Origin of the sequence: Polyangium fumosum (assembly GCF_005144585.1) — a bacterium.
GTDB lineage: Bacteria > Myxococcota_A > Polyangia > Polyangiales > Polyangiaceae > Polyangium > Polyangium fumosum.
Genome location: NZ_SSMQ01000003.1, coordinates 169,718 through 227,388, shown reverse-complemented (window position 1 = coordinate 227,388; position 57,671 = coordinate 169,718). Strand labels below are relative to the sequence as shown.

Genomic DNA, 57,671 nt, shown 5'->3' with positions numbered 1-57,671 from the left:
CGCCGGCCGCCCGCATCTCCCCGAGCGCCGCGCGCGCGAGCGCCTCGGCCTCCGCCGCCTGCCCGAGCCGCGAAAGCGCTCGGATCCGCGTCGCCGTGAGCGACAGCCGCCGCAGGCCCATCCGATCGACGACCCCGAGCCCCCGATCCACCTCGGCGAGCGCCCGCGCGGCGTCCCCCTCCGCGAGCGACACCCGCGCTGCGATCCCCCACGCGATCCCCACGTCGAACGGCCCAACCCCCGTCTCCACGGCGAGCACATCCGCGAGCGCGCGCGCCTCCTCGCGCGCCTCCTGCGTGGGCTGTTCGGCCAGGAACGCCGCGTGGAGGAGCTGCACCCCGGTCTTCGTGAGCGTATCGTCCAGCGCCGTCGCCTGCGCCTCCGCCTCCACGAACCGCGCCTCGGCCTCGCCCAATGCCCCGAGCGACCCGAGCGCCTCGCCCATGCGCGCCACGCAGAGCGCCCGCATTCGCGCGTCCCCCGCCGCCTCGAACGCGCGCATCGCGTCCTCGATGATCTCCAGCAGCACGAGCGGCTCGTTCGTCGTCGTCCGACCGTACTCGTACGCCGCGAGCCGCGCCCACCCGTGCGCGCTCGGATCCACTGCGCCCGCTCGCTCCAGCGTCTCGCGCATTCGATCGAGCGCCTTGTGCGACTCCCCGCGATCGAGCCGCATCGCGAGCAGGCAAAGCAGCCGCCCGAGGCACTCCGCGTAGGCCCCTTGCGCCGAAAGCTCCGGCGTCAGCGCGAGCAGCTCGTCGAGGTAGCCCGGGAACGCCTCGGCGTTCACCCCGAGCCCCGTCAACGTGCAGACGAGCCCGAGCACCCGGCAGTGCCACGTCGAGCCCTTCGGCAAGAGCGGCAGCGCCTCGATCCCCATCAGGCACGCCTCGGCCCACGCTGTGTTCCAGTACAGAATGCAGCACGCCATCCCGCGCACGAGCCCGAGCTCCGCCCCCTCCGCGCCGAGCGCCTCGGCCTTCGCCGCGTGCGTCCGCGTCCCTGCGAGGTCGTTCCGTTCGAATGCCTCGCGCGCCGCCCGCACGTGCAGCACCCGCGCGCGCGCCGCGTCGCCGCCGCGTTGCCAGTGCTCGGCGAGCACCTGCGCCTCCTGTTCGCCCGCGGCCTCCAGGAACGCCGCCGCCCGCGCGTGCCCGAGCGTGAGCTCCTCCTCGCCGAGCAGCCCGTACGCCGCCTCGCGCACGAGCATGTGCCGGAAGGCGTACTCCACGTCCCCCGCGAGCGTGCTCGTTCGTTGCTTCTCCAAGAGCTCTGCGCGCACCAGCGCCGCGAGCGCCTGATCCACGAAGGCCCCTTGCCCTTCCCTATCCATCAGCGCGAGCACGCCCCCGCGCCAGAACCGCGTCCCGAAGATGCTCGCCGCGCAGAGCGCCCGCCGTGCGTCCGGCCCGAGCCGCCCGAGCCGCGCTTGCAGCATCGCCACGAGCGTCGCCGGCCGCTCCCCCTCCTCGCCTTCGGCTTGCGCGGCCCGGACGAGCTCCTCCACGAACAGCGGATTGCCGGTGGCGCGATCCACGATCCGCTCCACCACGGCGTCGCTCTCGTCCGGGCCGAGCGCCGCGCGCGTGAGCTCTTCCGCGTCGCGACGAACGAGCGGCGACAGCACCATCCGCTCGGCCCGATCGCCCCAGATCCGCGGGTAGACGTCCTCCACGTCCGGCCGCGCCAGCGCCAGCACGAAGAGCGGCTGATCCGAGAGCTCCACGAGCGCGCGCTCCACGAGACGCACGCTCCGCGCGTCGGCGTGGTGCACGTCCTCGAGCGCCAGCACCACCGGCCCCGCGGCGCAGGCGCTGCGCAGGTACTCGAGCACCGTCTGCTCGATCTGCGCCCGCACGATCCGCCCGTCCACGAAGCCCGACGCCACTTGCCGCTCGTTCGTCGTCCCGAGCTCCCGCGGCCCGCGCCCTCGCAGCGCGTCGGCGAGCATCGCGTACGCCCTCGTCCCGAGCGGCTCGCTCCGGCCGACGAGGAAAAGCACCTCCTCCCCGCGTGCCTCGATCCGCGCGCGCAGCTCTCGCAAGAGCCGCGACTTGCCCATGCCGGCCGGCGCGACCACCACGACCGCCCTCGAAAGCGGCTCCTCCCGCGTCGCGCGGAACACCCCCAGGAGCAGGTCGAGCTCGCGCTTGCGCCCCACGAAAGGCATGGTTTTTCCGAGCAGCGGCCGCGCCTCGTCCTGCCTCGCGCCACCGCCGGTGAGCAAGAGCCGCCCGCCCTCGTGGGCCGTCTCGAAGCGACCTCCGAAGAGCCCCGCCGTGACCGCGTCGACGAGCACCACCCCGCGCGGCGTGTCCTCCTCGCGGACCGCCTCCACGGCGCGATCCACGGCGTCCCCGACCGGCTGCTCGCCCGACACGAACCCGGGCCCCGTCGCGAGCGCGATCGTCGCCTCCGGGGCGGCCGCCTTCACCGCGAGCGCCGCGCGCGCCGCCGCCGCGGCTTGATCCGTCGCGTCCCCGCCGAACCGCGCGAACGCCGCCACGAGCCACCCTTCCGGCCGCCATCCTTGCGAAAATGCCCCGTTTCGCAGCAGGATCCGCGCGAGCTCCTCGCGCGGGGCCCCCGCGGGCGGCGCGAGCACGAGCACGCTGACGAGCTCCTGCAAGTCCCGCGCGACCGCCGGCGAGAACGCCCCCTTCCGCGCGCCGAGCTCGAACAACGCCGGCAGCTCGTCGAGCAGGTCCGACACGCTCGCCGGGCGTTTGTCCGGGTCCTTCTGCAAGAGGCTCCGCACGAGCGCCGCCACGGCCGGCGGCACCCCGGGCCGGAGCGGCAGGAGGTCGGGCGCCTCGTCGCTCAGGATCTTCGACATCACCAGCACCGGATCGGTCGCGACGAAGGGCGGCCGACCGGCCAGGCACTCGAACAGGATGCAGCCGAGCGAGAACATGTCCGAGGCCGGGCCGATCGGCTGCTCGTTGTCCACTTGCTCCGGCGACATGTATTCGGGTGTCCCGATCGAACGACCCGTCGCGGTGATGCCCGTCGACGGCCCCATCGATCGCGCGATGCCGAGGTCCACGATCGTCGCTTGATCGATGTCCCCGCCGCGCAAGAGCACGTTCGAGGGTTTCAGGTCCCGGTGCACCACGCGCCGCGCGTGCAGCGCCGCGAGCCCCTCCGTGATGCGCCGGAGCAAGAGCAGCGCCTCGCGCGTCGACAGCGGCCCGCGCGCCAGCCGTTTTGCGAGGTCCTCGCCCTCCAGCCATTGCATCGCCAGGAAATGCGCGCCCTCTTCGCTCTGCCCGTGCGCCACGTACGACACGACACGCGGATGGCGGATCTCGGACAGAATTCGTGCTTCCCGGGCGAAGCGCTCCGTATCGAGCGACGTCGCGTCCGTATGCAAGAGCTTCAGCGCGACTTCTTCTCCGGTCTCCTGATCGCGGGCGCGGTAGACCTCGCCCATGCCGCCGCGGCCGGCGAGCGAGCGGATCCGAAACCGCCGCGCGACCAGCGTTCCGTTGGGCAGGGGCTTGGTCCTCAGGGCCATGCGCGCCCATTGGTTTTCATACCCGGGCGCGCCTGCTGTCAAGCGCTTCGCCGCAGCGCGTCGGCCGTTGACACTTGCGAGAGCGCCGAAGCTTTGAGAAATGTAGTGCGTGTCGTGCCCCAAGATCATCACCGACCGCCTTGAGATGATCCCCATGACCGTGAAGGTCGTCGAGGCCGTGTTCGATGGGCGCCGCGCGGATACCGAGGCGCTCCTCGGCGCGAAGATGCCCGCCGCGTGGCCGGGCCGCGCGCTCGTCGAGCGAGCGTTTCTTGCGCGGATCGACGCCGTGCGCGCCGATCCGGACCATCGGCTGTGGGGGGATCGTGTCGCCCTCTCGCGTGAGCCTTCGCCGCGGGTCATCGGCAGCGTGGTTTTTCATGGGGGACCGGACGCGGAGGGCCTCGTCGAGGTCGCGTACGGCATCGAGGAGGAATCGCAGCGGCAGGGCTACGGCTTCGAGGCCGTGGGTGCGTCCGTGGCCTGGGCGCTCGCCGAGCCGCGCGTCCGCGCCGTCCGGGCCTCGACGTTCACCTGGCACCTCGCGTCCCGCCGCATCCTCGAGAAGCTCGGCTTCTGCGTCGTCGCCACGGAGGACGACCTCCTCGGCGAAATGCTCAAGTACCAGGTCGACGCGAGCGCATTTCGCCGGTAGAGCGCCGAACCGTTCGACGCTCTGCGAGATCACGAAGCGAGCTCGCCTCCGCGCTGGTTTTCCTCGGGAGCCTTCCTGTAAGCTTCCCTCGGAGCACCACGTTCATGCCGAACGACATGGGAATTTGCAATCCGAGGGGCAGGGGGCTCGTCGCGTTCCTCGTCGGGCTGGGCACCGTGACCACGACCGCGCCCCGCGCGTGGGCCCAGGAGGCCGCGGCCTCTACGCCCGAGCAGGCGCCCCCGCCGATCGACGCTCCCCTTCCGGTCCCGCCGCCGCCCGTCGACGTCGCCACGGACATCCCGCCGCCGCCTCCCCCGCCGCCGCCGCCGTATGTGCCGCCGCCGTACGTCCCGCCGCCTCTGCCGCCCAAGCCGAGCCGCTGGTATTTCCTGCACCCGGGCGTCTTCCCCGAGGCCGACCTCTTCGCGGGCGTCGCCCAGCTCGGGCTCGTCACGCCTTCGGCGAGGGAGTTTTACGGCGGCGTGCAGGTGGGCCTCTTCGGCGCCGAGGCCGAGCACTTCACGGGCCTCGCGCAGATCGGCCTTTTGCACACCAACGTCGAGCGTGTCTTCCGCGGCGGGGTCGAGCTCACGCTCGGCCGGAACCTCGTGAAGGAGGTCTACGGCGGCGCGCAAATCGCCCTCTACCGCAACGTCGTCACCGACCTTTTCGTGGGCCTCGCGCAGTACGCCCTCGTCCGCAACGACACGCACCGCTTCCTCGGCCTCGCGCAGATCGGCACGCGCAACGGCACCGACGCGTTCATCGGCGCCTTGCAGCTCGGCGCCTACAACGTCATCGGCGCGGGCCTCGACTGGGACGGCGGCGGCCCGCGCGGCGGCGGGTTCGTCGGCGCGCTCCAGCTCGGCGCGTACAACAAGATCGACCATGGCCATTTCTCCGGCATCGCGCAGCTCGCCGCCGTCAATTCGGTCGAGGACGGCGACTTCCGCGGCGTCGCCCAGCTCGGCCTCTTGAACCTGGCCGACGAGCGCTTCTACGGCGCGCTCCAGGTCGGCCTCTTGAATGGCGTCGACGAGGACTTTCACGGCATCGGCCAGCTCGGCGTCGTCAACATCGCCGGCGACGAGTTTTACGGCGTCTTCCAGGCCGGTGTCGCGAACGTCCTCACCGACGAGGGCTTCCACGGCTTTGGCCAGTTCGGCCTCGGAGCGTACGTCGACCAGGAGTTCCAGGGCGTCTTTCAGGCGAGTGGCCTCTTCAACTACGTCGACGACGCCTTCTCGGGCGTCCTGCAGCTCGGCGGCCTCTTCAACTTCGTCGACGACGACTTCCGGGGCGTCTTCCAGATCGGCGCCTTCAATGGCGTGCGCCAGGAGTTTTACGGCGTCTCGCAGATCGGCGTCGTCAACATGACCGGCGACGACCAGTTCGGCGCGCAGCTCGGCTTCGTCAACCTCGTGAAGGACCACATGCACGGCCTCCAGGCCGGGTTTTTCGCGAACGCCGAGGAGGTCACGGGCATGCAGCTCGGCGTCATCAATTTCTCCGAGCGCCTGACCGGCGCCACGATGGGCCTCCTCAATCGTTCGAAGCACGTCCGCGGCGTCCAGATCGGCCTCGTCAACCAGACCGAGCGCCTCCGCGGCGTCCAGATCGGCCTCGTGAACCTGTCCAAACACGGCGGCCTCCCCTTCTTCCCCGTGATGAACATCGGCCTCTGACCTGTACGGTCACGAGGGGGCTCGCGCCCGCCTGCCCCTGGCGGCCCGACGTCGCCGCAGGGAGGCCACGAGCGCGGCGAGAGGGAGCGTGACGGCCCCCGGGCCGAGCGGGGCGGCGTGCGTCGTGCAGGCGCAGCCGCCCGGCGCCTCGACGCAGATGCCGTCGACGCACGTGTCCTCTTCCAGGCAGCAGCAGCGATCGCCGGTGGGGGGCGCGTCGAGGACGGGGCCGGATTGGTCTTCGGCGCACACGGGGGAGAAGCCGTGCCGCGGCGTCGCGTCGCAGTCGTTGGCGAGGGGCCCGGGCGGGTAGATCGCGCAGATGCCGGCGCGGTCGTCCTCGGCGAGGCTGCGCATGTCCATCTGCTCCGGCGGTTGGTAGTGCGCGGTCATCGAGGCCTCGGGGTCGGGCGAGTGGGCGAGCCCGAGGAAATGGCCGGCCTCGTGGGTGAGCACCGACAGCAGATCGATGCCGTCCGGCGCGCCGTCGGTCGTGAAGGTCCAGTGCGTGCTGTTCAGCGCCATGTCGGCGTCGTAGATCTCGCCGCTGTTCACGTCGAACGTCACCGTCGTGATGGCGAGCTTGACGGTGTCGTCGCTCCAGCCTTCGTCCACGAAAAAGACGATGTTCGCGTTGCCGCGGTCCTTGTTGTATTCGTCGAGCGCACAGATCGCGGGGGCGCCTTCGATGAGCTCGAGGCGTGGCGGCTGTCCCTCGCAGTCGGCGGACGTCCACGCGTCGAAGGCCGTGCGGACGGCGAGACGGGCCGTGTCGAACGGGACGTCCTTGGAGGCGTCCACCTGGACGGAGTACGTGATCCGCGGCATGCCCCAATAGAGGGGAAGGCCGCTGTCGTCTTTCTGGGACGGCGTGCAGACGTGCCCGTCGACGGTGGGCGCGCTCGTCGTGCTGGTCCGGCAGTAGGCGTGCACGGGGGCGGCGGCCAGCATTCCGAGCAAGCCGATCACCCCCGCGAAAGGAAGGGTTCGTTTCGTGGACACGAACGAGAGTCTACCGCACTCGTGCCAGCGTTGCGCCCCTGACCCGACGGAGTGAGGCCCCGAGGCCTCACCCGTCGCGGCGTCGAGGCATCGACCCGTGCACGGGGCCCGACCTCCCTACGCAGGTTCCTCGGTATTTTCGGGGGTTCACCCTCTGGCACGACGGTTGCCATTGCGCGCAGAACTTCGCCCCTGTACACCCTCCGGTCCCGAGGAACCATGTCCCGACGTACACTCCTTTCGGCCGCGATGCTGGCCGCCCTCCTCTCCGCGCCTGCGGCCTCCCACGCGCAGAACGCTGCCACCAAACAATACGTGGACGTCGCGATCGCCGACCCGCCCAAGCAGGACGGGCTCGAGATCACCATGAAAAACGGCGCCACGTTCTCGCTCGTGGACACGCGCGACGTCGTCGGCGTCACGCCGAATGGCTCCACGCTCACCGTGGGTCTCAAGTTCGACGGCGTCGCGACGTACCGGCGCAGAGGCCACGAATGGCGCACCGTCCTCGGCATCAACGAGGCGCTCACGAAGACGCCGGCCCTCGAAGAGCCCGTCAAGAGCGCCGACGCCTTCACCATCGAGAGCACCTACCTTTATTTCGTGCGTCCCTGGTTTGGCCCCTTCGCCCGCCTCACCCTGGGCACGCCCCTCTTCCGTGGATTCGACGTCCGCCCCACCGACACCACGTACTCCATCGCCCGCGTCGCCGGCACGGTCGATACCGTCACCTCGCGCCGCCTCACGCTCACCGATCCGTTTCGTCCGCTCACGCTGAAAGAGACCGTCGGCCCCTTCGCGCGCCCTGTCTCCGGGGATCGATTCAACCTGGAGACCCGCATCGGCGTCGGCGGATTGCAGACGTTTGCCGACGGACAGCTCATCTTGAAGGACGACACGGCCACGACCGATCGCGTCGAGGTGCAGGAGCTCCGCGACGTCCTCCAGGTCGGCGTCGAGGGTTCGCTCGAAATGTGGGGCTCGTTCTCGGACAAGAAGATCTCCTACAAGGTCGGCGTGGGTGCGCTGATCCCGGCGTGGAACAATGACATCCCCGCGGCCGGGGAAAGCAAAAAGAACCCGCTACAGCTCACGAACCTGGACATCGGCGCCGCCATTTCCTTCAAAGTCGTCGAGTGGGCGACGCTCGATTACGAGCTCAAGCTCGTCCGCCAGCCCCAGCTCACCGATCAATGGCAGATACGTAACGGAATGATGCTCACGCTCGGCCTCGGATACTCCAGAAAACCCCCCGCGCCGCCCGAGCCTGCGAAGCCCGCGAAACCCGCGGCGGAGGCCGCGCCGGCCGTTGCGACCCCCGCGCCGGCGCCAGCCCCGAAATAAGCATCGTTCGTGGCGGACGACCGGCCCGAACGGCCGGGCACGTCATGTGCAAATCCCCTGCGGGTCCGGGCACTTCTGCGAAGAGAAGGCTCATGACGACGGGGGGAACCGATTGAAATCCAACAAATACATCGTCTTCATTGCCGCGCTCCTCGCGACGGCGTGCACACCCGACGAGCCCTCCACCCAGTCTGCGGGAAAATCTCTCCTCGACCCGCCCGCGGAGGGCGCGGGCCTTCAATATCGGATGACCTCCACCATCGCCTCGGGGACCGAATCCTACGGTTGCCAGCTCTTCCAGGTGCCGCCCGAAGGGCTCGTGATCCGGGGGCAAGACGTCGTGTTCGGTCTGGGCGGACATCACGTCCTCTTGTATCGGACCCCGTACAAGGAGATTCCGTCCCACGACGAGCAGGGGATTGCCGTCGACGCCCTCACGGAACACGATTGCTCGCAAGGCGCCACCGCGCGCTGGAAGGTCGACGCCGTGCTCGGCGGATCCGAGAGCTTCGGCAGCGTGGGGATGCTCCATCGATTGCCCGACGGCGTGGGTGTCATCGTCGAGCCCTCCACGGTGCTCGTCATGAGCACCCATTACCTCAATACGACCACCGCCCCGATCGAGGTCGACGCCCGCATCAACGTCTACACCATGCCCCGCGAGGACCTCCAGATCGAGGCCGGCCTCTTGTACATGGACAACCACGTCCTCCGCGTGCCGCCCCTCGGCGAGGCCGCGGCGCGCATGCGTTGCCCCGTGCCCGCCGACGTCAAGGTGGTGAGCTTGCAATCGCACATGCACGCGCGCGGCGTCTCCTTCGACGCTGCGCTCCGCGCGCCCGACGGGACGACCACGTCCATTTATTCGACGACGTCCTGGCAGGAGCCGCCCGTACGCGAGCTCGATCCACCCCTGGTCTTCCGTCAGGGGAGCACCCTCGACATCCGCTGCAATTATCGAAGCAGCGAGACGCGGCCCATTACGTATGGCCTCTCCTCGACGGACGAGATGTGCCAGCTCATCGGCCCGTATTTCCCGAAAAACGAGGCGTTCGAGCGGTGCCAGGACACGAGCGGCGCGCCGTCGGCGACGTGGGTGGGCAGCGGGAAGGCCAGCGGGACGGAGACCGTCACGTGCCTCGGGGAGGCGTTGAAGGGCGAGAAGGGCGTGGGCTACGCGTATTACGATTGCGTGCACCGCGCCTGTCCCGCCGTCGCGGCCGAGGTCTCGGCGCTCGTGCGTTGCCACGAGGTGAAGCGCGGCAAGGAATGCGCGCAGCGGTGCCAGGGCAGTGATCTCGGCGATTGCGCGGCCTGCCTCGCGCAGGCCTGCGGCGTGGAGGATCAGGCCGCGTGCGACGCGACGTGCGGGTGAAGGGGCATGAGGCTCAGCCGGTAGGCGCGACCGTCGCGCCCGCCTGCGTGATCTCGGGCTTCCTCCGGCCGTGACGGTAGGCGCCCACCGCGACCACGATTCCACCGATCACGTTCATGGCCAGCGCCAGACAGACATTGATCAGCGACTCCGCCGTCCCCTGCGCCACGAGCGGGGCCATGTTCGGGGCCTCGGCGGCGTACATCAGCGTCGTGACGATCCCCGTGCAGAAGCCGAGGAAGCCCGCGGTCAGGGTGAGGAGCGCGAGCACGGCGGGCAGGAGGAGCCGCCCTTTGCCGGGGTTTCTCGCGTACCCGAGGGCCGCGCCGAACAGAATGATGCCGAAGAAGAGCGTCGGGTACATCCCGAAGCCGCCAAGCCTGAATGCCTCTCCCATGGGAAACCTCCGTTGGTCAGGGTCGTTCGTGGGTCGTATGTCGCCCCGCCGTGGATCCAGCGGGGCGGTGCAGTCGGACCCCGGCCGCGCGCGGATGTTCCCGGGATCGAGCCGTGCCCGACCGCGCATTTTCTTCGCGCCTGCGTCAAAGCCGCGCCATGCGCCCACGCGCGTCAAGATCCCCACCCCGCGCTCATCCAGGAGGAGCGGCGCGACGTCGTCGGGTGGGCGGTACCGGCTCTCGGAGATCGTGGGCGGGTCCTCTAGCCGTGCAGGGGGGGCGGCGCCGCGCGACACCGCCCCTGAAGATGCCTCGGGGCTATCTCACAACTCGCAATGGGTCGCGGTGGTCGCGTCCTGACGATAGACCCCGGGTTTGCCTGTGACCGGCCGGAAGTCGTACGTGCAGTCGCCGAGCGGCGGGAAGTTCGGGAATCCGGCGCGCTTGAAGACGGCGATGCTGGTTTTCAGGTTGTCCTGCGTCGGCTTGAAGTGCCCGCTGTCATTCGTGATCCATTGAATCGCGCCGTTCGTGACCTGGATCGTGCCTGCACCGATGACGGCGATCCGTTGCTGAACGCTCGCTGCCGGCTCCTGGCTCGGCGTCGGCAATCCGTAGACCGATCCCATCAGGATTCCTGCGTGCGTGGTCAGCCTCGGCTTGCTGCAAGTCGCGGTCGATCCGCCTGGTGCGACGGACGCCGGAATGCAGTTGGCCGTTCCGCGAACCTGGATGTAACGCCCGTCGACGTTGACCAGGTAGATCTTGCTGGTTCTTCCGTCGATCACGTACAGCGTTTCCCTGTGCTGGCCCCCCGTCCACGTATTCACCAAGGTATTGTCGGACTTGTAATACGCGAGCCCATCGCTCTTGAAGATGACTTCATACGAGGCGAGAGCGTCGTTCGGGATGCCCTTTGCACAAGTGGGCTTGCTCAGCCACGACTCGCACACGCCGTTGTCCTTGGTGCCGTTGTCGTTGTATTCATAGAAGACAGTGAATTCTTTGCAAATCTGATTCTCGGGACAGGCGGGCTGGCAGGTGCCGTTCCCGCCGACGCTCAATCCCGGTGCGCAACTGGTCCCATACCCAGTACACGAACACGATTCCTCGATGCAGCAGAAGTTGAACGGAAAGTAGACGCACTGTTCCCGCGCGCACGTGGTGCACGGCCTCTGATTGACATTGCCGCAGGACGATGAACTGCTCGCCGCCGCCACCAATCTCGACGACACCGACCCCGTCGTCGAAGGGAGCGTTCCTCGGCTTTGCTGGATGTCGGCCTCGGTGATCGTGTATCCCTTGCTGGCGGCGACTGCGATGAGTCGTTCGTCCGTCGTGGCTGCGCGCAAGGCGGCCATCAGACCGTGATCACCGACCGCGGCGTTCAGCAATGCAACCATCGCCGCGTTGTACGTCGGTTGCGCCGGGTCAGGCGGCTGGGTACACGTGACCGTCGAATACGGAGAGGCAACGGTGGCGGTAGCGAAGTCGAACCACGGTTTTTGCGTCGAGGCGCAAAGCTGCATGCCGGCGGCGTGCTCCACGTACGGGTCGAGCAGTTGATTCGCACCGGCGCCGAAGGGGGCGGCGGTCCCGTAATTCGCGGCGCCGTTGGTCCAGGACGCCGTACCGCTCGTGGCCGTCGGCCAGAGGACGTAACTCGCATTCGTGCGGCTGCCGATCTGAGGAACGAAGAGATCGTTCCAGTTCAGCGTGATGGTCTGGTTCGACTGGCCAAAGAAGGAGATGGTCTGGTTCGTCGCATCCACGGTGATGTCCCACACGTAATGCGCGCCCGTTCTCTCGAGGAGAGAAACGACGTTGCCGCCCGCGTCGTATCCGACGATGGCCATGCCATTCCTGTCGTCGGCGTAGCTCAACGCCCAGAACGTGATCCCGTTGCCGGTGCCCACGACGGGACAACTCCCGCTGCTGTTCAATGTGTCCGGTCCGTCGAGACACGTTGCCCTCAGGCCGATGGGGAGGCGCGGCGGCGGCGTCGCGTCGACGTCTTCGACCGTCGGCGTAACCACGCCGCTCGGCGCCGGCGTCGTATACGTGCAGCCGCAAACGGCCAGGCCTGCGTTCGCCGCGATGCACGATGCCACGGGCGGGTGACTCCGAACGTTGCTCCAGTTCCCCGCGAATGCCATCTTGAACCTCGCGCAAACGGGCGTGCAGACGCCGGCAGCCGCCGAATTGTTCGCGATCTGCGGACTGCAGCGATCACCCTCTGATGCGCGGGCCGCGGGAGAAACGAGAAGAAATAAGGCGAGACATACGACGTACGAGCTCTTGTTCCGCGTCATGGTCATTCCCCCTCTCTTCCATATCCGATGCCTTCAATATCAATATCGCAGGAATGATGGTTGTCTGCAGCGGCGAATGATGCGTGTCAACTGGGCCGTCGTTGCGCGCGCCATGCATGTCGATCTCGCTCGCGAACGCAAACTCTCGTAGCTCGACCATCTCTTCGTCCTCCTCGCCGAAGGCGCGCCCTCGGAGAGGCTGCGTCGATGCGCGCAGGACTCCTTCGCAGGACATGAGAGGTCGCGACGGTCTCTCGACGGGGTCGCCACGTGTCGACCGCCGCCGGTCCTCGTGCACCAAGGGGGTCGCCACGTGTCGACCGCCGCCGGTCCTCGTGCACCGAGGGGGTCGCCACGTTTCTACCCTCGCCTGTCGTCGTGCACCGAGGGAGTCGCCTCGCGTCGACCCCCGTCGGTCCTCGTGCACCGAGGGGGTCGCCACGTGTCGACCCCCGCCGGTCATCGTCTCCCGAGGGGGTCGCCTCGTGTCGACCCCGGCGGGTCATCGTCTCCCGAGGGGGTCGCCACGTGTCGACCCTGTCGGCCCGAAGCTCGGTCCTCTGGGCATGGCCGACCTGACAGGCAGGTCTCCGCGGGCCTCAACAGTTCCTCAACAGGACCGCGGTAGGTCCTCTCCATGCTTCAAGACCGCATCCCCCTACCTTCAAGACCGCCTCGTCCTCCTCGCATCCTCGGAATCCCTCTGATCCTCGCGCTGACCTGGAGCGCCGAGGCGCGCGCCGACGAGCGCGGCAAGCACCATGCGCTGGGCCCGGAGAATGTGACCGTCACGGCGGGCGCGTTGTTTCCGACGTTCCTGATCTACGAGAACCCCGGCCCGTGGGTGGGCGCGGAGGTCGGATGGCGAACGAGCGCCCATACGCAGGTGGTCGCGAACGCCGGCATGAGCGTGATTTGGACCCAAGGGTCGCAACGGTACCTTGGCCCGCTCGGCGTCAGCCTGCGGGTCTTTCCGTGGAAAAACGTCGGACCGTGGGCCCAGGTCGGCCTCGGCGCGATCCCCTACGTCGAGCAAATGAGCGTCCTTTTGCCCCAGAGGATCGCCAGCGCCACCGACGTCGGAGCGACCCTGACGGCCAAGGTCCAGATCGGGGCTCGTTTCTGGGGGTTCGACCTTGGTTTGGGCGTGGATTTCAATCTGCTCCCCTCGCCGTTCTACGAGAAATACACCGGCATCGAGACCCTGCCATGGGACAACACCTTCATGGTGTGGCTGGGGAGGCAGGTATGGACCCGGAGGCCGTCGTGAAGGCATTCAAGACGTAGTCCCTCCTTGCCGCGCTGGTCGCCACCGGGTGCACCCTGACGCCGGATGCGCGAGAGACGCTCGCCTCGCTCCCCGAAAGCGTGCCGGCGCCGGACGACAATCCGACCACCCCCGAAGCGGTCGAGCTCGGGCGTATGTTGTTCTGGGATCCGATCCTCTCGTGGCCATCCCCGCGTACACCACGCTGTTCGAGGCGGCGTTCGGCGCGGAGAGCGTGAATGCGACGAACCTCGCCAAGGCGCTCGCGGCCTTCGAGCGCACGCTGGTGCCGAGGGACAGCTCGTTCGATCGGTACATGGCCGGCGACGACGACGCGATGACCACGTCGCAGATCCGCGGCCTGCACGGCTTCATTTCCCAGGGCTGCTCGGGCTGCCACTCCGGCCCGATGCTCTCGGACTACAAGCTGCACAACCTCAAGGTGCCGGCGCGCATCGGCGAGACCGGCTACGGCGAATCCGTATTCCCCGAAGCCGAAGGCGGCGCGTTCCGGACGCCATCGCTGCGCATGGTGACCCGCACCGCGCCGTACATGCACAACGGCGTGTTCGAGACGCTCAGCGAGACGGTGGACTTCTATCACAACATCGACCACCACATCAAAGTCGACCCGCTGGTCGAGGGGGACGTCGAGGTCGCGCATGGCCAAGGTGATGACATTCTCGTGTTTTTTGAGGCGCTCTCCGACGGGACGTTCGATCGAACGATCCCGGAGCGCGTGCCCAGCGGGTTGCCACCGGCGGGAGGAAGGTAATCATGACCGCCCGATTTAGCATGATCTGCGGTCGGCCGGGCGCTCGATGACGCCGAATACGTGAACGCCCTCGTCGATAACCTGCACCAGGGGACATTGCTCCGGCGAGGCCTCGAGTCCTCCGCAGCAGGCGTCGTCGACCTGTGCGAGATCGTGCAGCGGCTCGAAGCCCGGTTCGCGGCGCTTGGTGCCCTCCGCGGTGTGGAGGTGGCGGCGTCGTTCCCCGAACGGCCGGTGATCACGTCGGGCGCGCCCGCGCTGGCCGAGCGAGCGATCGCGAACCTCGTCCACAACGCCGTGCGCCACGGTCGCCACGGCGGTCACGTCGCGGTGATCCTCGAGCGGGAGGGCGACACGTTCGAGCTGACCGTCGCCGACGACGGGCCGGGCATTGGGCGAGATCAGCTTGCGAGCTTGCAGGAGGCCACGTTCGGCGGCGACGAAGCTCGCCCTCGGAGCGGCGGCCTGGGACTCACCGTCACGCTGGAGGCGGCTCGACGGCTTGGCTGGGAGGTCCGATTCGAGGCCGGTGAGGCGCCGGGCCTCCGCGTGGTCGTGGCAGGCGCGTGCCGGCCCGCTGGCCTCGGCTGATCTTGCTCGAGGCCGGATGCCGTCATGGCTCGACGTCGCGCGCGGCGAACTCCGCCGCCGCACGCTCGATCTCCGAGCGCGTCGAGGCCACGTCGTACGCGGCAGGCACCTGGGCGAGCGCCTCGCCCGTCGCCTGCAATACCATCAAGTTGAATGCCACGAGCACCTCGGCCGTGGTGAAGTTGCAATGCCCGTACCGGGGGATGGGGATCTGGATCGTGCCGAACTCGCCATGCGAGAGCAGCTTCACCTGGTAAAGGCTCTGGTGCCAGGAAGGGATGATCTCGTCCCCGAGGGTGTGCATGGTGACGAGGGGAATCGTCGGGGTGCCGGAGGTCTCGTAATGCGCGACGTTCGCGAGCGCGATCGGGCTGGCCGAGAAACGCTGGACCTTCTTGTTGAGCGCAATGTCGTTGAAGGATCCGTGATAGAAGCGCGATTGGTTGTCGAACGGGTTGCCGCCGAGCTGTGCGATGCCGTCGTTCGTGGCGAACACGTTGTACCAAAGGAGGCCCAGCGTCGTGTTCACGGCCGTCGCGGGATCGGCGATGTCGATCGGCGCCTTGGAGGTGCTGATGAGCTGGGCGGTGGCGAGGGGCCGCGCGGATAGCAGGGCGGCGATGCTCGGTGCGTACGTGGTCTCCCATTGCGCGAGGACCGTCGGCGGGATCGAGATCGGGCTCGGGGGCAGGACGCCCGGGAAGAAAGAATCGAAGAGCACCCGGAAGTCGCCCCAGAAATTGAGCTGCCGCCGGAAGCTGCCAATCGGCCCGCAAAGGGACAGGGCGCCGTCGAACCGCTGCGTCCCGAGCTCGTCTTCCGCCAGGATCGCGGTGACGAGTCCCCCTTCGGACGGCCCGGTCACATAGGCGCGGTCGAACGCCGACGGGAACGCGTCGATGAGGTTCCGGACATCCTCCACGCCCTCGAGGACCGCGAGGCCGTTGCGGCGGTAGCTGGTCGTGGCGAACGCATACCCCAGCGATTGCACGAGATCGGGCAGAACGGTGCCGTCCGCCATCACCAGACCATGATAATCGAGGGGGGCCATCGGCGGGACGTACCCATGGGCATACGCCACGACCTCGCCGTTCCACCCCTCGGCCGGGATGCAATACAAAGTACGGGCGCCCGAGAGCACCGGGCCCTCGAAGCATTCACCAGGTACGGCTGCCCGGCCGCTCGATGTGATGAGCGCGCCGCTCCCGATCAGCGCAAGTGAAAGCGCGAGACGAAGCACACCTCTCTTCATACGGTCCTCTCCCCCAGGGGACGACGTATCGTCCGCGATCGGAGGTGGAGGGTAGCACCCCGATTGGCTGGCGAGAGGAAAAGATGGTAAAGGGCGCGAGAAGGAAGAACCATTCGCGCTCATTTGTCGTGGACGCCGTGCGGGCCAACCGATGCCGTTGCGTGGATGAGTTCTAGCGCTTCTTCACCCGTCCGACCGAGCCGTCGTAGTGGCCCTCCCGCCGGACGTAATACACGAAGTAGAGCCACTCCTCGCCGCCGCCCGTCCGCGCCACGCTCGGCTCGCCGACCGCCACGATGTCGCCGGGCCCGTCGGGCAGCGCGTCGAGCCCGATCTCGACCACCGGATCGCCGAACGAGGCCGGCAGCGCCGGATCCCCGCCCGAATACGCGCTCGTCGAGATGTCGCGGAAGCCTCGCGAGAAATAAAGCTTCGACGCGGCCTCGTCCACGAAGGGCTGGAACTCCTCGACGTCGGGCTTGCTGATCGCGGCGACGACCGTCTCGGAGAACGTCGCGCCCGGCAGCGCGCCCGAGGGTTTGGCGACGAAGATGTCCTTCTCCACCGGCCCCTCGGTATCGAACCAGACGTAGCCGTGGCCGAACGCGGGATTCGAGTGGAATGGATCCAGCGGCACGAGCGGGAGCTGCGTGGGGGGGAAGGGGTCGGCGATGAGGAAGTTGTTCTCGAACGAATACTTTCCGAGGCTCACGGGGGCGCCGAGCTTCACGTCGGCCTGATACAGATCGGGCCCCGTGTCCGCCCCGTGCAGCGGGTCGAACGCGAAGAGCACGGACGCGGCGCCGTCCTTCGGCGCGCCGAGGTACGTGAAGCCGAATGGCGAATACGTGTAGCCGTTCATGTCGATCGCGATCACGAACGGCGCGGCGAACGAGCCGTCCGGCTGCCTGCGGAACCCGTACGCGGCCACGGGCGGCAAGGCGAAGAGCTCCTGCGCCACGCCGAGCTGGGGAATCGTGTGGTCGATCTTGGTCGGCGACAGGATCCGCCCCGCGCCGGGCATGTCGGGCCGCTCGGGGGCGGCGTACGGGCCATGCGTCGCATTGCATGTGGGCGACATCGGGCTCGCGGCCTCGCCCGTGCAGCCGGGCAGGTCCTTGCCTGCAATGCAGCAGAGCAGGTCGGCCGGTGAATACGTGCTCACGATGAGCCATTCTCCATCCGGGCTCACCTCGGCCGAGTCCTCCGTGCCGGCGGTATTGACGAGCCCGGGGACACGCTCCGGCTGCCCCCACGCCGCGCCCACGACCGGCAGCACCACGGCCGTCGCCTCCGCCGAGAGATCCGCGACCTTCGCCCGCACCACCACTTCCCCGGCGTCGCCCGCGGCGAGCGTGGGCTCGACCGTGACCCGATAGGCGCCCGGGGAGACCTCGGCGACCGCGCCGGCCGTGCCGCCCTCGGCCGTGAATTCCACCGAGAGCCCGGGCACGGGTTTCCCGTCGCTCGACGTCACGCGCGCCGTGACCTCGACGGGATACGGCGCGGGCCCATCTTGCCGCGCGAGATCGAGGTGGATCGACGCGGGTGTTCCCGCCGTGGGTTTCGAGGGATCGCCCTCCGAACCACACGCGGCGAGGGAAAAGGGGACGAGGAGCGCGAGGGATCGGTATCGCATCGAGCCATTCTAGACGAGCTTGCCCCCTCTTGTCTTCGCCCCAGACGGCGGCCGCGCGCGGACGAACGAAGGGCGTTCCCATGCGCGCGCCTCGGTGTAGAGTGCGCGCCATGAGGTTCGGAAAGCTCGAAGGTCTCTTTCGCTCGGCCCGCGCCCTCGCCGTGGGCCTGTCCGTGCTCGCCCTCGCCGGTTGCGGCGGCGCGCCCTCGCCCGATCCCGAAAGCGCCACGCCGGCGACCCCCACGCCCGCCGCGGGGCAAACCACGTCGCCCGCCGAGGGCATGCGGGGAACGCTCTCCGAGGAGGACTTCAAGGCGCTGCACCAGCTCGACGCCGCGAAAGCCCCGGCGCCGCGCGGCGAGCGCGTCACGATCGACGGCACGAGCGCCTACCTCAGCCTGCCCAAGGGGAAAACCGCGCCCCTGCCGGGCCTCGTCGTCATCCACGAATGGTGGGGCCTGAACGAGCACATCCAGCACTGGACCGACCGCCTCGCCGAGGACGGATATGCCGCGCTCGCCGTCGACCTTTATGGCGGCAAGACCGCGAAGAGTCCGGACGAGGCGATGGCCATGATGAAGAGCGTCGACAACAAGAAGGCGATGGCCACGCTCGTCGCGGCGCACGATTTCCTGGAGAAAGACCCGCGCATCCTGGCGAAGCGCACCGGCGTGATCGGCTGGTGCTTCGGCGGCGCCTGGTCGCTCCAGCTCGCCATGCACGAGCCCGACCTCGACGCGTCCGTGATCTATTATGGCCACCTCGTCACCGACCCGGCCGAGCTTTCGCCGATCAAGGCCGAGATCCTCGGCATCTTCGGCAACAAGGATCAGGCGATCCCGCCGGAGACCGTGAATACGTTCGACGCGGCCCTCACCAAGGCCGGCGTCACGCACACGATTTACCGCTACGACGCGCCGCACGCCTTCGCGAACCCCTCGCAGCCGCGGTACGACGAGAAGAGCGCGGCGGACGCCTGGGACAAGGTCCGCGCGTTTTTTCGGAGGAAGCTCGTATCGGAATGAGGCGCGGCTCAGGGCGTGCGGCTGCGATAGAGGCCGTACGCCCCGAGCGCGAACGTCGTCTCGCCGTCCGGGAGCCGCGCGACCATCCGGAGCGGGTCGCCGCCGGGTGTCTCCCGCGTCGCCCACGATTGCCCCCCATCCTGCGTCATCACGAGCGAACGCTCGCCGCCCTGCATTTCGAGCACGACGCTCGCGTGGGACGGCGTCGCGGCCGCGACCTGCACGATTCGAGCGCCCGGCGATCCTCCGGGCGCCTGCGGGACCCAGGTCGCGCCGCCGTCCTCGGTGCGCAGCAGGAGCGCCTCTCCCGCGGCCGTCACGCCGCCGGCCCACCCCACCTGCGTGCCGGGCGCGAAATCGACCGACACGAGTTTTTCTTCGTCGGGATTGCCGCCGCGCCGACCCACGAACGTCTCCCCGGCGTCGTCGCTCGTCAGAATGAGCCCCTTCTCGCCGACCGCGACGAGCCGGCCCGATGCGAGAAGCCGCATCGCGCGAATGTACGTCCCGTCCGGGAGCGAAAGCTCGCTGAACGTGGCCCCGCCGTCCTTCGACCGGTAGAGCGGGCGCGCATTCACGGCGCCGCGCGCGGTCGCGACGAACCCGAGGCCGCCCGGCCCGAGCAGGGCGGCCGCGAGCGGCTGCCCCTGCACGGGAAAACCGTCGTGGAGGATCGTCCTTCCGCCGTCCGCGCTGCGCAGGAACGTTTGCTGCACGGAGTCGCCCGGGAACGCGAGCCAGAGCAGATCCTCGTGCGCCGCGAGGGAAGGGGGGTGTGTCGAGATGTCCGTGAACGCCGGGAGGTCCGTCCCCTCGTCGAAATGGAACGCGTCGTCGGTGCGATAGAGCCGGAACTTGAACACCGCGGTCGTGTTCTGCATCGCGATCACGTAGCCACGCGCCTTCGTCGGGAAAAAGATCGCTTTGTTTTCGTTGAGGCCGTCGGGCCAATCCGCGGACATCGCGTTTTGCTCGATCGGCGCCGAGCTTCGCGCCCCGTCGGTCGAGCGGCGCAGCCGGTGCGTGAGCAGGAGCCCGTGGTTCGCGGTCCCGAAGCTGATGCGGTTCGCGCCGCGCCACGAGCTCTCGAATTCGGCGCCCCACGTGCCTTTCGTGAACGTCTGCCCGCCGTCGCCCGAGGACCAGACCTCGAACGTGGTGGGCATGTCGACGGTGTTGCAATAGGTCATCACGTGGAGCGAGCCGGGCGCGCCGGCGATGTGTTGTCCCCGTTTGCATTCGGGCGAGTACGACCCACGCGGCTCGAACGTATGGCCCCGCGTGGTCGAGCCATGGAGCGTCAGGCTGCCGGCCGCGTTCGGATCGTCGTCGGCCACCACGTACGCGAGCAGCTCGCTGCGCGAGACCCACAAGGAGTCGACCGAGCCGGGGTACACGAGGGGGATCTGCGTGTCCCCGTAAAACGCGCGCAGGTCCGGCTCCTGCGTCGCCCGGATCCGCGTCGTCGTGCCGATTTCGGTCGCGGCCACGAGATACCCCGGCCCCGCCTCGACCACCGTGCGTCCGCCGAAGGGAACGTACACGAAGGATGAATCGCCGCCCTTCGAATGATAAAGGCCGCCCTGCGCGGAGCCGCAGACCAGGCGGCCGAAGAAATGAATGCACCGCGTGAGCTCTTCGGGCGCCTCGGGCGAAGGGGCGAACGTCCCGCCTTCGTCGAGAGAAACCCAGGCGCGCCGCGCTCCCGTCAGCACGATCGCGTGCTCGTCCGCCCACACGAAGGCGAGGTCCTCGGTCGTGCCTGCGTCGACGCGCTCGAAGCTCTCACCGCCGTCGCTGCTGTGCAATACGAGCCCGCCCTGGCCGACGATCCACGCCTCTTTGCCGTCCACGTCCACGATGTCGCGCATGCGAAATGCGCTGGCGGGCAGGGGCGCGATCTCCGCCCAGAGAGGCTCTTCGCACGTATCGCCCCGCCGCACGAGCCCCGGGGCGCAGGGGGCACGCCTCGGGCTTACCGACATGAGGTCCACGAATTCCCGGGGACCCGGGAGGCAGGACGAGAGCGAGGCCGTCGAAAGGACGATCCCGATAAACGCGCATTTTCCTGCAAGCATCGGAGCGTCTCCTCGGCCCGCGGACAGCAAGGTGCATGCCCTTGCCTTGCGCTTCGAGCCCGGCGATGATGCGGGCCATGAAGATCATGCTCAAGCTCGAAAACCTGAAGACCGGCGAGACGTCTTTCCAGGAGTTCCCGGACGAGGAGGCGACATCGGCGTGGCTCCGCGAGCGCCCGCGCTTCACCGACGTGCTCGGCGTGGTCTTCGAGGGCCTCTCGCGCGAGCAGAACGACCGCCTGAAGGGCGCGATGCGGCCGCTCGACCCCGAGGAGCAAGCGGCCGAGAAGGCCCTCGCCAAGGTGCGCGAGAAGGCCGCCGAGGAGCAAGCGCTCGCGCGCGAGAAGGAGAACGAGGCGGCGCGCGCGGCGCACCGCGAGGCGCAGAAGTCGCTCGACCCGAACCGCCCGATGGAGGTCCGTTTCCGGTACGACACGGGCCTGCAGCTCGCCGATCAGGACGATCCGCGCGGCATCTCGGACGAGGTGCGCGCGGCGTGCATGGCGTGGATCGAGGAGCGCAACGAGTGGGTCGCCTCGCGGGGTCAAATCGTGGGCGAGGCCAAGATCACGGTCCTGCCCGGCGCGCTCCCGAAGCCCGGCGCCGACCGCGTGCAGCATGGCTCGTTCGTCCCGGTGACCGGCCCGAAAAAAGCCTGAGGCGGGCCGGTCTGTCCGAATTACCCATTCCCTGAGGGCGCGCCGTCCTCGTGGCCTCGCCCCACGATGGCGAGGCTCCGCGCGTCGGCCTCGTCGGCGCGCGCGAGCTCGAAGACGATTCGACCGATCCGGATGCGCGCGCCGGGCGAGAGCTCCTGCGATCCCCGCACGAGCGCATCGTTCACGAACGTGCCCGAGGTGCTCGCGACGTCCTCGATCGTGACGCGCCCTTCCTCCACGGTGATCCGCGCGTGCCGCCGCGAGACGGTATCCGACACGAGGCGGATATCGGCGCCCTCCGTGCGCCCGAAGACCTGAGCGCCCTCGCGGAGCGGGACGATGCGCCCGAGGTCCCGCGGAGGCTCTTCGAGGACGACGAGCGCGAACGACGTGGCCATGCGCGGAGGGTACCATGGCCGTAAGTGACCATTGGTCCCGTCCGCGCTTGACGACGGATCGACGGTCGCTTACGACCGCGGGTCCGTTACGGGGTCGTCGACATGCGCAGCACGAGCAAGCCCCAGGCGGGCGAGGGATGGCAGAGGGCGCACAGCGCCGAGCAAAAGGAGCAGCGGCGGGAGGCGATCCTCGGGGCCGCGGCGGAGCTCTTTCGGGAGCGATCGATGGCCGACATCTCGATCGGCGAGGTCGCCGAGCGCGCCGGGCTCGCGAAGGGCAGCGTCTATCGATATTTTTCCACGAAAGAGGAAGTCTTCCTCGCGCTCTTCCTCCAGGCGCTCGGCGCTTGGTTCGACGAGGTCATGCCTTTGCTCCGGGGCCTCGGTCGCGATACCTCGCCGAATGACGTGGCCGCGCTCGTCGTGCGCACGCTCGCGCCGCGGGAGCCCATGCTGCGGCTCCTGGCGAGCAACTCTTGCGACATCGAGCAAAACCTCTCCCTCGAGGCGGCGCGCGCCTCGAAGCGGTGGGAGCTCGAGCATATCGTCCTCGCGGGGGAGGCATTCGAGGCGGCGCTCCCGGCCTTGCCCGAGGGCGGCGGGGTGCGGGCGATCCTGCGGCTCGGCGCGCTCGTCTCGGGCCTCTGGCCGATGGGGCACCCGGTCGGGCCCATGAAAAAGGTGCTCGCGGCGCCGAAGATGGCCCCGCTGCGCGTCGATTTTTACGGCGAGCTCGAAGCCTCGTTCGGAGCGCTCCTCGCCGGCATGTGCCGCGCGTCGTGAGCCTCGCACGGCGGGGACACACGGGCAAACGCCGGTGGGGGGCCGTCGCGGCGCCGGCGTGAAGCTGGGATCGCGGCCGTCCTTCCTGGAGGATGGGGTTCATCAGGCGATGCCGGATTCGACAATCCGGGTTCCGCCCGCTCGAAGAGAAATCCGTCTTCTGACAACATCTCTCGTTGCCTTCACCCAGGAGTTCACGCGGTCGCGGCAAACGCTGGAATCCGGGGGCTGATGCAGCCCTCGCGCCCTTCGTGTTTGCGCTGCACGCGTGCCGGAGGTCGAAGGACGTCGCTGCCGCGGTCGCCGTGGAGGGCGTGCGGGCCCTCGGCGCGACGTCGGGCTCGCTCGCCGTCCTCGTGGCCGACGAACTCTCCGTCCCTGGCACGAATGATCCGGCCCCGCGGGGGCTCGCCGCGGCGCTCTCCACGCCGGGGCCCACGCGGTTGCGGATCGCGGGGCGCGAGGCGTGGGCGGTGCGGCTCGCCGTCGGCGACAGAGTGCTCGGCGTCGTCGCTTTCGATGGGCTGCGCCGCGAGGGGCCCGCCAAAGCACGTTTGTCCCGGCTCGCGCAGCATTGCGCTCCGGTGCTCGCGCGGGTGCTCGCCGAGGAGGCGGAGCTCTCGGCGTTGCGGCAGAGCCGTGAGCTGCTCCGCGCCGTCACGGAGGGCACGCACGATTGTATCTTCGTCAAGGATCGGGACCTCCGGTACGTCATGATCAACGCGGCGGGCGCGCGGGTCTTCGGGCTCGTGCCCGAGGACGTCGTGGGCAAGGACGACAAGGCGCTCTTCGCGCAAGTCGACGCGGAGGAGATCGCCCAGCGCGACCGGGAGATCCTCACGAGCCAGCGCACGAGGATCTACGAATGCACGTCGACGACCAGCCATGGCGCGACGCGGTCCTGGCAATCGACGAAAGGGCCCTGGTACGACGAGGAGGGGCGGGTCGTCGGGCTCGTGGGCATTTCGCGGGACGTCAGCGCGCGGAGGAAGGCCGAAGAGGCGCAGCGGCTCCTCGCCGAGGTGAGCGGCATTCTCGGCGCCTCGCTGGAGTACGAGAGCACGCTCGCGGCCATGGCGCGGCTCCTCGTGCCGGCATTCGCCGAAGGGTGCACCATTCACGTGGAGGAGGCCGGCGAGCGGTATTGCCTCGCGGCGCTCGGGCGGGGGGCGGCGTTCGCCGAGGCGCTGCTCGACCTCGTCGCGCCGGGGCGCGCGCTCGGGTTTGGCGAGCTCGACCCGACCACGCGCCGCGAGCTTGAAGCGCGCGGCATTCATTCGCTGCTCGTCGTGCCCCTCGTGATCCACGGGCATGCGCTCGGCCACATGACGCTCCTCGGCGGCGCGCCCGGGCGCTTCATGGCGGAATCGGAGCGCGCCCTCGCCGAGGACCTCGCGCGGCGCGCAGGGATGGCGATCGATCGTGCCCGGCTTTATCGAGCGGTCCAGGAGGCGAGCCGGCTGAAGGACGAGTTTTTGGCCGTCATCTCGCACGAGCTCCGCACCCCGCTCACGGCGATCCTCGGCTGGACCGGCATTCTGCGGCGGGACTCGGTGCCGGAGGCGAGCCGCGGCAAGGCGCTCGAGACCATCGAGCGCAATGCGCAGGCACAAGCGCGCCTCATCGAGGATCTCATGGACATGACGAGCATGCTCGCGGGCACGCTCCAGCTCGACGCGGTGGACCTCGACCTCGCGCAGCCGCTCACGCAGGCCGTGCGCGCGATGGGCCCGCTCGCGGACGCGAAAGGGATCCGCCTGGAAACCGCATTCGAGAGGAGCGGGCCGCTCCCCGTCTTCGGCGACGACCTCCGGCTGCGGCAGGTGATCGAGAACCTGCTCGGCAATGCGCTCAAATTCACGCCGCCCGGGGGGACCGTCGAGATCGGCTGCCATCGCGGCGACAAGGCCCTGCTTTGGGTGAAGGATGACGGCGTGGGGATCTCGCCTGCGACCTTGCCGCATGTCTTCGAGCGTTTCCGGCAAGGCGACAGCTCTTCCACTCGCAGCCATGGCGGGCTTGGCCTCGGCCTTTCAATCGTGCGGTATCTCGTCGAGGCGCACGGCGGCGCGGTGGTCGCGGCGAGCCCGGGGAAGGGGCTCGGCGCGACGTTCACGGTCGAGCTGCCGTTGCGCGTCGCAAAGGCCTCGGAGGTCACCCTCGTGGAGGGATCCCCCGCGCCGCGGCGCGACGAGGCGCGCGTGCTCGTCGTCGACGACGCGCCCCCTTCCCGCGAGCTCGTCACGAGCATTTTCAAGAGCGTCCGCCCCGACGTGACCGCGGTTCACAAGGTCGCGGAGGCGGTCGTCGCGATGGCCCCGAAGCTCCCGCCCTCCCGGCAGGATACGGGCCGATCTTGAGCGGTCATGGTGTCCGCAAGAAGCTCCTCGCCACGCGGACGAACGATTCGCGCTCCTCGAATGCAGCGCCGTGGCCGGCGCCGGGCAGGACCCACAGCTTCGCGTCGGGGATCGCGCGATACATCTCGACGGCGAGCTCGACCGGATAAAGCGGGTCACGGTCGCCGTAGACGATGAGGGTGCGTGCCGTGATCGTCGCGAGGTGCGGCGGCGTGAAGCTCATGTCGTCGTGGCGCGCGGCGAACGCGCGGCCCTGTTCCCACAGCGCCACGATTTGCGCGTCGCCGCGCGCGTGCCGCTCGCGCATGTCGCGCCAATCTTCTTCGGACCTTCCTTCCACGGTCATCTGCCGCATGAGGGCGCGCGCTTGCTCGGGAAAGTACGGGGCCGCAGCAGCGATCACCATGGCCTCGACGCGGCTCGGCTGCTGCGTCGCCATGTGCAAGAGCACGTTGGCGCCGCCGCTGATGCCGAGGGCGCGGAATCGATCGATCCCGAGCTCGTCGAGGAGCGAATACATGTCGCGCGCGACGTCACGAAAGAGGAACGTGCCGCGGGGATTTCCGGAACGGCCGTGGCCGGGCAGGTCGGGGACGATGGCGCGGAACCCTTCGTGGAGGGTTTCGCCGAAATGACGAAAGTCGCGGCCACATCCGGTGAAGCCGTGCAAGAGGACGAGCGGATCGCCCTCGCCGTGGATGTCGACGTGCATCTCGATGTCGCCGCGGATGTGCATCTGGCTGCTGTGTACGCTCATGGTCGAACACCTCTCCTTCCGGCGAACGGGAGGGTCCCTCATTCGCTCGTGGCGTCGTCCTTCATGTAGGCCTGCCAGGCTTCGATGTCGTACAGGCCGAGGTGCGCGATGGCTTCGCCGTAGGTCCGGATGAGGTCGTCGAACGAGGCGCTCCTGTCGCCCTCCGGGTCGACCCGGATTTGCATTCCGACCCAATCGACCCATTCGACCGGAGTGGGCGCGAATTGACGGAAGTAGGCGGTCTTCTCCTCGGCAGAGCGGCCTTTGGCCCATTGCCACCACGCCATCAAGTAGCTCTCACCGTTGCCCATGCGCCAGTGAATGCTGTACCGCGGGATCGCCGGATACCGGAGCCACGGCGGGAGCGGCGAGGTGCGCCCCTGCGCGCGGAGCTCCCGCTCCAGCAACGCTTGATCCTCCGCCTCCTCATCGAACGACTTGTCTTTGTCCTCCGCCACGAAACCCTCCTCGCGGGCGTCCAGGGGCGCGCCGCAGCGCCGGGCAGTGTCGGAGACACGTCGGGGTGGTGTCAAGTCGTTCGCTTTGGATAGGTGAGCGCGCCCGAGCGGTCGACGCGGGATTTCTGGAAATGCACGCGGAGCGTTTGTTCCAAGCAAGCGGCCGCGCACGGGTTTCTCAGCGGATCAGCGTGGTCCTTGCTTTGCAACCCCTCGGGCGGCTGCCGTCGTGGGCAGTCGTGGAAAGTCCAGGATGGAGGGAATGCCCATGCGTTCATTCACGATCGCGCGTGCCGCGGTGCTGCCTCTCTTCGGCCTCGTGCTCGTTGCTTGTTCGGTTGGGGGAGACGAGGATCTCGCGCTGGGGCGGGGGAACGCGTCGGGCGCCGAGAAGGGCCGAGAGCCCCAGGTGCCCTCGAAGGGCCGAGAGCCCCAGGTGCCCTCGAAAAGCCGAGAGCCCCAGGTGCCCTCGAAAGGCGGAGAGCCTCAGGTGCCCTCGAAAGGCGGAGAGAAGGACGACTCGCTGGCTGACGACGTGGAGTTCGTTCCGGTCGAGGGCGACGCCGGTCACGTGACGGACGGCGCGTTGTCCGAGGGCAAGGATGTCGAAGGCAAGGAAATCGAAGGCAAAGGGATCGAGGGCAAAGGGATCGAGGGCAAGGAAATTGAAGGCAAAGGGATCGAGCCGTCGGTGCCAAGCGACATCGGCAAGGGCGGGGTGACGAAGGAGCATATGCCGAGCGAGGTCGGCAAGGAGGCCGGCGCAAAGGAATCGGATCTCCCCTCGAAGGGCGACATCTCCTCGAAGGGGGCTTTCGGCTCGAAAGGTATTCTCCCCTCGAACGCGGTTCGCGAGGTGAACAGCGCTTGCCCGAAGGCGCAGGGGGTCGAGGTCGTCGGGGCTTGCGTGCAGGCGCTCACGTACGCGAAAAACCCGGAGACGGGCGAGTGCTGCGTGTATGCGACGCCCTGCGACGTGCCGAAAACCTGGGAGGCGTCCTTCGTGGCGGAGGCCGTTTGCCAGTAGCGTCGTTGCGGCGCGATTGACAAGACGCGATCCCCTCGGCTTAGATGCCCGGCCATGGAGCCTGTCATCGTGGACGAGGGGGGCGTGACGGTCGTGGAAGGCCAGCCGGACCAGGCATTTCTGACGAGCGCGCGGGACGTGGATCGCGTGATCGAGGCCTGCTTCGGGAGCAGCGCCGGGTGCGTCCTTCTTTACGCGTCGAACCTGCCGGCGGCCTTCTTCGACCTCAGCTCGCGCGTGGCCGGGGACATCCTGCAAAAATTGAGGAACTATCGGATCCGGCTCGCCGTGGTATGCCCGCCGGGGAGCGTCAGCCATAGCAGCCGGTTCGGCGAGATGGTCACCGAGGAGAACCGCGGGGAGCATTTCGGGATGTTCGAGACCCGCGCCGAAGCCGTGGAATGGATCCACGCCTTCGCCTGAAGCGCGCTCATTTCGCGCCCACCCGCACGTACGTCCCCCCCGTGCGACCGAGCGTCTCCGGCGTGTACATCTCTTCGATGTGCGTCGGCGGTGCCACGAATCGGCCGACGTGGGCCGCGCGGGCGAGGTAGCGGAATTTCCGGATGCCGGCGGGGAGCCTGTCGATGAAATAAACGACGCGGTCGTCGCGCATTTCGCGCCGCTCGGCCGGCGTCGCCTCCAGGCTCGCGAGCCACGGGCCGCCGACGTGGTGGGCGAGCCGCAAGGGTTCGAGGCCGCCAGGGACCGGGTCTTCGAGGACGACGAAGCGGCGCGGCTCGCGGGTGACGACCTCGATCTCGCAAAGCACGACCTGCCCGGGATCGAAGCGGGGCTCGGCCTCGGCGCTGGCCGCGAGGACGGGGCCGCCGAGGTCCGCGACGGGGCGGAAGGATTTGGTGACGTAAAACCCGGCGTCGAGCGGCTCGCGTGGAATTTCCAGGCGGGCGTACCGGAGGATGGCCTCGTAATGGAGGTGGCCTCCGCCCGCGGCCTCGAACGTGAGCGGCGCGCCGCGGCCGCGAAGGAGGGCGGGCATGGGCACGAAGGCCGTGCGGCGGATTTTGCCGGATTCGCCGCCGAGGGGCGCGTCCGTGAGCAAGGTATCGCCGAGGAAGACGTGCGCCTCGACGGGATCGAGGGGCGCCGGGTTTTTCTTGCGGTATGCGTCGAGCGCGAGCAGGGCCCAGGCGGCCTCGTGGGTCGTGCGGTAAGCGCCGCCGGCGCGCGCGTCGACGAGGCCACGCGCGAGGCGGGCCGCGAGCGGGTGCGCGGGGTTCGTCGCGACGAGCGCGCGCAGCGCCGCCGCGTCGGTGCGCACGCTGGAATCGAAATCGTGCGAGGGATGGGTCTCGGACGCGCGTGCCAGGTGTGCCGCGGGGCCGTCGATACGGATGTTCGTTTCGAGGTCGCGGCGGAGCTCGCGGGCTTCGTCCGCGTCGGCGCGGCCTGCAAGGACGAAGGCGTGGAGCAGCAGGGCGCGCGCGAAGAGAGGCAAACGCGCACGTTCGCCGAAGAGCGCGCGCATTCGGCTCTCGTCGGCGTGTCGGGCCCCGGCGAGCACGTCGAGCGCGAAGGCGGCTCGTTCGAGCGCGGAAGGGTCCGCCGCGGGGAAGGGGGCCGCGAGGCTCGCTACGAGAGCGCGGGTCGCGCGATCGAGGGCGCCTTCGGGCACGGGCAAGCCGCGGCGGTGCGCTTCGTCGAGGCCCCATAACGCATAGGCCGTGATATAAAAGTCTCCTTCGGAGGAGCCCGGCCAGAGGCCGAAGCTCCCGTCGTTTTGCTGGTGCGTGAGCAGCCGTTCCACCGAGGTCCGGAGCGCGGCATCGACGTCGCCGCTTTTTTGCGGGCCCGTTTTTCCGGGCACGAGCGGCACGCCGAGGGAATCGGCGAGGTCGCGGAGCGCGAGGAGCGGGACCATGCGGCTCACGGTTTGCTCGGTGCATCCGTACGGGTATTCGACGAGCTGCTCGATGCCCGCGCCGAGGCCCGCGAGCGGGGTCGAGGCGAGGGATATCGTGAGGCCGCCGGTGTCATTTCGCAGGCCCGCGAGGCTCCCGAGGCGCTCGGCGATGGCCGAGGACGTCTCGCCCGTGAGGGTCGCGGTTTCGAGCGTCGTGGGTACGCCAATCTGGGCGTCGAGGTCGACGCCGTCGGATTCGTCGTCCAGGCGGGCATCGAAGGAGAGGCGCGCCTTTCCAGCGGCGTCGGCGCGGAAGGGAAAACGCACGAGCGCGGAATGCTCGGGGTCGACCGTGGCCTCGCGGCGCATGGGGCCCGCGGGCGTGAGGCCGCCCTCGGCGCTCGCGGTCACGACCGTTTTGCCGCCGGGGATGTCGAGCGTGGACACGATCACGGATGCCTCGAATTGGTCTCCCGCGCGCAAGGCCAGAGGAATGCTCGGGCGGGCCATGAGGTGCTTCGACGTGACGACGGTGGAGTCGTCCGAGCCCGTACGATCGTCCTCCGCCACGGCCACGGCCATGAATCGATAGGCCGTGAGGCCGTCGGGCAAGGTGATGCGGCGCTTCACGCGGCCTGTCGCGTCGGTGAGCAGATCCGGGAGGAAGGCCACGGTTTGTCGGAAATCACCGCGTCGGGGGCCGATGCTGGTCGCGCCCATGCGGACCAGGGGTGGCTTGGAGCGGTGGTTTCCCGAGAACGTGCGGAGGAGGTCGTTCCGTACGTCCTCCGTTGAGACGCTCCCATCCCGGGGTGCATAAATCGCGCGGAAGGGTTCGGGCGTGAGGTAATAGGTGACCATGAGCGAGCCCTCGTCCGCGGCCCACAGGGTGACCTCGGCGCGCACGGGTTTGCCCGCGGCGTCCTTGGTGATGACCTCGACGTCGAGCGTCTCGCCGGGCGCCGCCTGGAGCTTGCTCGGGCGCACCTCGACGTCGAGCTTGCGGGCCTCGGCGCTGACCTCGATCGGAGCCGAGCGCGATTCCGAGCGGTTGCCGAGGAACGTGGTGACCGTGATGTCCGCATTGGGCATCATGGAGAACGTGACCGGAATCTCGACGACCGTCTGCGTGCCCGCGGGCGCGAGGGACACGACGCGCCGGAAGAGCAGGCCCTCGCGCTCGACCGTGACGAGGGCCTCGGTCGTCTTCGAATGCGGAGAGTCGAGGACGACACGGGCGGTTTGTCCGACCTGATGCTTGATGTGCTCGATGCGCAGGGCGAGCTCCGGCGGCGGAGGAGGCGGGGGCGGAGGCGGTGGGGGCCGCGGGGAGGCGGGGGGCGGGCTCGCGGGCGTGGTCGGGCGCTCGACGCGGAGTGAATACGAGGCTGCGGCGCGGCGGCCCTTTTCGTCCTTCGTCGTGGCGCGGACGATGATCTCGGGGTCGTCTTCCGTCTCGACGCTCTGCGCGGGAATCACGAAGTCACAGCCGACGGGCGCGGGGCCGCTCTTCACGTCGCAGGCGCCGAGCGGGCTGTCTTCGACGACGATGCCTGCGCGGCCGACGCGGCGGCGCGAGAATTCGAGATGGACCGGGCGCGCCTGCCGGTCGCCCGCCGAGGTCACGACGAGCACGGTCGGCGTGATCTTGTCGCCCGGCTTGACTGAATTCTGCTCCGGGACAGCGAGCGCGACGAGGACGCTGGCGGGGTGAACGAGCGCGCTGCCCTCGGCGTAGCGCGTCTCCTGGTTGAGATCCGTCACCTCGACCTTGCAGGCGACCGACTCGACCGCCGTTTGGCCGGGCAATACGACCGGGACCACGAGGGAGAAGGCGCCCTGGCCGTCGAGCTTGCCCGTGCCCCGGGCGATCTGCGCCCCGGGCGCTCGCACGTCATGCTCGGTGAGCACGTACTCGGTGAGGCCCGGGACGCTGGGCTCGCCGAGGCCGCGGGTCACGACGATCGAGGCGCGGCCGCCGGCCATCGGCGCGCCGTAGAGCATCTCGCCCTGCGCGGTGCAGGTCATCCGTTCGCCGGGCTCGTAGACCTGTTTGTCGAGGAGCGCCGTGGCCTTGCTCTCGACGGGGCGGTAATGATCCACGGAAAAGCCCCAATAAATGCGCTCCCCGTCGAGCTCGGCCTCGGCGCGGTAATACCCGAGCGGGGCGTCCTCGGCGAGGGGGACGAGGGTGGCGAAGGTGCCGAAGCGCGAGAGGACGTGGCGCGAGGTGCTGATGGGGCGGCGCTCGGGGTCGAGGATGCGCAACGTGACCTGACGGCCGCTCGGCGTATCGAGGCCCGCCGTGACGGGGACGCGGAGGACGCCTTTGAGCTCCACGCGTTCGCCGGGGCGATAGATGCCGCGGGCGGAGAAGAGGCGGCCGACGGGCTCCGGCGCGCGAGGGACGGTGAGGGATTGGTACATCCAATCGTCGCCGCTCCGCGCCACGACAGCGAGCTTGGCTTCGGGCGCGCCCGCTTTTCGCGGGGGAATCCGCAAGGGAATGGCCGCGAGGCCCTTGTCGTCAGCAACGGCCGCGCCGAGGATCGAGGGGTGGCCGCCGCTCGGAATGTGGTGGACTTCGACCCGCGCACCTTTCACGGGCGACGTGCTAGAGAGGCGCGTCAGCCAAACGAGCGCCTCGTCCGGGGCGATCTTCGTCAAGGGGCCGAGGTCGGTCAATTGCATTTCGTGTTCGACCGTCTGCGGCGGCTGCCCGGGCGCGCTGCGATACGTCCCGCGGACGAGCACCGGGCCGCTCGTGATGCCTGGGGGCAAGTGGTCCTGGACGGCGAGGTCCGACCAACGGTCCTGATTGCGTTTGCCCGTGCGCGGCGCGAAGCTCGACGCGGGCGAGAGCGGGACCTGGGTTCCGGCGAGCCGCGCGAGGGCCTGGGTCGGGTCGAGCGGGAGCAACGAGACGGTCGCGTCGACGGTGTTCGTCACGCCAATCGGCAGAATGCGCTGTTCCGGGGCCCAGTATGTGCCCCGCGCGCCGATGACGAGGTTGGCGGGCGTGTCCCCGAAACGAACCTCGCGTTTCACGGCCATCGGGAGGCGCTGGCCGTGGATGTCCTGGAAGGCGCGGCGGGCGCCGCTGGTGCGGAGTTCCAGGCGATAGGTTTGGCCGGGCGCGAAGTCTCCGCGGATGTAGACCTCGCGGCTCGATTCGCCGTCTTCGTAGGCGCCGCTCACGTAATACGCTTCGGGGAGGGGTTCGATGACGATGGCGCGTTCGAGGACCTCGTCCGAGACGGGCGTCGCGAATGTGAGCGTGAGCGTGCCGAGGGTCGGGTCGCAGCGATCCTTTTCGAGGGGATGCGGCTGGCAAGTGACGGAGACGAGGCCCGCGGGGCCGAGGGTGCGAAATCGGATTTCCTCGGTCTTGCCCGCCGGGAGCTCGCCTGCGGCGCCGCGGAGCGAGGCGTCGATACGCACGACGACGTTCGTGTCGCGCGGGAGCGGGGCGCGCGGGGCGAGGACGGCGCGATCGTCGGTCACCTCGACGATCGAAAATGGGACGGGGCCGCGGCCCGCGTCGATCGTGACGGCCCGCGTGACCTCCGCGGCTTTCACCGGTTGCGTGAAAAAGATCGTGATCGGCGCGTCCGGGCGAATGCTGGTTGCGCCCTGCGCGGGCTCGCTGCCGGAGAGGGTGGGCCGCGGGGTCGCAAACGAGAGGACGAACGGGGCTTCGAGGGCGCTGCCGTCGAGCGCGCGGGTGCCTGCGGGGACCTCGACACGGAAGGGCGTCGCGGGAGGAAATGGTTTTGACGGGACGAACTGGAGCGCGCTCGATCCGACCCAGGAGAATGCGCCCGGGTGGGCCGGGGTGATCTGAACCGGGGCATCGGGCGCGTCGGGATCCGCGCCGAGCGCGCGCATGGGCTTGCTGAAGACGAGCGTGATTTCAGGGCTCGCGCTGGTGTCGCCGTTTGGGCCGGCGAAGACGACACGAAGCGGGCCGGCCGCGGGGGGGCGCGGGGCGAGGGCCGCGCGAGGGGCGAGCTCGCCCCGGACGGGCGCCGCGGGAGGTTTCAGCGGAAGTGCGCCGGGAAAACAGGCCGCCGAGACGGCGGCGAGGGCAACGAGCAAGGAGGCGGCGGGCGAGGGGCGGCGGAAACGCATGAGGACTCCGAGAGCGACAGGTGAGGACGCCCGAGGTTCCCCAACTCATTCGTCTTTGGCAGGACGGTAAAGCTCCACGCCCGAAGCACCAAACGTCGTACGCAAAGGCTCGCGTTCGCCATGAGGCCACGCCGCGGGGGTATGGCGCAAGAGAGGATGGGGGCGGAGGGATTCGAAGAGGACGTGGCAAGGGTCGTCGGCCGCGCCGCCGAGCTCGGGCATTGCGTTGAGCCCGAGGCCGGGGCGGTCCCGCGGGGGCTCGTCGCCGAGGGCCTCGGCGAGGGCGCCGGCCATGTCGAGCAAGGCCTCGCGAATGCGCGCGTCCGCGCTCGCACGGGCCGCCGCGCGCATGGCCTTCACGGCCGGGCGTGCTTCCGTTCCGAGGACGTCCTTGCCAGCGGCGGAGAGGGCCGTCGCGAGCGAGAGGCGCAGCTCGGGCGAGCGCGCGGCGAGGAGGCGCGCGACGAGGCGCGGGGCGATTTCGGGAGGCCATTCGTCGGCCTCGCGCGCGAGGGCGTTGACGGCGCGGATCGGGGGTTCGTCCGGGGTCGCCAAGGAGGATGCAATACGCGCAAGGGCGGCGGCGAGCGCGGCGCCGCGGGCCCCCTCTTCGAGCAGGACGACGGCCGCGGCGAGGGAGCCGGGCGAGGCGCCGGCGGCAATACGCGCGAGGCGCGGGACGTGCTCGGGGAAATGGGCGAGGACGGCATACAGGCGCGCACGTTCGTCGAGGGTCTCGGCGTGGACCGATTCGAGGCGCGGGAGGGCCTCTGGCGCGGCCGCGCGCTCGATGGTGTCGAGCAAATACGAGGCGACGAGGGGGCAGGCGCGGACGTCGTCCCGGTCGAGGAGGCGCACGAGCTCCTCGCTTTCGGTCGGGTCGAGGCCACGCACCTCGAAGGCGACGGTGGCCGCGAAGAGTTTGTCTGGGTGGGTGTCGCGCAGGTGTGGCACGACGAACCGGTACCGACCGGGCGGGAGGATACGTTCGCCGCCCAGGAGGGGGAGTTCGGAGACGATCGTCGCCGCGGAGGGGGCGAGCTCGGGCTGGGCGGAGACGGTGAGGCAATACCCTTGGGGGGGCGGAAACGCTCGATAGACGTCGTCGAGGCCGAGCCGCTCGATCGTGCCGAAGAGGCCGGGCCAGTGGCGCGCGCCGCGGATGGGGTCGGGGTTCTTGTTGACGAGGCGAAACGCAGAGAAAGGAGTATCGCCCTGGTGGGGTTCGAGGAGGACGAGGGACGTCTCGCCGCCGGGATTCGTGGGTTCGGACGCGGGCGGGTCCGGCGCGGCGATCGCAGGGCCGCGCGCGGCGGCCTTACCCCCGCGCGGGAGGGTCGGCGCGCCGCACCCGACGACAAAAAGCAGGCAGAGCGCCGCGGGAGCGCTCGCGAGGCGGGCGGAACGAGGCATCGCGGCATCGTTGGACGCGTGGGCGTCGATTGCCTTGGGCTTCCTCGATTCTGGCGTGCTGGGCCCGCTCACGTCCGTCGCCATGGATCGTTTCGTCGCGCCTCGCGCGGTAAGAGGGCGCGCTTGCGGGGGTACGAACGGCTCGATAGACTCCGCCGCGATGTCCAAGGAGACGTGGGCCTGCGATCCGTCGCCGGGGCGGTATCGAATCGGGGAAGGTCCGTTTCGCGTCCGCGGCGTCATGTACATGGGGTATTTCGAGTACGCGACCAAGCGCACGCCCGGCGGCCTGCCGGCCGTGTACGCCGCGATGGCCCACCCCGAGGTCGAGGCGTTTCTCGAACGTACGATTTTTCTCGCGGCGTCGAGCTACGACATCGTGCCGATCGTCCATTTCGCCCGCGCGCTGGCGAAGGTCGAAGGGACGTCCTTCGACAAATTCGTGCGGGGGCGCGCGCGTTATGCAGGCGAGCACAACGTGATGGGGCTTTACCGCGCCCAGATGCGCAGCTCGTCGGTCGGGGACATGGCCGTCCGGCTGCCGCGGATCTTCGAGCGGTATTTCGGCCATTGCCGCGCCGAGATGTCGCACGCCGGCGAGGGGCTCGTGGAGGGGCTGTTCGCCGGGATGCCGGCGCCCTTGCTCGGGTATTACGTGTGGTGCAACGAGGGTTTCATCGAGGGGGCGCTCAGCGCCGCCGGCGCGCGGGACGTGCGATATTCGTGGTCGGCCCCGATTCCGGACGGCGAGCGCGACGGGACGCCGCAAAAGGCCGTCACGGTCCGGATCACCTGGGCGGTTTGAGCGAGGGGGCTTTCGCTCGGCAAGCCGAGCTCCCGCCCCCGCTCATTCGTCGTCCTCGTCCTCCGGCACGACCTTCCCTTCGTACAGGGCAAACGCGACCTCGAAGCCGTCCTCCTCGAACGACGCGACGACGTCGTCGAACGAGGCATTCTCGTGATACCCGAAGCCGATCTGATCCGTCGGGCCGAGCACGCCCTGGAGCGCCTCGCTTTCGGCCGCGGCGAACGAGCGCAGGACGCCGAGCAAGGTCTCGGCGGCGCCACGCGGGACGGGCTTTTCGGGGTGCCGCACGAAGAGCTCCATCAGGTCCGCGTCGTCCTCGATCAGGAACCAGATGGGCCGCTCGGCGTACTTCTTGACGAGCGTGGCGTCGGCGAATCCGCGCAGATCCCCGAATCGACCGAGGACGACCGTGGGCGCGAGCTCGTCCTCGTCGTCCTCCTCCTCGCCTTCTTCGCCCTCGTCGAGCTCGCCCTCGTCGAGCGGCGAAGGCTCCTCTTGCTCAGGCGCTCGTCCTTGCGCCTTCGGGTCCCGTCGTTTGTCCATCGTGCTCACCGGGGTCCTCGCTCCACGTCGATCCACAACCGCTCGCGTGGGTGTCCCCGATGGACGTGTCCATCGACACCCACGCGTCGTCGTTTTTACCCCACCACGGCCGCGTCCGCGACTAGGATGGAGCGTCGCCTCGCGCCGGCCCCTCGCTTTTCGCGGAGGGGATCGCCTGCGGGAGTCGCCCATGCGTTTCTCGCCCCTCGCGGATAGCCGCCTCGAAATCCTGAATCTGCTCGACCTGCCCGTCTGGATCACGGACCCGGACGCGGTGCGTATCGTGTGGGCGAACCGCGCGGCCGTGGCCCTCTGGCGCGCCGAGGACGTGCGCGAGCTCGTCAACCGGGACCTCGCCCCGTCGCCGACGATCCGCGCGACGTTGCAGCAGCTCCGCGAGCGCGTGCAGACCGGCGAGCGGTTCGGGTCGGAGCGGACGATCTATCCAAAGGGAGAAGCCGTCCGCGTGCACATGAGCTTCAAGGCATTCCCGCTGCCCGACGGCCGCGGGGGCCTGCTCGTCGAGGCGACGCCGATTCGCGATGCGTTCGACCCCGAGGTGGTGCGCGCCGCGGAGGCCGTCCGATATGCGCCGCTCGTGGTGACGACCCACGCGCTCGACGGCTCGCTCCTGCAAGCGAATACGCTGGCGCGCACGACGTTCGGCAATGCATTCTCGTTCGCGGGGATTTTCGCCGAGCCTGCGGAGGGGGCGCGCGTGCTCGCGCACGTGGCGGGGGGCGAGCCGTTTTTCGAGGACGTGGAGGTCGTGACGACCGAGGGGACGCGGTGGTTTTCGGTCGCGGCGCGGCCGATCCCGGATGCCGTGACGGGCAAACCCGGCATTCTGGTGAGCGCGCACGACATGACGGCGCGTATCGAGGCGGAGCGCGCGAAGGACGACCTCGTGAGCGTGGTGAGCCACGAATTGCGCACGCCGCTGACGGCGATCCGGGGCGCGATCGGGCTCGTCGTGGGCGGCGTGGCGGGAAAGGATCCCGCGCTCCAGGCGGAGCTTCTGCAAATGGCGTCGGAGAACGTGCAGCGGCTCGGGCGGCTCGTGGACGATCTGCTCGACGTGCGAAAGCTCGCGGCGGGGAGCATTTCGCTCAAGCTCGCGAACGTGGATCTCGCGGACGTGGTGCAGGGCGCGGTGGAGCTCTACGCGCCGGCGGCGCGGGCGAAGGAGATCGTGGTGGAGACGGACGTGCCGGCGGGGATGCCGGTGTTCGTCGATCCGCAACGGATTCAGCAGGTGGTCCTGAATTTCCTGTCGAATGCGATCAAGCACTCGCCGGCGGGGGAGGTCGTGCGCGTGCATGCGCGATCGATCGCCGAGGGGTTCCGTGTCGAGGTGGGGGATCGGGGGCCCGGGGTGCCGGAGGCATTTCGGGACAAGATTTTCCGGCGGTTTTCGCAGGCCGACGCGTCGAGCACGCGCAGCATCGGCGGGACGGGGCTCGGGCTCTACATCGCAAAGACGATCGTGGTGATGCACGGCGGCCGCCTGGGATACGAGAACGGGAAGGCAGGCGGGGCGGTGTTTTTCTTCGAGATGCCGGCGCGGGCGACCGATTAGCGCGGGGGGCCGGTGAGCTTTTCGGGCGGCGTTTTGTCGAGGAGCGCTTCGCGGAGGAAGGCGAGGAGGGCGCGTTTTTCGTCGGCGGAGAGGCCGAGCGCGCGGACGTCGGGGTCCTGGTTCGGGACGGGGATCCCGAGGCCCTTGCCGCCGCCCTTGTCGTAGAAATCGACGACCTCTTCGAGCGTGCGGAAGGCGCCGTGGTGGAAATACGGCGCCGTGCGCGCGACGTCGCGGGTCGTCGGGGTCTTGAATGCGCCCTCGTCGGCCGGGCGTGAGGTGAGAGCGCCGCGGCCCCGGTCCGCATCGAGGGTGGTGCCGCCGGGTTTGTCGGGGACGCCGAGGACGGCGAAGATGGGAACGGCGAAATCGAGCGGGCGGGAGCCGCCGAAGAAAGGCGGAATGTGGCAGCGGGCGCAGCGGCCCTTGCCGGCGAAGACGTCGAGGCCGCGGCGGTGCAAGGGCGAGAGCGCCGTTTCGTCGCCACGGGCAAATACGTCGATCGGGGCGTCGCCGGGGACGAAGGCCTCGGATTCGAAGGCGGCGAGCGCGCGGCCGACGTTGTCGGTGGTGACGCCGGGCGTGGGGAGCGCCTGGAAGAGGGCGCGGAGGTCCGCGGCGGATTCGATGGCGTGGAGGAGCTCGTCCGTTTCGAGGCCCATTTCGGCGCGGGCGCGGATGACGCCGAGGGCCTGGCGCTCGGGCGTGAGCGCGCGGCCGTCCCAGAGCTGGGCGGCGTGCAGCGGGCCATAAAGCAAGGTCGGGGTATGGCGCAGCGTGACGGCCGGATCGAGGGAAGGCGGGCGGACGAGGCCGTCGGCGAAGCCTCTTTCGGGGACGTGGCAGGTTGCGCAGGAGCGAGCGTTGTTTTTCGACAAACGTTTGTCGAAGAAGAGCTTGCGGCCGAGCGCGGCCCAGGTGGCTTCGTCGCCGCTCGCGCTGCGCGGGCGGATGCGCGGGGCGGGGAGGGTGAGGGCCGAGACGGGCTCGTCCGCGTCGGCCTTCGCGACCGGGAAACGGGCGCGGTACGGCATTCGAACGGGGAGGCCGGCGGCGGCGACGAGGCGGCGGAGCGCGGCGCCGAGGCGGCCGGTGGCGAGGACGAAGCTCGCGCGGTCGTCGAGGTCGTCGGCGATCTTCGCGGCATCGAGGCGCACGCGGAGGGGCCCGGCGATTTCTTTCACGGATGCGAGGGCGGCCGGGGTTTCGGCGGTCCCGGGGGTCGCGAGGGCCGCGGAGGCGGATTCGACGAAATCGAGGGTGCCGCGGAGATCGGCGAGGACGGCGGCGGAGCCCTCGGGGACGCCCTGGAACGATTCGAGCGCGAGGGCGCCGAGGTCGTAGGCGGCGAGCGAGAGCGCATGCGCGACGACCCCGGGTACGGTCGGAATGCGGCGCGCTTCGCTCTGGAAGAGGCGCAAGGCGCGGTCGAGGGTGACCATTTCGACGCGCGCGGCCGCGGCGTCCCCGAGGACGAGGGCGGCGTCGAGGCGGAGGAGCGCGCCGCCGCCTTCGTCGATGGAGCGCGGGGGGCCGAAGACGACCTCACCGCCGAGGCTCTCCGGCCTGCGCCAGATCGGCGCGCCCGCGGCGAGGGAGCGGCGAAGGGCGAGGTAATGGGAATCGGCATCGCCGCGGCCCTGGGGCATTGCAGCCACGAGGGATTCGAGGGCCTCGAGGCCGCGGCGCGCAGGCTCCTCGACGATCCGCACGAGCGGGGAGGGCGGAGGCTCGGGCGGGGCCGTGGACACGACCGGCTTCGCGCTCGTGTCCGCGGGGGCGGGGGCCTCCGGCTCGTCCGGGCAGCCCGCGAGGAGCAGGGCCGCGAGGACGAGCGCGGCGAGGCGTTCAGGGCTCGAAGAGCGCTTTGCAGGCATCGAGTTTGGCCTGGTCGACCGTGGGCATCGCGAACGTGGGGGGCTCGGCGTGCGGGGGGTTTTCGAAGTCGAACATTTCCCAGGGCGCCTCGGCGTTCGCGTCGCGGTTCGTGAGGGCCGGCATCTGGAAGCGGGCCTCGATGAAGCGGACGATCGAGGTGTGGTCGTAGGTCTTGTGACCGACGAAATGCTTTTTCGCGTAGGGCGAGACCACGAGGAGGGGGACACGAACGCCGAGCTGGTCGAATTTCGCGTCGGTATCACCCGGCTCGAGCTTCGGGGTGATCTCGTCGGGCGGGCAGGCGGCCGGAGGCACGACGTGGTCGTAGAGGCCGCCGTGCTCGTCGTATGTGAGGAACAGGGCGGAGCGATCCCAGGCCGAGCTCTTCGCGAGGGCGTCGATGACGGTGGCGGAGAACTGCTCGCCGAGCATGGCGACCGCGGGCGGATGCTCGTCGTTCTGCGCATACCCTTCCCGCGCGATGCCCGGATCGACGAACACGACCTGGGGCAGGTTTCCGGTCTCGAGGTCGTAGAAGTAATTCTCGATCGGAACGAAATGCCCGTGCTCGTCCTTGCTGTACTGGAGGTACTTGTCGACGAAGATCGCGGCGCCGGGGGTGGTGGAGACGTACACGCGCCAGGAGACCTGCCGCAGTTCGAGGTAATCGAAGAGCGTCTTGTCCGGCGTGACGAACGTGTTGTGGACGGCCCCGAAGGAGCTCGCCGCGTAGAGGTACATGCGATTCGGCCACGTGGGGCCGGGGACGGAGGAATGGTAGTGGTCCGCGATGGCGAACTCGTTCGCGAGCCAGTAATAAAACGGCAGGTCGTCCTGGGTGTAGTAACCGAGGCCGCGGCGGCCGCTCAGCATGTCCTCGGGGGCGCCGGCGCTCGGCAACTCGTGCCAGCCGTCGTTGGTCTTGAAAAACCCGTCCATCTTGCCGCCGTTGATCTGCTCGTGCGTGCCGGTCCATTCGTGGTTCGTGTCCACGAAGCAGAGCTGGCTGTCGCGGAACGTGGCGACGGCGGTGTCGGTGTCGTCGGGGTTCGTGAAGTTCTCGGGCGCGACGTCGACGTCGTCCTGGCCGTACTCGGGCAGCTTTTGGAAGTAATGGTCGAAGGAGCGATTCTCCATCATGACGACCACGATGTGATCGACGGGAATCTCGGCACCGTAGGGGTGCGACTTCCCTTGCGTCTCCGCGGGGAGCATGCCCGCCGTGTATCCGCAGGCGTCCCGCTTCGCGGCGGCCTCGTCGTCGCTCGGCGGGTCGACGTCGCGGTTCCATTCCGCGGGGCCCGGGGGCGGGGGCGGGGGCGGCAGGACCTCCTCGTCGGGCGTGCAGCCGACGAGGGCGAGGGTCGGGAGCAAAGCGAGGAGCAAAGAGCTGGAGCGGCGCATCGGCTCCATCATCGCGCGCGAGGTCGGTGGCTGGCTACGAGAAAATCAGGGCGCAGGCGGAGGGAGCGCGGCCGCCGGGGTCTGCTTGGACGTCACGGGCTTGTCGGGCGCAGGCTTGCCGGACGCGGGCTTGTCGGGCGCAGGCGGCGGGGTCTCGTTGCGGAACGTCGCGGGCTTCGTCGGCCCCTCGTCCGCCGCGGGCTTGCTCTCCGGCTTCGGCTCGTCGAGGTCCTCGCTCGGCGCGGGTTTGTCCTCGACGGGCGCCGCGACGGCGACGGCTTCGGCCTTGTCGTCCGGCGTCTCCTTGGCAGGGGCCGGCGCGGCCTTGGGCGGGGCCGGCTGCGCGACGTACACGACGACCTTGTCGCCCTGCGCGAGGGGGCTCGTGCGCGAGCGGTGGTTGATGCGCTCGAGCATGCCGAGGCTGAGATTGTATCGCTTCGACAACCCACGCCAGGTGTCGCCCTCGGCGGCGGCGATTTCAAGGCGTTTGCGGCCTTTCAGGTTCTCGAAATGGGTGAAGAACTCGGTGGAGCCGACGGGCAGGACACGGGCCTCGGGCTCCTCCAGGACGAGCGCATTCGCGAGGGCGCGCTCGCGCGGGACGAAGACCTGCAAGGTCATTCCGTCATGAAGGGCCGCCGAAGGGTCGAGCGTGTTCCAGCGGGCGATCTCGGCGGCAGAGACGGAGAGCGCGGAGGCGACCTCGCGGGCGGTGTCACCGGCGACGACACGATAAAAGACGCGGCGGCGATCGCGGTAGGTGAAGGCCTCGGCCGGAACGACGATGACGGGCTTCTCGCCGCGCACGCCGGAGAAGACGCTGGCGACGGTCGGTTTGTCGGGGCCGCCCTCGGGGACGAGGAGGACGGTGCCGGGGCGGACCTGCTCGCCGGAACGGAGGCCGTTCAAGGAGAGCAAGGTGCTCTTCGTGGTGCCGCGGAGGGCGGCGATGTCCTCGATCGATTCGCCCCAGCGGACGAGGTGACGTTCGAGTTTGTCCTCGCGCTCGAGGAGCTTGGCGACGGTCTTGGCCGCGCGGGCGCCGGTGCCGGGCGGGACACGGACGACGAAGGAGGCGCCTTCTTTGGCGTCGGGGCCGAGCGGCGGGGTGCGGCCGACGGGGAGCTGGGGGTTCAAGTCCTCGACGGCGTCGAGGTCGACGCCGGCCGCGGTGGCCACGGTGCGGAGCGCGACGCCGGGGCCGACGGAGAGTTTGTCGAAGGTGACCGCAGGCTCGGGCTCGACGCCGTCGCAGCCGAAGACGGCGCAATTCTTGGCGACGATCGCCATGGAGACGATCTTGGGGACGTAGAGCGCGGTTTCGAGCGGGAGGCCCGCTTCGAGGCGGCTGAGCTCCCAGAAGTCGTTCGTGTTGTATTTGCGAATGGAGGCGAGGAGGCCGCCATACCCCATGTTGTACGCGGCGAAGGCGAGCTCCCAGGTCCCGAAGCGGCGGTGGAGGTCGGAGAGGTAACGCGCGGCGGCGAGGGTGGAGCGCTCGGGGTCGAGGCGCTCGTCGATCCAGCGGTCGACGGTGAGGCCATAAATGCGGGCGCCCTCGGGCATGAACTGCCAGAGGCCGGCGGCGCCGACGGGCGAATGAATGGTCGGGTCGAACCCGCTCTCGACGAGCGCGAGCCAGACGACGTCCTCGGGCAAACCCTGCTCGCGAAGGACACGGCGAATGGCCGCGCCATAACGGCCGCTCTTTTTGACCCACGAGGCGACCATGGAGCGGCCGCGGGGGTTGTTCTTGTAAAACTCGAGGTAACGGAGGACGCGCGCATCCCAGCGGACGGGGATGTCGGGGAGGTCGAGCTTTTTGAGGAAGGAGAGGTCGGCCGGCGCCTGCGGCTGGAGCGGCGCAGGGAGCGGCGCCGAAGGGGGAACGCCGGTGGCGAGGAGGACGGGGCCGCCCCGATCGAGGGTAGGCAGGTCGTCCGAGGGCCAAGGCGCGCCGGCATTCGGGGCCGCAGAGAAGAGCGCGAGGTCGAGCTCGCGGAGGGCGCGGAGCTCGGCCGATTCGTCGACGCTGCGATGCTGCGTCGGCGGCAACCCAGCGATGGCGCGGCGCGTTTTCTCGTCGGGCTCACCGGCTTCCCCGGGCTTGCGTGTGAGGGGTTTTTTGCCGGTAGGCTTCTTGGCGGCGGGCTTCTGCGCAGGTTTCGCGGAGGCCTGGGGCTTGGGCTTCTGCGCGGGCTTGGCGGCCGCAGGCTTGGCGGCCGCAGGTTTCAACCCGGCAGGCGCAGGCTTCGGCTGGGCGAGGCTCGGCGGAGAAACGAGCGCGCCGGCGAGGAGCCAGCCGGCCGTGACGAACACGCGTGCGGCCTTGGGAAAGCGCATGACCCGAGGGCGGGTGTCTCACGGTGGGGACGCGGGGTCAACTTTCGCGCGGGGGCGTGGAAATGCTGCGTGAAGGCGACGATGTTGATGCGCGGGGGTGCAGAGGAAGGAGGGCGAAGCGATCCGACCGGAGCCGCCCACCTAGGACAACTGCGCCACCCAGTCCACGATCTGCGGCAGCCCCATGACCTCGTTCACCACGCCGGCCTTCACCGCCGCGCGCGGCATGCCGTAGACGACCGCGGTCTCCTCGCTCTCGGCGATGATCGTGCCGCCGCCGGCCCGGATCGCGCGGGCGCCGGCCACGCCGTCGTCGCCCATGCCCGTGAGGATGACGCCGTACGCCCGCGAGCCGACCGGCGCGAGGCTGCGCAGGAGGCGGTCGGCGCTCGGGATGTACCGGTCGTGCTGCGAGGGAGGGCCGACGCGCAGGCGGATCTCGTTCCAGCCCATGCCGCTCGGGCCCTGCGAGACGACCGCCTCCATGCACATCTTGCCAGGGCAGATGAACGCGCGGCGCGCCGTGACGATGTCGCCGTCGACGGCCTCCGACACGCGGATCGCGCTCTTCCTGTCGAGGCGCTCGGCGAAGGTGCGGGTGAACTTCTCCGGCATGTGCTGGGCGATGAGGATCGCCCCGGCGAACTTCTCGGGGACGCGGCTCAGGATCTCGAGCAGCGCCGTCGGGCCGCCCGTGGACGAGCCGATGCCGACGATGAAGCGCGCCGCGATGTTGGCGGCCGAGCGCGCGCTCGGCTGCTCGGGCTGCGGCGTGGAGAGGACCTGTGGCGTGGCCGTGGAGCGCGGCAGCGGCGGGATCGCGCTGTTGCGCTGGCTCACGGCCGCGAGCGGGCGCAGGTAACGGACGAGGAGGACCTTCTGGAGGATCTCGCGGCGCAGCGAGGTGTCGGGCGCGAGCCTCTGGCTCGGCTTCGCGACGAAGTCGACGGCGCCGAGCTCGAGGGCCTTGAAGACGTTTTCTTTTTGGCTGTAGCTCGACACCACGATCACGGGCGTCGGCTGGCGGACCATGAGGATGCGGAGGAACGTGAAGCCGTCCATCTTCGGCATCTCGAGGTCGAGCGTGATGACGTCGGGCTTGAGGCTCAACGCGAGGCGCAGCGCCTCCTCGCCGTCGCCCGCCTTGCCGACGACCTCGACCTCGTCGCTGCCGCTGAGGATGTCCGCGATGTTTCTTCGGTTGTAGGCGGAGTCGTCGACGACGAGTACCCGCAGCGGACCGGTCTTCACCACCGTTTCACCTCTGCTGCATCCCTTGCCGAAGTGCTCATGGCTTCCCCGTTCCGGGCGTTCCGCCCTCCAACCCCTGCGGGGCAAACCGCGAGGCCGTGATGGGCTTCCGATAGACGAGGTCGTCGCGCAAATGGACGAGCTCGAACGCGGTCGAGACGTTGAGGAGCGACTCCGAGTGGCCGAGGAGCAAGAAGCCGCCCGGGAGGAGTCGATCATAAAACATGTCGATCACGCGGCGCCGTGAGGCGTCGTCGAAATAGATCAGAACGTTGCGGCAGAAAATGATGTCGACGCGGCCCACGACCGACGCCCGGACCGGATCGAGCAGGTTCAGGTGCCCGAAGTGGCACCAGGCCCGGAGATCGTCCTGCACGTGCATGCCGTCGGGCTTCTCGACGAAATACTTCCGTTTGAGGTCCATGGGGATCGCACGGAACGACGAGGAGCCATACACGCCCCGGCGCGCGTGCGCCACGCAGCGGCGCGAGATGTCGCTGCCGAAGATGCGGACGTCGCGGCGGCCGGACAAGCCGGCCTCCTTGGCCGTGATGGCGATGGAGTAGACCTCCTCGCCCGTGGAGCAGCCCGCGCTCCAGATCGAGAGGCTCTCGCGGGAGAGCGGAGGACGGCGGAGCATCGGGAAGAGCTCGGTCCGGAGCGCCGTGAGCTGGTAGTCCTCGCGGTAGAAATAGGTCTCGTTGATCGTGACGAGATCGAGCGCTTCGTCGAGCTCGGCCCGGCCCCGATCCGGCGAGCGGAGGAGCTGGTAGTACTCGCCGAACGAGTGCAAGCCATGCACGCTGAGGCGCTCGCGCAAGCGCCGCTCGATCACGGGGCGCTGCTCCGGGCTCAGCGAGATGCCGCAATGCTGGTTGATGAGATCCCGCAAGAGGCGGAACTCGTCCGGCGCGAGGCGGATCTCATCCGGGAAGCGCATCACGGCCCGAAGAAACCCCTTTCTCCTCGCCAGCGGATCGACGAGAGCGCGCCCTCGAGGGTGTCGCGGACGTCCCGATCGAGCTCGTGCGACGCGCGTTGCGCCAGGCGCTCCCGCAAGGTCGAGTTGTCGCTCGCCGCGATCGTCTCGGCCGCGAGGAGCCGGACGTCGGGCGAAGGATGGTCGAGCAAACGGAGGAGCACTTCGCCGTCGGGGCCGCTCGTCTCGACCTTGAGCAAGGCCGCTTTGACGACGGCTGCATCCGGGTGATCGAGCGCCGCGACGAGCGCGGCCTGCCGCCCCGACGTGCCCCAGCGCAGGCGCCCGATGGCCTCGGCCGCGGCGATCGCCACGGCGGCCTCGGCCTCACGGGCGAGCGGCGCGAGGGCGTCGATGAGCGAGGCCGCGGCGCGCCCCGCGGCCTCGGGCGGGATCGTGGAGAGGGCCTCGCCGAGCGCGCGGATCGCGGTGGCCACGAGCTCGGCATCCATGGAGCGGCCCGCGATGTCGAGGATGGTGCGCAGGCTCGGGGTCGCGTGCGCGTCGGGCGAGAGCTCGCGTCGCCGCGCCGCCGCGCCGAGGTAACCGAGCGCGCGCGCCGCCGCGAGCTGGACCTCGCGCTCCTCGTCGGCGAGCGCGAGCGAGAGGACGTCGAGCGCCGAGTCGCCGCCGATCTCGGCGACCGCCCCGATGGCCGCGCGGCGCGTGCGCACGTCCTCGGCCGCGGCCGCGCGCGCGAGGAAGCCGAGGTCACCGGGAGACGGGGGCGGGCTCGATGCGCGGCGCGTGGCCGCGAGGGCGCCGAGGATGATCGCGGCGGCGAAGGCGTCCTCGCCGGGGCCGTTCACGAGGGTATCGCCGAGCGCACGCGCGGCCTTCTCGTGGCGGGTCGCGAGCGAGGCGAGCGCGCCTTCGGCGGCGTGCGCGACCTGGCGAACGGGCGAGGCGACGAGGCGCACGGCGAGCGCGAGGTCCTCCTCGGTGCCGAGCTTCGAAAGGGCGAAGAGGGCGCTCGTGGCGACGCGGCGCTCTTCGTCGAGCGCAGCCTTGCGCAGGGCTTCGAGCAGCGCCGTGGGCCGCTCGGGCGCGCCGGGCGCGAGGGCGATGCTGGCGGCGACCTCGATGAGGGCCGCGCGCACGTCGGCGGCGAGCGGCGTCGCGCCTTGTTCGGGGGCGATGCGCGCGACGAGGCCGGGCAGCGCGGCGGGGCCGAGGAGGAAGAGCGCGCGCTCGGCCTGCTCCGTGAAGGTCTCCTCGGCGAGCGCGGCGGCGGCCGCGTCGACGACGCCGGGCGCGCGCGCGACCGCGGCGAGGAGGAGCGCCATGGCGCGGTGGTGCGGCGGGTCTGTGCCCTCGGCCGTCGCCACGCGCACGAGGCGCTCACCGAGCTCGGGACCCCCGGCCGCGAGGGCCGCGGTGACGGCGGGCAGGAGGGGTCCTTCGGCGAGGCGCGCGAGCGCGGCGATGGCCAGCATGAAGGTGCCGCCGCGCGCCTTGTGGAGCATGCGGGCGAGCGCAGGCGCGGCCGCGGGGCTCTCGGAGGCGGCGGCTGCCGAGAGGGCCGCGGAGCGGAGGGAAGGGTGCTCGAGGAGCGGCGCGAGGCGCTCCCAGGGGATCACGGCGCCGAGGGCGTTGAGGCCTTCGAGCGCGGCGAGCTTGGCGAAGGGATCGGCGCTGTCGAGGCAACGGAAGAGGAGGCGCTGGACCTCGACGGGCGCGATCGGGCCGAGCTGCGCGATGGCCTCGACCGCGCCCTGGCGGACGTTCTCGTCGGGGTCGCGGAGCGAGCGCTCGAGGATGACGAGGGCGTGCGGATCCCGTGTGTAGCCGAGCGCCTGGACGGCGAGCTTGCGGCCGTCGGCGTCGAGGCGCGCGAGCGAGGCTTCGAGGGGCGCGGTGGCGGCGCTGCCGCAGTTCGCGAGGACCTCGATCGAGGCGTTGCGCAGGCCGACGTTGTCGCCGGGCTCGAAGGTCTTCACCATGGCCTCGATGAGGCTCGGCGCGGGGATGAAGGCGCGCACGGCGTACGTGGCCTCCTTGCGCACGCGCCAGTCGGTGTCGCCGAGCGCGCGGACGAGGAGCGGGAGCGCGTCGTAGAGCGGCAGCTCCGCGGCGAGGGAGGTGGCCTGGCGGCGCTCCTCGGCGTCCGCGGCGTCGAGGGCGGCCTCGATCAGCGCAGGCGAGATGAAAGGGAGCGAAGGGGGGGTCACGGCGTGCTCCTCACAGGTCGTCCACCGGCGGCAGGACATCGGCGATGTCGTCGACGATCTCCGTGAACCGCTTCGTGTCGAGCACGAAGACGAGCAGCCCGTTGTGGTTCGTGACGCCCGAGATGCCACGCAAATCGCGGCCCCCGCCGACGGGAGGCGTTGGGCGGATCTCGTCGGCGCCGGTGCCGAAGACCTCGGAGACGGCGTCGACGATGAGGCCGACCATGCGCACGCCGGCGTCGACGAGGATCCACTTCGTCGAGCGCGTCGGCGACGTGGGAGGCATGCCGAAGCGGATGCGCAGATCGAGGACGGGCACGACGTCGCCGCGGTGATCGGCCACCCCCGAGACCTCGGGCGGCGTGTGCGGGAGCGGCGTCACCGGCAAGGGGTTCACGATCTCGCGCACCTGGCCGATCCCGATCGCATAGTGCACGTCGCCCACGACGAAGCCGACGAGGCTCTTCTGCGGATCGGCGCGGTGTCTCTGGCCATAGTCGGGCATGGGCTGGGTCCGTCTCTCCCGTACGGCGATCCGTCAGGACGAAAGCACCACCTTCAAATCGAGCAGGATGATCACGGACGCGTTCTGGCGAACGACGCCGACGCTCTTCAGGGCGACCCCCTTGCCCTCCTGCGGGGTCGCCTGCGCCTGCGCGGGGCGCGCGATGCCCGCGATGTAGCTCGCGACCTCGCCGCCGAGCGCCGTCGCCGTGTGCTCGATCTCGCTGTCGGCGAGGCGGTAGACCTGCAGGACCTCGTCGACGTAGAGGCCGAGCAGCTCCACGCCCATCGGATCCACGAGCAGGATGCGCGCCTTGCTGGTGACGGGCCCCTCGGCGAGGCGCAGGCGGCGGCGCAGGTCGATCACGGTGACGAGCTGCCCGCGCACGCTGATGATGCCCATGATCGACGCGGGCGCGCGCGGCACGGGCGTGAGCGGGTGGAGCTTCAGGATCTCGCGGATGATCGAGACCGGCGCGGCGTAGACGTCACCCGCGAGGCGGAACGCGAGATACTCGGTGATGGGGCCGCGATCACGCTGCGCCTTCTTGCGCTTGGTGCCCGCGGCGGCGGGGACCACCGCGGACGAGGAGGTGCGGCGGGCCAGGTTAGAAGCCATGGGTGCCTCCGTGCATGCGGGCACGATCCGCGTGCGCGAACATCTCCTCGACGAGCGCCGGCGCGTCGAGCACGAGCGCGATGCGCTGGTCGGCGAGCTGCGTCGCGCCCGCGAAGCCCGCGACGTTCTTGAGGCTCGGGCCGAGGCCCTTGATCACGACGTCCTGCTCGCCCACGAGCGAGTCGACGACGAGGCCGAGGCGGCGCGTGCCGACCGCGGTGACGACGATGAACCGGCGCTTCTGGCGCGGCGCGAGCGCCGTCCGCGCGGAGGGCGAGGAGCCGCTGGCCGGGCGGTACGGGAAGGCCGCGGCCGCGTAGTCCTGGCGGATGCTCTCGCTGCGGAGCGAGCCGCGCGGCGGGACGCCGGGGGCATGGCTCATCGGGGACATCGGGGACGCGTCGAACCCCGAGCCGAAGGGGCCGGTGCCGACCGTGTCCGGCGTGTCGGAGAGGCCGAAGAGGCGGGCCAGGTAGCAGAGCTGCAGCGTGCTGCCGCGCAGGGTCACGGCCTCGCGCCCGTCGATCACGCGCACCGCTTCGGCGTCGAGCCACACGGCTTCTTGCACGTTCGCGAGCGGGATGGCGAACTGCTGGTCGCTCACCTTCACGATCAGCGCGCTGATGATCGCCAGCGTGATCGGCAAGGTCACCGTGAACTTCGTGCCGATGCCCGGCTCGCTCTGCACGTCGATCACGCCGCCGAGCTTCGAGATGTTCGTCTTGACGACATCCATGCCGACGCCGCGGCCGCTGATCTCGCTGACGGCGGCCTTCGTCGAGAGGCCGGGGACGAAGATGAGGTTCAGGACCTCGCGGCGGCTCATCGTGCGCGCTTCGTCCGCCTGCACGACGCCCATCCGGATCGCCTTCTCCAAAAGGCGCTCCGTATCGATGCCCTTGCCGTCGTCCTCGATCTCGATGACGACGTGGTTGCCCTTCTGAAACGCGTTCAGCGCGATCGTGCCCACGGCGGGCTTGCTCACCGCCTCGCGGATCTCGCGCTCCTCGATGCCGTGATCGATCGCGTTCCGCATCATGTGCATGAGCGGATCGCTGAGCTCCTCGACGATGAGCTTGTCGACCTCGGTCTCGGCGCCCGTGATGACGAGGTTCACCTGCTTGCCGGCCTCGCGGCTGATCTGCCGGGCCACGCGCGCGAGCTTGTCGAAGACCTGGCCGAGCGGGACCATGCGGACTTCGAGGATCCCGCGGCGCAGGCTGATGACGTTGCGCTCGAAGTCGCGCTGCAGCCGGTGCAGGTTGATCCGAAGCTCGCGGTTCGTGTGCGCGTCGCGCATCTTTTCGAGCAGGCGCTCGAGCTCCGTGCGCACGATCGACAGCTCGCCGACGATGTTCATCAGCACGTCGAGCTTCTGGATGTCGACACGCACCGTCTGCGCGACGCTCTTGATCGTGCCGAGCTCCTGGGCCTTCGGCGGGATGCTCGCGCCCGCGTCGAGGCGCGGCGCCGGGAAGGGATGCGGCGCCGTCATGTCGAGCGGCGTGTGGCCGAGCGGCGGCATGGCGCTCGGCGCGTGGCTCGGCGCGACCGGCGGCGGCGAAGGCGTGGGCGTCGGGATGTGATGCGTTTGGACGGGCGCAGGCGCGGGCGCGGGCGCAGGCACGGGACCTCCGCCCTGCCGCGGCAGCTCCTCGACCTCCACGCCGAGGTGGTGGAGCGCGTTGCGCAGCGTGGTTGCCGACGCGCGCGACCCCATCAGGATTTCCAGCGTGATCGAGTCGAGGTCGTCGCCGTCGTTGGCCGGCAGGTACGTGATGATGTCGCCGTGCGGCTTTGCCGTCGCCTTGAGCTCGTCGAGCCCCTGGTCGATCGTCGCGAGCTGGAACCGAATCTTCAGCCGGTAGAGCGTGTTGCCCTGCGCGATGTTCGTCTTGAGCTTGTGCTCCTCGAACTCGGTGAGCACCGCGAGCAGGTTCGGATCGATGATGTGCCCGCCGTTGCCCGCGGTGCCGCCCGCGCCCGCCCCGCGATCGAGCTGCGTGAGGAGCTTTTCGAGCTCGGGCATCGGCTGATCGCGGCCCTCTTTCTCGGCCTGGAGCAGCTTCCCGTAGAGCTGCACCGAGAGGAAGAGCAGGTCGAGCACGGGGGCCGTGACGTTGACCTTGCCGAGGCGCAGATCGTCGAGCAGCTCCTCGAGCTTGTGCGAGAGGCTCGACATCCGCGTCGCGCCGAAGAGGCCTGCCAGGCCCTTCAGCGTGTGCACCGCGCGGAAGACGTCGTTGATGAGATCCGGGTCGACGTGGCCGGCTTTTTGCGCCTCGTCGAGCGCGAGCAGATCTCGCCCGAGCCCCTCGACGATCTCCTGCGCCTCGGAGAAGAACTCCTCGCGCGCGCGTTCGCTCTCGCTCGTCAACGCGACCCCTCACTGCTCTCGGCCGGAAGGGAATTGCGCGCTTGCAGGATCGACGTGATGGAGCGCTGCAGCGCCTCCACCGTGAAGGGCTTCGCGAGGAACGCGTCGGCGCCGAGCGCGAGGCCGCGCGCCCGATCCTTCTCGGACGACTGCGTCGAGATGATGATCGTGGCGACCTTGCGGTGCCGCTCGCTGTCGCGCATGAACCGGAGGAGCTCGAGCCCGTTGATGTCCGGCATGTTGATGTCGGTGATCACGAGGTCGTAGTGCCCGCGCGGCAGGAGGCGCAGCGCGTCGAACCCGCTGGCAGCCTCGACGACCTCCACCTCACCGTGCGTGTCGTCCGGGCTCGCTGCGAAGAGCCCCGGCGCATCCTCGAGCGCCGCGCGGATGAACGCCCGGAACGCAGAGGAGTCCTCGACGACCAGGATACGAGCCATGCCCTGAGGTTAGCGGAAACGCCTCACGATCAGGAGGTTTTTGGGGGAGCCTCGCCCGCCGGAGCCTTGCTGCCGTGACCTGCCCCGCGGAGCACGCGGATTTTTTGCCCGGAACGGCGCCCTCGTCGGGGGCCCCTTTTGCGCGAACGTGCAGAACTTGCGTCTCGTGGGGGCTCGGGTGGGGTTCGTGGTCACGGCGCTGTCCACGCGCCCGCGAATTGACAGGGCCGCGAAGGTGCTGCCCTAATGCGGTCCGTGAACGACAGAAACACGGCCGCGCGCGGCGCGGGTACCTTTTCCTACGCCTGGGTGACGCTCTGCTCCCTGCTCGCGCTCGTGCTCGTCGCGTGCGGGGGTGGCTTGAACGTCCGGCTCATCAACTCGGCGCAGAAGAAGCCCAACAACGTCTGGGTCTTCTTCACGGTCGACGCGGGCAAGGACAAGCCCGTCGGCGGCCTCAAGGCCGAAGACTTCAAGATCTACGAGGACGGAGAGATCGTCTCGACCTTCGAGAGCAAGCAGACGATCCAGAACCCCGAGGTCGCGGCGGTCATGTACACGATGCTGCTCGTCGACATGAGCGGCAGCGTGACGGAGTCCGGGCAGGCGGACGCGCTCGTCGACGCCGCCAAGGCCTTCGCCGAGCGCGTCGGCAAGACGCAGAAGGTCGGCGTGTACGCCTTCGACGGCTCCGAGAAGATCCACTCGGTCGTGCCCTTCACCGAGGCGCAAGGCTCGGTCGAAGGCGGCCTCGAAGGGCTGCGCAGCTACAAGCCCAAGGACCCGTCGACGAACCTGCACGGCGCCGTCATCGAGGGCCTCGCGACGCTCAAGAAGGAGCTCGACAAGGACAAGCGCCCGCTCAAGTTCGGCTCCCTCGTCGTCTTCTCGGACGGCACGGATCGCGCCGCGCGCGTGACCCGCGACCAGATGAAAGACGACATGGACAAGGAGGAGTACGAGAACTACCAGATCTATGCGATCGGCGTGGGCGCCGAGATCGGCAAGGCGAAGCTCGACGACATCGGGCGCGACGGCACCGAGCTCGCGACGGATCAGGCGAAGGTGAAGGAAGCCTTCGACCGGATGGCCGCGCGCATCGAGTCGCACATGAAGCGCTTCTACCTGCTCTCGTACTGCACGCCGGCCCGCAAAGGTGAGCACGAGGTGCGCATCGAGGCGATCAGCAAGCAGGATCCCGAGGGCTCCGGCGACGTCGAGTACAAGTTCAACGCCGACGGCTTCGGGCCTCCGCCCGACTGCAACCCGAATGCGCCTCCGGCCTTCGATCTGAAGGAGCCGGCGCCGAAGGCCGCGCCTGCCGCCAAGTAGGACGACACCGAGCCATCCGCTCGCCAAGGCCCGCGCGCATCAGGGTATGCTCGCGGGCCTCGTTCATTTTCGAGGGGAACACGCATGCCTGTTTCGAAGGTGCTGCTGGTCGACGACGAGCCGCACATCCGCAGGATCGGGGAGCTGAGCTTGAAGGGCGTCGGCAAGTGGAAGGTCGTGCTCGCGTCGTCCGGGCACGAAGCGCTCGACGCGGCGGCGCGTGAATCACCCGACGTGATCCTGCTCGACGTGATGATGCCAGGCATGGATGGCCAAGAGACGCTCGGCGAGCTCCGCGCGCGCGAGGTCACGGCCGCGATCCCGATCATCTTCATGACCGCGAAGGTGCAGAAGCACGAAGTCGATCGGTACCGCGAGCTCGGCGCCGCGGGTGTGATCCCCAAGCCCTTCGACCCCATGTCTCTCCCCGGACAAATCCTCGACATTCTCGCCTCGTACGCAAGCACACGCGCTTGATCGTGGCGCACCGCGTGCAAGGGAGTGGGTGGAGCGTTCATGAAAGCAGCACCCCTCCCTGGCAATGAGATCGAGCGGCTCGCAGCGCTGAGCGATGCGGCGATCCTCGACACGCCCCCCGAACCTGCCTTCGACGATCTCACGCATCTCGCGGCCTCGATCTGCGGCACGCCCATCGCGCTGGTCTCGCTCATCGATCGCGAGCGCCAGTGGTTCAAGGCGAGGGTCGGGCTCGACGCGACCGAGACGCCGCGCGAGGTGGCCTTCTGCGCGCACGCGATCCTCGGCCAGGAGCTCTTCCTCGTCCCCGACGCGTACGAAGACGAGCGGTTCGCCGACAACCCGCTCGTGACCGGCGCGCCGAACGTGCGCTTTTACGCCGGCGCGCCGCTCGCGACCTCGGACGGCCACAACCTCGGGACCCTCTGCGTCATCGACCACGGCCCGCGAAAGCTCGACGAGGCGCAGCGGAGCGCGCTCTCGGCGCTCGCGCGTCAGGTCGCCGCGCAGATCGATCTCCGCCGCGCGAACGGGCGGCTCGTGAAGCTGAACGGCGAGCTCGTGGCGCGGGCGCGCGAGGCGCAGGCGGTCATCGAGCAACGCAAGGCCATCGAGCGCCTCAAGGACGAGTTCGTCTCCACGGTCTCGCACGAGCTCCGGACGCCGCTCACCTCGATCCGCGGGGCGCTCGGGCTCCTCGAAGGCGGCGTGCTCGGCCGCCTGCCCGACGAGGCGATGGAGCTCGTGCAGATCGCTCGGACCAACACCGACAGGCTCGTGCGGCTCATCAACGACATCCTCGACCTGGAGAAGATCGAAGCGGGCAAGCTCGAGTTGTCCCCGAAGCACGTCGACGCGCGGCGGCTGATCTCGAGCCTCGTCGAGAGCCTCTCGCCCGTGGCGGCCGAGGCCAAGGTCGAGCTTTGGGCGGACGTGCGGGGTGAGGTCGAGCTCGTGGTGGATGAGGACAGGATCGCTCAGGTGCTCACGAACCTGATGTCCAATGCCCTCAAGTTCTCGCCGTCCGAGGCGCGGGTCGAGCTCGGCGTGGAGGTGACGGCGGCCGGCCGCGTGCGCTTCGACGTGCGGGATCGGGGGCCCGGGATCGCGGAGGCGGACCTCGCGCGGCTCTTCAACCGGTTCGAGCAGCTCGACGGCGAGCACCGTCGCAAGGTCGGCGGCACGGGCCTCGGGCTCGCGATCTCGAAGGCGATCGTCGAGCAGCACGGCGGCACGATCGGCGTCACGTCGAAGCTCGGGCAAGGCAGCACGTTCTGGTTCGAGGTGCCGCAATGCGGAGCGCCCCGCGAGGCCTCGCCGCGCTTCGAAACTTAGGGCCCTCCTCGCCGGCCGCGCATATCATCGACGCACCCGATGGCGCATACGAAGGACGACGAGATCCGAGCGGCGCTCCTGGAGTTACGCAGGGAGTACCTTGCGGAGCTGCCGGACCTCTTGCAGCAGCTCGCCGAGGTCGTGTCCGCGGCGAAGCAGGGCACGCAGAACGCGATGCGCGCCGCCGTGTCGAGGGCGCACGCGCTGCGCGGGACCGCGGGCTCGTATCGATTTCAGGAGATCAGCGACGCGGCCGGCCTCGTCGAGGACGGGCTGCTCGGCATCCAGGGCGGCTGGCTCCCCGCGGAGCAAGCGTGGCCCGAGATCGAGCGCGCGGTCGCGGGCGCGCGCGCGGCGTGTGATCGCGCGGTGGCCGAGCTCAGGCCGTAGGCGCCGCGCCCCAGCCGGCCCGCTCGACGATGCCGTCGATCGTGTCGACGAGGCGGCGCAGATCGATCGGCTTCGCCACGAACTCGCGCACGCCGAGGACGGCGAACTTCCAGCGCTCCTGCGGGCCCACGCGGCCGCTGAGGACGACGACACGCGCGTGGTCGCCGCGCGGCAAGGCGCGCAGGTGCGAGAGCGTGTCCACGCCGTCGAGGTCGGGCATGTCGAGGTCGAGCAGCAGGAGATCGGGCGGCTCTTCGCGCGCGGCGTCGAGCGCGGCCTGGCCCGAGCGCGCCACGCGGATGCGCACCGATCGGCCCTTCAAGGCGAGCTCGGCGGCCTTCGCGGCGAACTTGCCGAACGCGGGATCGTCGTCCACCGCGAGCACGCGGAGCGGCCTCAGGCTGCTCTCGCCGGGTTGCCGCGTGCTCGGCGGCGGCGCCTCGCTCGACGGCGCGGCGGCGGCCTTGGGAGAGCCGACGCGGACGAGGTCGCGCGCGAACGCCCCGCAGCTCGGGTAGCGATCGGCGGGGTTTTTCGCGAGCGCGCGCGCGAGCACGGCGTCGAAGGGCGCGAGCTCGGGGTGCACCGACGAGGCGAGGGGCACGGGCGCGCGCTGGTGGGCCTGCAGGAGGTGCACCATGTTGCGCATGGGGTACGGCGTGCTGCCCGTGAGGAGCTGGAACGCCACGCATCCGAGCGCGTAGAGGTCGCTCCACGGACCCACCGTGATCCCGTGCGCGCCGAACCCGGCTTGCTCGGGCGCCATGTAGAGCGGCGTGCCCTCGATCGTCTCGGGATTCGGATCCGTCGACTGCTGCGCGAGCCCGAAATCGATGAGCACGGGCCTGCCGGTGTCCTCCTCGATGACGATGTTGCCGGGCTTCACGTCGCGGTGGACGATGCCCCGGGCGTGCGCGGCGTCGAGCCCGTCAGCGATGCGGCCGAGGATGGTCAGCGCGCGGTGCTGCGGGAGCAGGCTCTTGCGCTGCTGGTAGTCGTCGAGGATCGCTTCGAGCGAGCGGCCCTCGACGTACTCCATCGCGAAGAAGTACGAGGAGCCGTGGCGGCCGAACGCGTACACCTGCACGACGTGCTGATCGCGCAGCGTCGCGAGCGCCTTCGCTTCGTGCTGGAGCTTCTGCTCCGCGAGCATGTCGTCCCACGTCGGGACGATGAGCTTCAGCGCCACCGTGCGATCGAGCCAGGTGTCGCGCGCGCGGTAGACGACCCCCATGCCGCCGCGCCCGAGCTCCCGTTCGACGCGGTACGTTCCGGCCACCACCATGCCCGGCGCGGGCACGATGGAGGGCCGCGCGGGCGCATCGATGACGTTGCCTTGCTCGTCGATCGACGAGGTCTCGATGAAGGCTTCGCCGGATCTGTCAGGCGACGAAGGTGTGCTCATGAAGCGCTGCCCGCCCCGGCTCGAGGATGTCCCGGCCTATTTCTCTTTTAGGCCGGCCGAATCGGCGTCGCGAGCGAAAAAACGCGCCGAGGGACGCGGCGCGCGTCAGGCGCCTTCGGTCGCGACGCTTCGTTCGCGTTCGGCGCGGCGCGCGCCTGCGAGCTGGCCACACGCGCCGCCCACGTCGCGGCCTCGGGGCCTGCGGACGAGCGTCGTCACGCCGTGCGACGAGAGCCGCGCGACGAACGCGTCGAGCCGCTCGGGCGCGGGCGGGCGGAGCGCCGGATCGGGGCCCGGGTTGCATGGGATCACGTTCACGCGGCAGCGGATCCCGCGGACGTAGGCGGCGAGCAGATCGGCGTCCTCGGGCGCGTCGTTCCAGCGGTCGAAGAGCACGTACTCGAAGAGCACGCGGCGGCCTTGGGGGAGCGCGGCGAGGATCGCGTCGCGCAGCGCATCGAGCGGGAAGCGCGCGTTGATGGGCATGATCGCCCGGCGGCGCGCGTCGTCCGGCGCGTTGAGGCTCACGGCGAGTTCGGCGCGCGCGCCTGCGAAGAACGCGGGCAGCTTGTCGGCGACGCCGACGGTGCTCACGGTGACGCGGGAGGGCGCGAAGGCGAAGGCGCGGTCGTCCGTGAGCAGGCGCAGGGCGCGCAGCACCTCGGGCAGGTTGTCGAAGGGCTCGCCCATGCCCATGAACACGAGGTTCGAGAGCGGCGGGGCGCCGCCGGCCTCGTTCCAGAGCGCGCGGGCGAGCCGGACCTGATCGATGATCTCGCCCGCGGCGAGCTGGCGTTCGAGCCCGAGGCGGCCTGTCTCGCAGAAGGCGCAGGCGCGCGCGCAGCCGACCTGGCTTGAAATGCAGAGCGTGGTGCGGCCGGGGCCGGGGATGAGGACGGACTCGACGAGGGCGCCGTCGCGGGCGCGGAACAGCAGGCGGATCGTGCCGTCCTCGGCCGGCGCGCGCTCGTGCAGCGCGAGCGCGGGCGCGGGATCGAGCGCGGCGAGCGCCTCGTGGGCCCAGGCGCCGATGCCGAGGCCGGCGAAGACCGCGGGGCCCCAGGG

Annotated in this window: 45 protein-coding genes (2 of these 45 running past the window's edge); 19 read left to right on the top strand and 26 right to left on the bottom strand. The window is 69.7% G+C overall.

What is annotated here, in order from left to right; genetic code table 11:
- On the bottom strand, positions 1–3,517 hold the 5' portion of the coding sequence (locus E8A74_RS04810; RefSeq protein ID WP_170228861.1) for a serine/threonine-protein kinase. 248 nt of this gene lie to the left of the window's left edge; 3,517 of the gene's 3,765 nt are visible here — the first part of the coding sequence; the start codon lies at positions 3,515–3,517; its stop codon lies beyond the left edge, outside the window.
- Positions 3,518–3,662: 145 nt separating this feature from the next.
- Here E8A74_RS04810 and E8A74_RS04805 point away from each other — a divergent pair, with 145 nt between their 5' ends.
- Together E8A74_RS04805 and E8A74_RS53770 are read left to right on the top strand one after the other, a co-directional pair.
- On the top strand, positions 3,663–4,172 hold the full coding sequence (locus E8A74_RS04805) for a GNAT family N-acetyltransferase (RefSeq protein ID WP_136927718.1): 510 nt from the start codon (positions 3,663–3,665) through the stop codon (positions 4,170–4,172).
- Between the two features lie 104 nt (positions 4,173–4,276).
- The gene (locus E8A74_RS53770; RefSeq protein ID WP_211365287.1) at positions 4,277–5,860 is read left to right on the top strand and encodes an LA_2272 family surface repeat-containing protein; all 1,584 of its coding nucleotides are present in this window, start codon (positions 4,277–4,279) and stop codon (positions 5,858–5,860) included.
- Between the two features lie 9 nt (positions 5,861–5,869).
- Here E8A74_RS53770 and E8A74_RS04790 read toward each other — a convergent pair whose 3' ends face one another.
- Positions 5,870–6,862 carry a matrixin family metalloprotease gene (locus E8A74_RS04790; RefSeq protein ID WP_136927716.1) on the bottom strand — a complete coding sequence of 331 codons (993 nt, stop codon included), beginning with the start codon at positions 6,860–6,862 and terminating at the stop codon, positions 5,870–5,872.
- Between the two features lie 219 nt (positions 6,863–7,081).
- Here E8A74_RS04790 and E8A74_RS53765 point away from each other — a divergent pair, with 219 nt between their 5' ends.
- Positions 7,082–8,206: a hypothetical protein gene (locus E8A74_RS53765; protein ID WP_211365286.1), complete on the top strand. Its 1,125-nt coding sequence runs from the start codon at positions 7,082–7,084 to the stop codon at positions 8,204–8,206.
- Between the two features lie 112 nt (positions 8,207–8,318).
- Positions 8,319–9,581 carry a monooxygenase gene (locus tag E8A74_RS04780; RefSeq protein ID WP_136927715.1) on the top strand — a complete coding sequence of 421 codons (1,263 nt, stop codon included), beginning with the start codon at positions 8,319–8,321 and terminating at the stop codon, positions 9,579–9,581.
- Between the two features lie 13 nt (positions 9,582–9,594).
- Here E8A74_RS04780 and E8A74_RS04775 read toward each other — a convergent pair whose 3' ends face one another.
- From E8A74_RS04775 to E8A74_RS51895, 3 genes are all read right to left on the bottom strand, one after another.
- A complete protein-coding gene (locus E8A74_RS04775; protein WP_136927714.1) occupies positions 9,595–9,978 on the bottom strand; it encodes a hypothetical protein in 384 nt (127 codons plus the stop codon).
- 324 nt (positions 9,979–10,302) lie between these two features.
- A complete protein-coding gene (locus tag E8A74_RS04770; RefSeq protein WP_232379374.1) occupies positions 10,303–11,895 on the bottom strand; it encodes a Nif11-like leader peptide family natural product precursor in 1,593 nt (530 codons plus the stop codon).
- 313 nt (positions 11,896–12,208) lie between these two features.
- Complete coding sequence (locus tag E8A74_RS51895) at positions 12,209–12,526, bottom strand: hypothetical protein (protein WP_170228836.1); 318 nt, start codon at positions 12,524–12,526, stop codon at positions 12,209–12,211.
- A 402-nt stretch (positions 12,527–12,928) separates the two neighbouring features.
- Here E8A74_RS51895 and E8A74_RS51890 point away from each other — a divergent pair, with 402 nt between their 5' ends.
- The 3 genes from E8A74_RS51890 to E8A74_RS04760 all read left to right on the top strand — a co-directional run bounded on the left by E8A74_RS51890 (position 12,929) and on the right by E8A74_RS04760 (position 14,924).
- Positions 12,929–13,561 carry a hypothetical protein gene (locus tag E8A74_RS51890; RefSeq protein ID WP_170228860.1) on the top strand — a complete coding sequence of 211 codons (633 nt, stop codon included), beginning with the start codon at positions 12,929–12,931 and terminating at the stop codon, positions 13,559–13,561.
- Positions 13,562–13,739: 178 nt separating this feature from the next.
- On the top strand, positions 13,740–14,333 hold the full coding sequence (locus tag E8A74_RS04765) for a cytochrome-c peroxidase (protein ID WP_170228859.1): 594 nt from the start codon (positions 13,740–13,742) through the stop codon (positions 14,331–14,333).
- 60 nt (positions 14,334–14,393) lie between these two features.
- Positions 14,394–14,924, top strand: a complete 531-nt coding sequence (locus E8A74_RS04760; protein WP_136927711.1) for a sensor histidine kinase — start codon at positions 14,394–14,396, stop codon at positions 14,922–14,924.
- A 22-nt stretch (positions 14,925–14,946) separates the two neighbouring features.
- Here the strand turns inward: E8A74_RS04760 and E8A74_RS04755 are convergent, their stop codons facing one another.
- On the bottom strand, positions 14,947–16,176 hold the full coding sequence (locus tag E8A74_RS04755) for a hypothetical protein (RefSeq protein ID WP_136927710.1): 1,230 nt from the start codon (positions 16,174–16,176) through the stop codon (positions 14,947–14,949).
- Between the two features lie 172 nt (positions 16,177–16,348).
- Positions 16,349–17,815 carry an Ig-like domain-containing protein gene (locus tag E8A74_RS04750; protein ID WP_136927709.1) on the bottom strand — a complete coding sequence of 489 codons (1,467 nt, stop codon included), beginning with the start codon at positions 17,813–17,815 and terminating at the stop codon, positions 16,349–16,351.
- 110 nt (positions 17,816–17,925) lie between these two features.
- Between E8A74_RS04750 and E8A74_RS04745 the strand changes: the two genes are divergently transcribed.
- Positions 17,926–18,840 carry a dienelactone hydrolase family protein gene (locus E8A74_RS04745; RefSeq protein WP_136927708.1) on the top strand — a complete coding sequence of 305 codons (915 nt, stop codon included), beginning with the start codon at positions 17,926–17,928 and terminating at the stop codon, positions 18,838–18,840.
- Positions 18,841–18,848: 8 nt separating this feature from the next.
- On the opposite strand, the gene E8A74_RS04740 is transcribed toward E8A74_RS04745, so the two are convergent.
- A complete protein-coding gene (locus E8A74_RS04740; RefSeq protein ID WP_136927707.1) occupies positions 18,849–20,711 on the bottom strand; it encodes a WD40/YVTN/BNR-like repeat-containing protein in 1,863 nt (620 codons plus the stop codon).
- A gap of 284 nt (positions 20,712–20,995) precedes the next feature.
- On the opposite strand from E8A74_RS04740, the gene E8A74_RS04735 reads away from it, so the two are divergent.
- On the top strand, positions 20,996–21,577 hold the full coding sequence (locus tag E8A74_RS04735) for a hypothetical protein (RefSeq protein WP_136927706.1): 582 nt from the start codon (positions 20,996–20,998) through the stop codon (positions 21,575–21,577).
- A gap of 20 nt (positions 21,578–21,597) precedes the next feature.
- Here the strand turns inward: E8A74_RS04735 and E8A74_RS04730 are convergent, their stop codons facing one another.
- Entirely contained in the window at positions 21,598–21,975 is a 378-nt protein-coding gene (locus E8A74_RS04730) for an FHA domain-containing protein (RefSeq protein WP_136927705.1), read from the bottom strand.
- 102 nt (positions 21,976–22,077) lie between these two features.
- Between E8A74_RS04730 and E8A74_RS04725 the strand changes: the two genes are divergently transcribed.
- Complete coding sequence (locus E8A74_RS04725; RefSeq protein WP_136927704.1) at positions 22,078–22,758, top strand: TetR/AcrR family transcriptional regulator; 681 nt, start codon at positions 22,078–22,080, stop codon at positions 22,756–22,758.
- Positions 22,759–23,009: 251 nt separating this feature from the next.
- The gene (locus tag E8A74_RS04720; protein WP_170228858.1) at positions 23,010–25,118 is read left to right on the top strand and encodes a PAS domain-containing sensor histidine kinase; all 2,109 of its coding nucleotides are present in this window, start codon (positions 23,010–23,012) and stop codon (positions 25,116–25,118) included.
- Between the two features lie 4 nt (positions 25,119–25,122).
- Here E8A74_RS04720 and E8A74_RS04715 read toward each other — a convergent pair whose 3' ends face one another.
- Positions 25,123–25,875 carry an alpha/beta fold hydrolase gene (locus tag E8A74_RS04715; RefSeq protein ID WP_136927702.1) on the bottom strand — a complete coding sequence of 251 codons (753 nt, stop codon included), beginning with the start codon at positions 25,873–25,875 and terminating at the stop codon, positions 25,123–25,125.
- Between the two features lie 38 nt (positions 25,876–25,913).
- Positions 25,914–26,333 (bottom strand): hypothetical protein, encoded by a 420-nt coding sequence (locus E8A74_RS04710; protein WP_136927701.1) that lies wholly within the window; start codon positions 26,331–26,333, stop codon positions 25,914–25,916.
- 268 nt (positions 26,334–26,601) lie between these two features.
- Here E8A74_RS04710 and E8A74_RS04705 point away from each other — a divergent pair, with 268 nt between their 5' ends.
- Positions 26,602–27,360 carry a hypothetical protein gene (locus tag E8A74_RS04705; protein ID WP_136927700.1) on the top strand — a complete coding sequence of 253 codons (759 nt, stop codon included), beginning with the start codon at positions 26,602–26,604 and terminating at the stop codon, positions 27,358–27,360.
- Positions 27,361–27,414: 54 nt separating this feature from the next.
- On the top strand, positions 27,415–27,783 hold the full coding sequence (locus tag E8A74_RS04700) for a DUF4180 domain-containing protein (RefSeq protein WP_136927699.1): 369 nt from the start codon (positions 27,415–27,417) through the stop codon (positions 27,781–27,783).
- A gap of 7 nt (positions 27,784–27,790) precedes the next feature.
- On the opposite strand, the gene E8A74_RS04695 is transcribed toward E8A74_RS04700, so the two are convergent.
- On the bottom strand, positions 27,791–33,355 hold the full coding sequence (locus tag E8A74_RS04695) for an Ig-like domain-containing alpha-2-macroglobulin family protein (RefSeq protein WP_136927698.1): 5,565 nt from the start codon (positions 33,353–33,355) through the stop codon (positions 27,791–27,793).
- 45 nt (positions 33,356–33,400) lie between these two features.
- A complete protein-coding gene (locus tag E8A74_RS04690; protein WP_136927697.1) occupies positions 33,401–34,768 on the bottom strand; it encodes a hypothetical protein in 1,368 nt (455 codons plus the stop codon).
- A gap of 160 nt (positions 34,769–34,928) precedes the next feature.
- Between E8A74_RS04690 and E8A74_RS04685 the strand changes: the two genes are divergently transcribed.
- Positions 34,929–35,573: a hypothetical protein gene (locus E8A74_RS04685; RefSeq protein ID WP_136927696.1), complete on the top strand. Its 645-nt coding sequence runs from the start codon at positions 34,929–34,931 to the stop codon at positions 35,571–35,573.
- 42 nt (positions 35,574–35,615) lie between these two features.
- On the opposite strand, the gene E8A74_RS51885 is transcribed toward E8A74_RS04685, so the two are convergent.
- Positions 35,616–36,128: a hypothetical protein gene (locus tag E8A74_RS51885; RefSeq protein WP_170228857.1), complete on the bottom strand. Its 513-nt coding sequence runs from the start codon at positions 36,126–36,128 to the stop codon at positions 35,616–35,618.
- A 181-nt stretch (positions 36,129–36,309) separates the two neighbouring features.
- On the opposite strand from E8A74_RS51885, the gene E8A74_RS04675 reads away from it, so the two are divergent.
- Positions 36,310–37,698 carry a PAS domain-containing sensor histidine kinase gene (locus tag E8A74_RS04675; protein WP_170228856.1) on the top strand — a complete coding sequence of 463 codons (1,389 nt, stop codon included), beginning with the start codon at positions 36,310–36,312 and terminating at the stop codon, positions 37,696–37,698.
- Here the strand turns inward: E8A74_RS04675 and E8A74_RS04670 are convergent.
- From E8A74_RS04670 to E8A74_RS04625, 10 genes are all read right to left on the bottom strand, one after another.
- Complete coding sequence (locus E8A74_RS04670) at positions 37,695–39,575, bottom strand: cytochrome-c peroxidase (RefSeq protein WP_136927693.1); 1,881 nt, start codon at positions 39,573–39,575, stop codon at positions 37,695–37,697. The two genes, E8A74_RS04675 and E8A74_RS04670, sit on opposite strands and share 4 nt — an antisense overlap.
- Entirely contained in the window at positions 39,547–40,980 is a 1,434-nt protein-coding gene (locus E8A74_RS04665; RefSeq protein ID WP_170228855.1) for a phospholipase C, read from the bottom strand. The genes E8A74_RS04670 and E8A74_RS04665 overlap by 29 nt, the downstream gene beginning before the upstream one ends.
- A 45-nt stretch (positions 40,981–41,025) precedes the next feature.
- On the bottom strand, positions 41,026–43,326 hold the full coding sequence (locus E8A74_RS04660; RefSeq protein WP_136927691.1) for a transglycosylase SLT domain-containing protein: 2,301 nt from the start codon (positions 43,324–43,326) through the stop codon (positions 41,026–41,028).
- Between the two features lie 141 nt (positions 43,327–43,467).
- A complete protein-coding gene (gene cheB, locus E8A74_RS04655) occupies positions 43,468–44,577 on the bottom strand; it encodes a chemotaxis-specific protein-glutamate methyltransferase CheB (protein WP_136927794.1) in 1,110 nt (369 codons plus the stop codon).
- Positions 44,578–44,614: 37 nt separating this feature from the next.
- A complete protein-coding gene (locus tag E8A74_RS04650; protein ID WP_136927690.1) occupies positions 44,615–45,517 on the bottom strand; it encodes a CheR family methyltransferase in 903 nt (300 codons plus the stop codon).
- Positions 45,517–47,727: a HEAT repeat domain-containing protein gene (locus tag E8A74_RS04645; protein WP_170228854.1), complete on the bottom strand. Its 2,211-nt coding sequence runs from the start codon at positions 47,725–47,727 to the stop codon at positions 45,517–45,519. Before E8A74_RS04645 ends, E8A74_RS04650 begins: the two co-directional genes overlap by 1 nt.
- A 10-nt stretch (positions 47,728–47,737) precedes the next feature.
- A complete protein-coding gene (locus E8A74_RS04640; RefSeq protein WP_136927688.1) occupies positions 47,738–48,232 on the bottom strand; it encodes a chemotaxis protein CheW in 495 nt (164 codons plus the stop codon).
- Positions 48,233–48,265: 33 nt separating this feature from the next.
- Positions 48,266–48,850: a chemotaxis protein CheW gene (locus tag E8A74_RS04635; RefSeq protein ID WP_136927687.1), complete on the bottom strand. Its 585-nt coding sequence runs from the start codon at positions 48,848–48,850 to the stop codon at positions 48,266–48,268.
- A complete protein-coding gene (locus E8A74_RS04630; RefSeq protein WP_136927686.1) occupies positions 48,840–51,227 on the bottom strand; it encodes a chemotaxis protein CheA in 2,388 nt (795 codons plus the stop codon). The genes E8A74_RS04635 and E8A74_RS04630 overlap by 11 nt, the downstream gene beginning before the upstream one ends.
- Complete coding sequence (locus tag E8A74_RS04625) at positions 51,224–51,667, bottom strand: response regulator (protein ID WP_136927685.1); 444 nt, start codon at positions 51,665–51,667, stop codon at positions 51,224–51,226. Before E8A74_RS04625 ends, E8A74_RS04630 begins: the two co-directional genes overlap by 4 nt.
- Positions 51,668–51,922: 255 nt before the next feature.
- On the opposite strand from E8A74_RS04625, the gene E8A74_RS04620 reads away from it, so the two are divergent.
- From E8A74_RS04620 to E8A74_RS04605, 4 genes are all read left to right on the top strand, one after another.
- Positions 51,923–52,999, top strand: a complete 1,077-nt coding sequence (locus tag E8A74_RS04620) for a VWA domain-containing protein (protein ID WP_232379373.1) — start codon at positions 51,923–51,925, stop codon at positions 52,997–52,999.
- Between the two features lie 84 nt (positions 53,000–53,083).
- The gene (locus E8A74_RS04615; RefSeq protein WP_136927683.1) at positions 53,084–53,476 is read left to right on the top strand and encodes a response regulator; all 393 of its coding nucleotides are present in this window, start codon (positions 53,084–53,086) and stop codon (positions 53,474–53,476) included.
- A gap of 39 nt (positions 53,477–53,515) precedes the next feature.
- Positions 53,516–54,811, top strand: a complete 1,296-nt coding sequence (locus tag E8A74_RS04610) for a sensor histidine kinase (RefSeq protein ID WP_136927682.1) — start codon at positions 53,516–53,518, stop codon at positions 54,809–54,811.
- A gap of 39 nt (positions 54,812–54,850) precedes the next feature.
- Complete coding sequence (locus E8A74_RS04605) at positions 54,851–55,201, top strand: Hpt domain-containing protein (protein WP_136927681.1); 351 nt, start codon at positions 54,851–54,853, stop codon at positions 55,199–55,201.
- Here E8A74_RS04605 and E8A74_RS04600 read toward each other — a convergent pair.
- Positions 55,191–56,606: a protein kinase domain-containing protein gene (locus E8A74_RS04600; RefSeq protein WP_136927680.1), complete on the bottom strand. Its 1,416-nt coding sequence runs from the start codon at positions 56,604–56,606 to the stop codon at positions 55,191–55,193. The two genes, E8A74_RS04605 and E8A74_RS04600, sit on opposite strands and share 11 nt — an antisense overlap.
- Before the next feature lie 105 nt (positions 56,607–56,711).
- Positions 56,712–57,671 carry the 3' portion of a 23S rRNA (adenine(2503)-C(2))-methyltransferase RlmN gene (rlmN, locus tag E8A74_RS04595; RefSeq protein ID WP_136927679.1) on the bottom strand. 192 nt of this gene lie beyond the right edge of the window, so only the last 960 of its 1,152 coding nucleotides appear in the window; its start codon lies off the right edge, out of view; the stop codon is at positions 56,712–56,714.

What these genes read in the sequence shown, in the direction of transcription:
- E8A74_RS04805 (WP_136927718.1), top strand. Translation starts at nt 3,663, where the DNA reads ATGATCCCCATGACCGTGAAGGTCGTCGAGGCCGTGTTCGATGGGCGC.
- E8A74_RS53770 (WP_211365287.1), top strand. Translation starts at nt 4,277, where the DNA reads ATGCCGAACGACATGGGAATTTGCAATCCGAGGGGCAGGGGGCTCGTC.
- E8A74_RS53765 (WP_211365286.1), top strand. Translation starts at nt 7,082, where the DNA reads ATGTCCCGACGTACACTCCTTTCGGCCGCGATGCTGGCCGCCCTCCTC.
- E8A74_RS04775 (WP_136927714.1), bottom strand. Translation starts at nt 9,978, where the DNA reads ATGGGAGAGGCATTCAGGCTTGGCGGCTTCGGGATGTACCCGACGCTC.
- E8A74_RS51895 (WP_170228836.1), bottom strand. Translation starts at nt 12,526, where the DNA reads ATGTCCTGCGAAGGAGTCCTGCGCGCATCGACGCAGCCTCTCCGAGGG.
- E8A74_RS51890 (WP_170228860.1), top strand. Translation starts at nt 12,929, where the DNA reads ATGCTTCAAGACCGCATCCCCCTACCTTCAAGACCGCCTCGTCCTCCT.
- E8A74_RS04755 (WP_136927710.1), bottom strand. Translation starts at nt 16,176, where the DNA reads ATGAAGAGAGGTGTGCTTCGTCTCGCGCTTTCACTTGCGCTGATCGGG.
- E8A74_RS04750 (WP_136927709.1), bottom strand. Translation starts at nt 17,815, where the DNA reads ATGCGATACCGATCCCTCGCGCTCCTCGTCCCCTTTTCCCTCGCCGCG.
- E8A74_RS04745 (WP_136927708.1), top strand. Translation starts at nt 17,926, where the DNA reads ATGAGGTTCGGAAAGCTCGAAGGTCTCTTTCGCTCGGCCCGCGCCCTC.
- E8A74_RS04740 (WP_136927707.1), bottom strand. Translation starts at nt 20,711, where the DNA reads ATGCGCGACATCGTGGACGTGGACGGCAAAGAGGCGTGGATCGTCGGC.
- E8A74_RS04735 (WP_136927706.1), top strand. Translation starts at nt 20,996, where the DNA reads ATGAAGATCATGCTCAAGCTCGAAAACCTGAAGACCGGCGAGACGTCT.
- E8A74_RS04730 (WP_136927705.1), bottom strand. Translation starts at nt 21,975, where the DNA reads ATGGCCACGTCGTTCGCGCTCGTCGTCCTCGAAGAGCCTCCGCGGGAC.
- E8A74_RS04725 (WP_136927704.1), top strand. Translation starts at nt 22,078, where the DNA reads ATGCGCAGCACGAGCAAGCCCCAGGCGGGCGAGGGATGGCAGAGGGCG.
- E8A74_RS04715 (WP_136927702.1), bottom strand. Translation starts at nt 25,875, where the DNA reads ATGAGCGTACACAGCAGCCAGATGCACATCCGCGGCGACATCGAGATG.
- E8A74_RS04705 (WP_136927700.1), top strand. Translation starts at nt 26,602, where the DNA reads ATGCGTTCATTCACGATCGCGCGTGCCGCGGTGCTGCCTCTCTTCGGC.
- E8A74_RS04700 (WP_136927699.1), top strand. Translation starts at nt 27,415, where the DNA reads ATGGAGCCTGTCATCGTGGACGAGGGGGGCGTGACGGTCGTGGAAGGC.
- E8A74_RS04695 (WP_136927698.1), bottom strand. Translation starts at nt 33,355, where the DNA reads ATGCGTTTCCGCCGCCCCTCGCCCGCCGCCTCCTTGCTCGTTGCCCTC.
- E8A74_RS04690 (WP_136927697.1), bottom strand. Translation starts at nt 34,768, where the DNA reads ATGCCTCGTTCCGCCCGCCTCGCGAGCGCTCCCGCGGCGCTCTGCCTG.
- E8A74_RS04685 (WP_136927696.1), top strand. Translation starts at nt 34,929, where the DNA reads ATGTCCAAGGAGACGTGGGCCTGCGATCCGTCGCCGGGGCGGTATCGA.
- E8A74_RS04675 (WP_170228856.1), top strand. Translation starts at nt 36,310, where the DNA reads ATGCGTTTCTCGCCCCTCGCGGATAGCCGCCTCGAAATCCTGAATCTG.
- E8A74_RS04670 (WP_136927693.1), bottom strand. Translation starts at nt 39,575, where the DNA reads ATGCCTGCAAAGCGCTCTTCGAGCCCTGAACGCCTCGCCGCGCTCGTC.
- E8A74_RS04665 (WP_170228855.1), bottom strand. Translation starts at nt 40,980, where the DNA reads ATGCGCCGCTCCAGCTCTTTGCTCCTCGCTTTGCTCCCGACCCTCGCC.
- E8A74_RS04660 (WP_136927691.1), bottom strand. Translation starts at nt 43,326, where the DNA reads ATGCGCTTTCCCAAGGCCGCACGCGTGTTCGTCACGGCCGGCTGGCTC.
- E8A74_RS04650 (WP_136927690.1), bottom strand. Translation starts at nt 45,517, where the DNA reads ATGCGCTTCCCGGATGAGATCCGCCTCGCGCCGGACGAGTTCCGCCTC.
- E8A74_RS04640 (WP_136927688.1), bottom strand. Translation starts at nt 48,232, where the DNA reads ATGCCCGACTATGGCCAGAGACACCGCGCCGATCCGCAGAAGAGCCTC.
- E8A74_RS04635 (WP_136927687.1), bottom strand. Translation starts at nt 48,850, where the DNA reads ATGGCTTCTAACCTGGCCCGCCGCACCTCCTCGTCCGCGGTGGTCCCC.
- E8A74_RS04625 (WP_136927685.1), bottom strand. Translation starts at nt 51,667, where the DNA reads ATGGCTCGTATCCTGGTCGTCGAGGACTCCTCTGCGTTCCGGGCGTTC.
- E8A74_RS04615 (WP_136927683.1), top strand. Translation starts at nt 53,084, where the DNA reads ATGCCTGTTTCGAAGGTGCTGCTGGTCGACGACGAGCCGCACATCCGC.
- E8A74_RS04610 (WP_136927682.1), top strand. Translation starts at nt 53,516, where the DNA reads ATGAAAGCAGCACCCCTCCCTGGCAATGAGATCGAGCGGCTCGCAGCG.
- E8A74_RS04605 (WP_136927681.1), top strand. Translation starts at nt 54,851, where the DNA reads ATGGCGCATACGAAGGACGACGAGATCCGAGCGGCGCTCCTGGAGTTA.
- E8A74_RS04600 (WP_136927680.1), bottom strand. Translation starts at nt 56,606, where the DNA reads ATGAGCACACCTTCGTCGCCTGACAGATCCGGCGAAGCCTTCATCGAG.